The organism is Paraferrimonas haliotis, from assembly GCF_002282895.1.
Classification (GTDB): domain Bacteria; phylum Pseudomonadota; class Gammaproteobacteria; order Enterobacterales; family Shewanellaceae; genus Paraferrimonas; species Paraferrimonas haliotis.
In genome coordinates, this window is the sequence record NZ_NRRB01000010.1 from 1 (window position 1) to 53,733 (window position 53,733).

Sequence of the window (53,733 nt, forward strand, 5' to 3'; positions counted from 1 at the left end):
CGCGTTTCCCTTCGACCGTCAAGTGCTTTTTGAAAACTTTTTTCAAGGCGCTTATTGGGTCGACTGACTCGGGCTTATTCAGTGGCTGTTTGGCCCTGTGCCGTGTCAGTGGATGCGCATTATAGGGCGCTGATTATTTAGCGCAAGGGGTTTTTATATAAAAAAAGATCGCTTGGCGATCTTTTGTTCTAATTGGCGGATTAGTTAGCGTTTCGGCTATTTTTGATTCAAATAGCTTTGAATCAGCTGCAGTGCTTTAGGATCATCCCATTCAATATAGGTACGAGCAAACGCCACCAGTTCGCCTTTTCTGTTTAGGATAAAGCTTGCTGGAATCACATCTAAAGGAAAGACACTACCAGAACTTTGCTTTGGATCGTAATACGAGTGAAATTCACCAATTTGATAGTCTTTTAAAAATTGGTCGACTTTTGCCTTACCTTCCAAATCTATAGAAACAGGCAAGAAGACGAAATCGTCATCGTTTACAGATTGTTCGAGCTTTTTAAGTGCTGGAATTTCTCTAATACAAGGTGGACACCAGGTCGCCCAGTAGTTAATCATCACTACCTTACCTTTAAAGCTATCTACTGATAGCTCTTTACCGTCGGCATCGGTAAACACAACGTTCTCGATTGCGAAAGGTTCATCCAATTGCGTGATGCGATCCACACTGGATTGAGGTTTTTCCGTTTTCGGTTGCATGCCCGGATAAGCATTAACGCCGGCCGAAGCCAGCGTTAATGTTAAAAAGGCAACCAATATCGATAATGGTTTCACTTTTATTTGTCTCGCTTTAATAAAGCATCTAATTCGGCGCGTTGCTCAGCTGATATTTCAACTTTTTCTGTCGTATTGATGCGGCTTTTACGTACAAAACGATATAACAATGCACCACCGAACAAGAGCAAACCAAGAGGTCCCAACCAGAGAATTAACGTTTTTGGTTCCCAGCGCGGCTTATATAAAACAAAGTCACCGTACCGGCTGGTCATAAACTCAACAATCTCTGCATCACTCTTACCAGCATCAACCATTTGATAGACTTCCAGGCGCAAGTCGTGCGCTACTGGAGAGTTAGAGTCAATCAGGTTTTGGTTTTGACACTGTGGACAGCGCAATTCTTCAGCCAGTTTTATTGCTCGTTTCTGATTTTGCGGCGTTTTAAACTCGTAAGTATCAACTGGCGTAGCTAACGCCACGCTCATACTCAAACCAAGCACCAACAAGGCCGATACAATAGAAATTGCAAACTTTTTCATTACGCGTTTTCCTTAACAAGCTTCTTCGCTTTTAGATCTTGAATAACTGGCAGTAGTACACTATTGAAAATACGCTCATCGATAGGCCCTGCATAGCGATAGCGAACGATACCGTCTTCATCGATAATGAAGGTTTCTGGTGCACCGTATACGCCAAGGTCAAGACCTAGACGACCATCCTTATCATAAATGTTAAGCGAGTATGGGTCGCCAGTGCGATTCATTTCTGCAATCGCTAACTGGCGTTCGTCTCTATAGTTAATGCCAATGATTGGCACGATATTTTGACGTGCCAATCGCATTAAATAAGGATGCTCGTACTTACATGAAGGACACCAAGTCGCCCACACGTTTAATAACGCTATCTCGCCCTTAATGCTGTCATTGTCCAATACAACACCAGGACGCAGTACATCTTCAAGGTTAAACGCTGGAACGGGTTTACCGATCAACGCTGAGTCCAACTCATTAGGGTTATAATTGCCATTGCCAATTTCGATTAGCGCATAAGCAAAAATACCCAATAAAGCCGCAGCAATTCCTAACGGTAAGAACTTCATGCCTTTCATAGTTTACTTCTCCGCAGCCACAGGCTTAGCGTTGCTGATGCCTGTTGAGTCTGTATCACTAACTGTCTTCTTAGGACGATAACGTTTATCGGAACCCGCTAAGAAGCCACCGATCATCATAACCAAAGAACCAATCCACAACCAACGAACAAACGGCTTGTAGTTAAGGCGAACCGCGTAATCACCGGCGCCAATTGGGTCACCCATGGTTACGTATAAGTCACGGAAGAAGCCCCAATCAATACCTGCCTCGGTCATATCCATGGTACGAACATTGTACTGACGACGATCAGGACGTAAGAATGCGATTTCTTTACCATCGTATTCAACACGGATTTGGCCTTGATCAGCCGTATAGTTCGGACCACGAACGCGCTTAGTTTCTAGATAGTGGAAGGTGTAACCCGCCACTTCGGCACTTTTACCAGGACCTAAGCGAACACTGATTTCTTCAGAGTAGTTAGACACCATAGTGCCACCAACTACTGCCATAGCAATACCTAAGTGAGCTACCGCCATACCTAACTGGCTTCGGCCTAAACGACGGTTACTAAAACCACCGTCTTTTTCTTTAGTTAGGTTATACACTTCACGCAATGAAGTAAGTGCTACCCATGTCGCCAACGCGATACCAAAGAATACCCAGCCGTTAAACTCACCGCCGGCCAAGAAAGGAGTCGCAGCACCTACAATCAATGCAACAATCGCTAGCGGCATTAACTGGCGCTTCAACTCACCCTCTTTAGAGCGTTTCCAACGAATAATTGGACCGATACCCATAAAGACCATTAACACAAAGGTAATTGGGACAAACACCGCGTTAAAGTATGGAGGTCCTACTGAAATCTTACCCATGCCGAGAGCATCAATAAGCAATGGATACAGCGTACCGAGTAACACGGTACCACAGGCTACGGTAAGCAATACGTTACAGGTGAGCAGCATGGTTTCTTTAGACCACAACTCAAACTTCGCTGGGCTGCTCATTTCAGAGGCGCGCATTGCAAACAGGATGAGCGAGCCACCAATAGCGATACCAAGAAGCAGTAGAATAAACATACCACGGCTAGGATCAGCTGCGAATGAGTGAACCGATGTTAGAACACCAGAACGTACAATGAAGGTACCGAGTAAGCTTAAAGAGAATGCAAAGATAGACAGAAGTACTGTCCAGTTACGGAACGTGCCACGTTTCTCTGTCACAATAACCGAGTGCAGAAGTGCAGTACCGATCAACCAAGGCATAAAGGACGCATTTTCTACTGGATCCCAGAACCACCAGCCGCCCCAGCCAAGCTCGTAATAAGCCCACCAAGAACCGAGTGAAATACCGCCGGTAAGGAAGACCCATGCAGCCAGTGTCCACGGACGGCTCCAACGAGCCCAAGCAGAATCCAAACGTCCGCTCATCAACGCGGCGATGGCAAATGCAAAACTCACTGAGAAGCCAACGTATCCCAAGTACAACATTGGAGGATGGAAAATTAGACCCACGTCCTGCAGCATTGGGTTAAGATCGCGCCCTTCCAAAGGAATTGGATTTAAGCGTTCGAACGGGCTGGAGGTTAGCAACATAAACAAGCAGAAGCCAACCGTGATCATCGCCAAAATGGCTAGAACTCGAGCAGTAAAGACTTCTTCAAGTCCTTTACTGAACATCGCAATTGCGGCCGTCCAAACTGATAAAGAGAACACCCAGAATAATAGGGAGCCTTCATGACCACCCCAAACCGCTGCTATTTTAAAGAAAATAGGCAACTGAGAATTCGAATGATGGGCAACATATGCTACCGAGAAATCATCAACTGCAAACGAATAGCCTAACGCTATTACCGCAAGGGTGATGAAAGCGAACATGCCGTAGCTTAACGGCCATGCGTAGCGAACTAGATATTGATCTTTACGCGCCACACCAACTAATGGGACCACACTTAACAGCATGGCAAACGCCAAACCAATAATAAGTGAAAAATGCCCTAACTCTGGGATCATGAGATTACCTCAATAGTTAATAATTACTCTTGCAAGCGTACTTCTTGGTACCATGACCCGATTCTCCGGATCATAATCTCCGCTAACAAATACATTAGCAAATCGTGTTTTTTCATTTTAGTGTTTGCATGCGGTCATGTCTCCCCTAATGGTTCAATTATGGGTTACTGGTCGCATTATCCAAACTTTAATTCCACGTTAAAAATAGGGAATTAGTCGCAAGGTTTGGCTAGAAAAAGAGCAAACTACCGTTGTGACAAGCGAGTTTCAAGAAAGTTTCGTTAGTTTTTTATTATCACGACTGAACTGTGAGGCAGGACGCAATACTCATGATTAATTTTGCCGCAAAAAGCATATTACTTGTTGATAATTCCTGTTTACGTGTACCCTAATGTCAGCACAATAGGTTTCGACCTATACACATTCATTAATCAACGAAAAGATAGCCATGCATACATTTTGGATATTTATCGCGCTTGTATTAGTAGTTGGACTAGCGCTCATTTGGGTTCCGCACCTACGCCAACAAAAGCTGAATGAGAAAGAAGAAGCCGGCGTACGACATCAAACTAACCTTGAACTGTTTAACGAACGCTTAGCTGCTTTCGAAAAAGAGTTACAAGAGGGTGAACTAGACCAACAAGAGTTCGATGCGTTAAAGCAAGAACTTGAAATGGCGCTACTGCAAGACGTTCAGGATAAAGAAGACGAATCCTTGAGCAATGAAAGTAAGCACAAGTCACCTTTGTGGCCGGGTATTATGACCGTAGCGTTATTTGCGATTGTCGGCTACATGTACCATCAACTTGGTGCTTATGAGCAAGCAACTAACTCTCCGACCGTCCAAAGAGAGCAAGATCCACACGCTGGCATGGATCCAAACCAATTGATGCAGCAACGTGTGCAAATGTTTGAAGCGCAGGTTCAAGCTCAACCTGACAACAGCCAGGCATGGTTTAACTTAGGTCATGCTTACATGTCAGCCAGCAAGTATCCGCAATCAATTGCCGCTTTTGATAAGGTAATGGAGTTAGTGGGCACTCACTCTGAATTGTTAGGACCCAAAGCGACTGCTATGTACTACATGGCCAATCAAAACATCACTCCAGAGATTCAAGCCATTATTGATCAATCGCTTGAATTGGATGCAAACGACCCTTCCACGCTGCTTTTAGTTGCTATGGATGCGTTCTTTAAAGCCGAATATCAGCAAGCGATTGATGCTTGGACAGCCATATTAAACGGCGAACGTACCGACATCGACAGAGCGGCAATATTGGATGCGATCCAAACGGCGCAAACCCGTTTGGGGCAAGGTGACAGCACTATGCCAAACGACGCAGTACACCAAAATGCAGCCACCGGTGAAATGCCTGACGATGCAACTCACGCCAAGGCTCGCGAAGAGTCTAGCGCAACGTCATTACCAGCTGCAGCAGTAGGTGATCAAAAAGTTGAAGTTGAAGTGACTGTGGCAGATGCGCTTAGAGATCAACTGCGACCAACTGATATGGTCTTCATTTATGCCCGTCATCAAGGTGGTGGTATGCCTCTAGCGGCGGTTCGCTTAGGAATTTCAGCATTACCAACGACCGTTATACTCGATGATACTAAGGCGATGAGCCCGCAAATGACAATCAGCAGTGCTGAAGTAGTGGAAGTTATCGCGACCGTGTCTCACAACGGCGATATTCGTGCAGACAGTGGCGACCTTCAAGGATTACTTGAAACCGTAACCGTTGGTGATACGACTACTCACAAGTTAGTTATTGACCAAGTCATTCCATAACAGTCGAATGACCACAAAAAAGGCGACCTACTGGTCGCCTTTTCTTATGGTGCGATTGTAATCTTAATTACTTAGATTTAGCCATGTACTCAATCGCAGCTTTGTAATCGTCATCGCTACAATCGGTGCACATGCCACCTGGAGGCATCGCATTCATGCCTTGCTTGATAGAAAGCACAAGGTTGTCCATACCTTTTTGTAGACGAGGTTCCCAAGCCGCAGCATCACCTTTCTTAGGAGCGCCTGCAACGCCCATATCGTGACAAACTTGGCATGCTTTGGCGTAGATAGCTTCAGCGTCTTGAGCCAATACGTTTCCTGAAAGACCCATCGCAACGGCGGCAGCCATATAAACCAATTTTTTCATGATGTAATTCCCGTTTGTTCCAAAATTCTTTATTTTTCAGCAAATTAATTGCTTTATGATGCATAACAGATACTGAATGCTTGGACAGGTTACACCATTTACCACAAAAACTCATCTTTTTGTGACGAAGTTCTCATGTGCTTGCGCGGTTGTTAACAAGAGCTCAGATTAGTTACATTAGCGATTAATCAAAAAGTTTCACAAAGATCTTGAGAATCTGCACTAGGTCAAATTGCTGATAATTTAACTTGGTCAAAATGCGGCATAACCGTTCAATTATGTTAGCATTTAGCGCACTTGTTTAAGGTCGATTTTTCAGAGGGAAAAGTGACTAACACAACCGCCAATCCACTATTGTCTACACGAAAGCTTACCTGCATTCGTGAAGAACGCATTTTATTTGATGAGCTAAGCTTTGATATTTGTGCCGGCGATATTGTTCAGATCGAAGGCCCAAATGGCTCCGGCAAAACCAGCTTACTAAGAATTATGGCGGGACTGTCACGCCCATATGCTGGAGACATCTTATATAAAGAACAGCCGATCACTGAAGAACGTGATGCGTATAATGCTGACTTGCTTTATTTCGGCCACCTTCCCGGAGTGAAGAGCGAGTTGACCGCTGAAGAAAACCTCGATTTTAATCTAAAGATTTCAGGATACGACGGTTTCGATACCCGTGAGATTCTCTCAAAAGTCAATTTAACCGGTTTTGAAGAGGCACCGGCTGGCCATTTATCAGCAGGGCAACATCGCCGTACCGCGCTGGCACGTTTATGGAACTCTGACTGCAAGATTTGGATTCTCGATGAACCCTTTACTGCAATCGACAAGAAAGGCGTAGCCGAGCTCGAACAAATGCTTTTGAAACATGCTGCGGCCGGTGGTTGCGTCGTGATCACGACACACCAAGACTTGTCTTTGGAAGAAAATCGTCAATACAAGAAAATTTGTCTTGAGTATCAATACATATAAGAGCGCTGATTCATGAACAAAAAAATTAGTTACAGCAAAGCCTTTTACACGGTATTGAAACGCGATATCCAAATTGCAATCCGCCATCAAGGCGATATTTGGAACCCGATTTTATTTTTCATCATCGTGGTCACCCTATTTCCTTTAGCCATTGGCCCAGACGCAAACATTTTATCGCGCATTGCTCCAGGGATTATTTGGGTAGCAGCTCTACTTGCATCGTTACTATCACTAGAGCGCTTGTTTAAAGCTGATTTTGCCGATGGCAGCTTGGAGCAAATGATGCTCAGCCCTCAGCCTCTTGCATTAATGGCACTAGCAAAAGTGCTGGCACACTGGATCCTAACCGGCGTTCCTGTCATCTTAGTAGCACCACTACTTGCTGTATTATTGCATTTAGACGAACATAGCTACGGGGCCCTTATGGCAACTCTCGCTATTGGAACTCCAGTGTTAAGCCTTATTGGCGCCATTGGTGTAGCGCTTACGGTTGGATTACGCAAAGGCGGCGTACTGCTTAGTTTATTAATATTACCGCTGTATATACCGGTATTGATTTTTGCTACCAGCGCCATTGACGCTGCAAGCATGAATATGTCTTATGGCGGCCAACTCGCAATTATAGGTGCGATGTTAGCCGGTTCTTTAACCTTGGCTCCAATTGCAATTGGCGCCTCATTGCGTGTGAGTACAAACTAAAATGTGGAAATGGTTACACCCTTACGCTAATCCAGAAAACGCTTATCGCCTAGCGGGTAAGATTCTTCCCTGGGTAGCAGCCGCTGCAATCGCTGCGATTGTTACTGGTACCGGTTGGGGACTATTATTCGCCCCAGCGGATTATCAGCAAGGTGACAGCTTTCGAATTATTTATATTCACGTGCCTGCCGCATCAATGTCGATGATGGTTTATATGTCCATGGCGATTACCGCATTCATCGGCTTGGTATGGCAATACAAGCAATGCGACTGGGCTGCTGCCGCTATGGCTCCGATTGGTGCCGTATTTACCTTTATTGCGCTTATTACCGGTGCTACTTGGGGTAAACCAATGTGGGGCGCTTGGTGGGTTTGGGATGCTCGCCTAACGGCCGAGCTGGTTCTGCTATTCTTATATCTGGGTGTCATTGCCTTGTATGCGTCCTTTGAAGACAAAGTGTTGGCCGCTCGCGCAGCAGGAATCTTGGCGGTAGTTGGTGTAATTAATATTCCAATCATCAAGTATTCTGTTGAATGGTGGAGTTCGCTACATCAGCCGGCAACCATCAAGATTACCGAAGAGTCGGCTATGTCATCTGACATGCTATACCCACTGTTAATAAATATATTTGGCTTCGGTCTTATGTTTGGCGCGTTAACTTTAGTTCGCTTCCGCGCAGAAATTTTAGCCCGTAACGCAATGCGTCCATGGGTTCGTGAACTTGCTACGCAAGAAGGAGTCAAATAAATGCAGTTCGACAGTTTTGCTGACTTTATCAACATGGGCGGGTACGCATTTTACGTGTGGTTAGCCTATGGAATATCTGCTTCAGCGCTTGCCATTTTAATTGTGCAAAGCCTGACAAAAAAATCAAAAGTATTAAAAGAAATCGGCGACAAAATTAAGCGTGAAGAGCGCTTACGCCAAAACCGGAGTAATAAGTAATGAACCCAAGACGTAAAAAACGCCTTGTCTTTGCAGTCGCATTGTTAGCAGGTGTCACCGCCATCGCATCCTTGTTGTTGTATGCATTGAACTCGAACCTAAACTTGTTCTACACACCAACAGAAATTGTAAACGGTAAACCGGACACCGGTGAGCGCCCAGAGGTTGGTCAACGCATCCGCGTCGGCGGCATGGTCACCATAGGTACCTTGCAGCGCGACCCAGACAGCTTGCACGTTGAGTTCGCTATTCACGATGCCGCCGGCGGTGAGATCATGGTAACTTACGACGACCTACTTCCGGATCTATTCCGAGAAGGGCAAGGCATTGTTGCTCAGGGTGTACTTGGGGAAGGTAACGTGTTGGTGGCTTCTGAAGTGTTAGCAAAACACGATGAAAACTACATGCCACCTGAAGTTGCAGAAGCCATGGGCAAAAGCCACGAACAGCTAGAGTACTCTGAAACTCAAGTGAGTGGCTCGAGTTACTAACGTGCATCTACACGCTAAAAGGCTGCCTAGGGGCAGCCTTTTTTACGTCTGTGCATAGCATTTGCTTTTTAGCTTTGATTTAACTCAAGCCTTGCGAGTCGATGGAATTGGTTTAACGACGTAAGGTGGGTGTATATTGGCGCTAACAGACCGCGGTTTTTTAGGTCTAAAAATTGCTCATCCGACAAACCATTGAGCTTCTCTTGATCGATCACATAAATGCCGTTTATGGTGCGCTTTTCTTGGCCGACGTTAATGGTTAGGCTTTGGTTGGAAAACAAATCTAAGTTTGCATAATGAGACACGATAGCCTGAGTCGTAGCATTGTCTTCAAAGTTTGCCACCAATTCGTTTTTTCGAGTGGATAAATAATCAGATTCGGAGTCGCCATTAAACAAAGGATTGCCCATTGTTTCGCTGACTTCAGGAGCATCTTCCCGAATGCCGATCCAAAGTTTATTTTGCTCATCTGGATTATGAATGACCGCAAGGGGGTAATCTCTAACTACCGCTGGAATATACAAACCTTGCCAATTACCCTGCTGCACACTTAAATTTTGCTGGGGTTTTAGCCCAAGCATTGCAACCGCCTGAAAGGCTCCAGTCTCAGAGTTTTTTATAAACACGATTGGGTATTCCGTTGCCGCTTTATCAAACTCCATGGCGGTTATCGCCACAATTTGCTGGGTAGCAACATGAGAGTAATCGGTGTCCGAAATTTTAATATTATTGTGTTTAATGGGATCCAATAGTGAAATCGACATGGCGTCTCCTTGCTCGTTTGGCGTTTTAGTTATTGTTTTTGCAATCCATATTGATGAATTTTGTTGATCAATTCTCGATGGCTCGGCATAGCCTTAACCAATTGTTGCCGATAAGTTTCTAGCTGCTCTTGTATGTTGACGAGGTGTCGCCTCTGTTCAATTGATAGCGATCCCGGTTTCGATTTGAATTTCATTCCATACATAACATACAGATAATTCTCCGCATTAAACACTTCGTAACGGGAAAAAAAGTCTTGAGTCGATGGGGGATACTGTTGCCACAAAGCTAACCTACTCGCTAACTCGTCTGGAATGGAGTGAGCTGCACGGTTATCTTTCCAAAAGGCTGAATCTTCTCTATCGGAAAGCAAGTAATGGAGCTTGGCAAATTCAACCACCCGTTCCCAGGCATAGCTCATGGTGTCATTAAACCGCTTTTGCAACATAGGTAGAGCGTTAGTGGCGGTAGGGAGCCTTTGAGCCAGATATTCTCCAGCCATATCCGTCAGCAAGATCGATGTGGCTTCAATTGGTTCCAAGAACCCCTGAGCCAGTCCCATAGCGACGCAGTTGTTCTTCCAGAATTGTTGACGAAATCCAACTTTCATATCAATGGTTCGGTGCGGCAAATCCGCTAGCTTACCTTGCAGGTAACGATCTAACTTCTGTGCAGCTTGCTCGTTATCTAGATGATTATCCGAATAAACAAACCCGACGCCTCGACGTTCGGTAAGGGCAATATCCCAAATCCAACCAGCTTGGTGTGCCGTCGCTTTTGTATAAGGGGGGATTTCGCTGTCTAGTGACGTGGGTACTTGCGTTACTATCGCCTTATTGACAAGCAAAGTATCAGACACATCCACCAAGGGAACATTCAAGGTTTTGCTTATGAGCACTGACTCGAAGCCACTGCAGTCGACATAGAAGTCGAACGCTTGCTCTCCAATACCTTGGTCAAGATGCAATGAGCGAATATAACCGTTTGCAAACAAGCTCGCGTCCACTACATTTGCGCGAACATGTTCTATTTTAAACTTCGATTTAACGTTATCGGCTAACAGCTGTGCAAACTTAGCGGCATTTAAATGGTAGGCATAGCTCGAGGCCCCTTGATATTCAGCCATCGTAATATTCTTTGGGCCTTTTAACTCATCACACAAAGACGCTTGAGCGGACACTAAGTGGGCGAAATCCAGTTCAGGCTCGGCTAAATAGTGCTGAATCAAAGGCTCCCAAGTGGCGTTAGGTGCATCAAACAAGTGATGATACTGATTTAGGCGACCGTGGCGATTGGCATCCAGCCAGTTAACAAACTGGATCGATTGCTTGAACGTCGCGTCGCAACGTCTAATAAGGTCGGTTTCAGAAATGCCAAAGCTCTGTAACGACTTTCTGATAGAGGGAACGGTACCCTCACCTACACCAACGCTCGGAATATCAGGCGATTCAATTAGGGTAAGTGATACTTTATCTGACCAAACAGAGTGCGCTATATGATTGAGAACCAACCACCCTGCTGTGCCACCACCGATGATAGCGATAGAAAACGTACTCAAACCGACTCCTTAGTTTGTCCTACAAAAAATAGAATAGCCCAGCAGAAGCTGGGCTATTAAAGTACGTTTCCACGATGGTTATTGCTTACTTAGAAGCGTAATGTTAAACCAACCGTGTAACGAGCTTCACCCTCGAAGTACCATGCTGGGTAACCGTCTTTCAATTCTGGTTTAACCTCCGCAGCACCTGGTGCTACGCCCAGTTGCACACTGTCTTCTTCTAGTAAATTAACCACTTCAAACGTCATTGCTAAATAGTCAGTGAAGTTATAGCTAGCACTCAAGTCTACCGTACCATAAGACTGATGCTCTCGGTTACCATAGAATCCAGGCAACTCGCGTATCATATACTCAGAACGCCAGTTATATGCAGCACGAGCCGAGAAACGCTCAAGTTCATAGTAACCGACTAAGTTAACCGTATGTTTTGACGAATCGGAGAATACTTCGACTAAGTCAGGGTAGTTTTCTGCAGGAGCGCTGGAATCGGCATAGGTGTAGTTCGCAGAATATCCAAGACCGTTATCAAAGTAATCTTGAATTTGAGCTTCAATACCGTTGATCTTGCCGCCAGAACCGTTCTTCTTAGTTGAAACCGTCCATTCATCTTTACCAGAATCTGGGTCCACAATACCAATTGATTGCCCGAGTATCTGATCGTTGGTGATAAATGACGTAATGTCTTTATAGAAATAACCAATGCTGGCTAAACCATCTTCACTGAAGTACCACTCAACGCCTAAATCTGCCTGAGTCGCTTTAAACGGGTTCAGCGCAATGTTACCGGTATTGACCACTTCGTTACCCGCTGTACCGTCGGCATAACCAACAAGTGAACTAGAGGCAAACATGTCAGCGTAGTTCGGGCGTGAAATAACCTGTGCTGCAGAACCGCGTAAGATAAGATCATCTGCTAGGTCGTAAGCGATGTTAAAGCTTGGCAAAACCTCGCTGTAGTCCGCTTCAGCTGTGCTTAGAGTGTTTGCATAAGAGCCATCCGCCTGCAGCATAAAGTAATCTGAAGAGGCATCGGTTTTGACATAGCGAACGCCAAAGTTACCGCGAACTCTATCCGCTTCAAAATCGGCCATAACGTAAAGCGCTAGGTTCTTTTCATTAATGGTACCGTACCCTGATTTGTATACGGTGCCATCGGTAGAAAAGCCATCTACCGCAGCGAATGCGCCATCAAGCATGGCATCAAGATTAGGTTTCGGGAGAGTGAAACCTGCACCTGATGACACTTGCCCTGAGTAGTAAGCGCTTGCGTCTTGAGCAGGGATCCCAACGACATTAGCCGGCAAGGTCTCTTGCTTAACGTCATGGTCTGCATAGCGGACACCGGTCTTCATAGCACTTACAAAGCCCCAATTAACCGGTACCGTAATGTCGAATTGAGCGTAGGTTTCTTCATCGGAATTAGGTTGTTTCTTCAAAGCCCAACCTGCTGGCTCTAACTGACCAGTGAAGTCGTCAGCAGAGAAGTTTTTGTTGGCAATGTTTATATCGATAATTTTACCGGTCGCGTCATAGGTTCCAGCATAATCTGATGGCTTACCTAGCCAAAAGCCATAATTAGCGGTGATGTCGGTACCACCTTCCGATTTAGTGTTGCCTACTCGACCTTCCAATGTGAAAGCATCGTGCTCGTACTTGAAATCCAAATCGATGGTATTGGAGTCCATGCTCGCTTGACGGGCCCACGTTTGAGCCCATCCTGGGTTAGCGCCCATTCCGTCCCGTCGATAGAACACACAAGTACCCGAAGCATTCTTTTGCTCACAAGCCGCGTCTTTATCGTCTGGGAACATAACAAATAGAGAGGTATTCGCGTTATTCGCCTTCATATCCAAAGCCATAACGTTTAAGCCGAATGTTAAACTGTCGGTTGGCATAAACTGCACAGCCGCATTGATTGCTGAGCGTTCGCGCTCTTGTTCAAAGGTTGTTGGAACGATGTCGCCCCAACCAACCAAAGACTCGATACCATTACGTTGGTAATTAATTTGCGAGCCGGCTGCGGAGATCAAGAAACCAAAGTTTTCGTCTTCGTTTTTCCAACTATACAACCCTGAAAGTTCTGGATCGATTTCTTTAGAAATTGTGCCGTAGTCGCCTTTAGCACTTAGGAATACGCTATTTGCTTCTAGGTCCAGCGGTTTGCGAGTATTCACAATCACTGTTCCGCCAATTCCACCTTCCGCTAGGTCTGCTTGAGATGACTTGTAGACTTGGATACCGCCCACCATTTCAGGTGGCAATAAACTGTAGTTAAAACTGCGATCAATTGATTGTTGATCATACCATCCGGTAGAGGCTACTGAATGGCCATTTAGCAGCGTTCGAGTAAGTTGTGAAGAAGCACCACGAATAGAAACTTGTTGCCCTTGACCAAACTGGCGATTCACTGCAACACCGGGAATTCGTCCTAGAGATTCGCCAACATCTGAGTCGGGAAACTTACCTACATCTTCAGCGGTAACGGCGTCAACCACTGCATTAGAGAATCGTTTATCATTTAACGAGGCTTTCATCGAGGCACGCATACCGCGAACTTCGATTTTCTCAATTTCTTTTTCTTCTACTGCTGTTTCTTCAGCTACCGCGCCAAAAGAGACTGCGGTGCCCATTAGCAGTGCAATATTTGTCGCGAGCAGAGTACGTCTAAATGTAGATGGCTGCATGTTCGTTTCCCTTACTAAACCATAACTTTTTTAATTGTTTTCTATCCATGCCCATTCTCCAACGGAGAATGACAACGCTGTCATGTGTTAACCAATAGTACACAAGGAGTTACTTTTTAGCCACATTTTTTTTACAACGCTGGCAGACTTATCATAGAGCCATGAGGTAAACGCTAGATATACAAAGGGTTACAGTAGGAATGAACTTAAGGGGTCGAACAACCAGTGGCACACTAATTAGCAGCTTCTAACAGGCTTAGGTAGAATTTCAGATACAAAAAAACCGAGCCGTAGCTCGGTTTTTTTGATTCAGTCAGCTTACTCAGCAGCAGCTTCCGCTTCTACTTCTTCAGCAACTGGGCGATCTACTAACTCGATGTATGCCATTGGAGCATTGTCACCGGTGCGGTAGCCGCACTTAAGAATACGGGTATAACCGCCAGGACGTTCCTGGTAGCGAGGACCCAATTCGTTAAACAATTTACCTACGACTTCTTGGTCGCGGGTGCGAGCAAACGCTAAACGGCGGTTTGCAACGCTATCACTTTTAGCAAGTGTAATTAAAGGTTCAACTACGCGACGCAATTCTTTCGCTTTAGCTACAGTGGTTTTGATCACTTCGTGACGAACCAAAGAACCTGCCATGTTACGGAACATAGCTTGACGATGACTGCTGTTGCGGTTTAGTTGACGACCACTCTTACGATGGCGCATGACCTAATCCTTCTAACTTGTATCTGTACTAACTTGGCTTATAGGTCGTCTAGAAGGCTAGCCGGTGGCCAGTTCTCTAAACGCATTCCCAACGACAGCCCACGAGATGCCAAAACGTCTTTAATTTCAGTAAGAGATTTCTTACCAAGATTAGGCGTTTTAAGAAGCTCGACTTCTGTGCGTTGTACCAAATCGCCGATGTAATGAATCGCTTCAGCTTTCAAACAGTTAGCTGAACGTACAGTAAGCTCTAAATCGTCGACAGGACGTAGTAAAATCGGATCGAATTCCGGCTTCTCTTCTTTCTCTTCTGGCTCAGTAACATCGCGAAGCTCAACAAAGGCTTCTAGTTGCTCAGCAAGAATAGTAGCAGAACGACGAATTGCCTCTTCTGGGTCGAGTGTACCATTGGTGGTCATATCGATTACCAGTTTATCAAGGTCAGTACGTTGTTCTACACGAGCTGCTTCAACATTGTATGCGATGCGAGCTACTGGTGAGAATGAAGCATCCACTAACAGACGTCCAATAGGACGCTCATCGTCTTCGGTTTGCGCACGGGCTGATGCCGGTACATAACCACGACCACGTTCTACTGTAATACGCATGTTAATATCAGTTTCGCCGGTCAAGTGACAAATCACATGATCCGGATTCATGATGGTAACATCACCGTCGTGGGTAATATCACCAGCTACTACAGGGCCCGTCCCCGACTTAGATAAAGTCAGAACTGCCTCGTCCTTTCCTTCGATTTTTACCGCTAAGCCTTTAAGGTTTAGCAAAATCTCTAGGATGTCTTCCTGAACGCCTTCCTTGCTGCTGTATTCATGCAATACACCGTCAATCTCAACTTGAGTTACGGCGCATCCTGGCATGGATGACAACAAAATGCGACGAAGCGCATTACCCAATGTGTGTCCAAACCCACGCTCGAGTGGCTCTAAAGTCACCTTGGCACGTGTTGGGCTAACTTGTTCAATATCAACAAGACGTGGCTTAAGAAATTCTGTAACAGAACCCTGCATTGTGTCCTCTCTTTAAAAGTTGCTTTACTTAGAGTAAAGCTCGACGATCAGCTGTTCGTTAATCTCAGCAGACAAATCGCTGCGTTCTGGTTGACGCTTAAATACGCCTTCCATTTTCGCGCTGTCTACTTCAACCCAAGTGGCTTGCTCGCGTTGGCCAGCCAATTCCAAAGAAGCCTTAATACGGGCTTGCTTTTGAGATTTTTCTCGGATGCTTACAACATCATTCGCAGAAACTTTGAATGATGGAATGTTAACCACTCTACCGTTAACCATAACGGCTTTGTGACTAACTAGCTGGCGTGACTCTGCACGAGTTGCACCAAAGCCCATACGATAAACAACGTTATCTAAACGGCCTTCTAGCAATTGCAGTAGGTTCTCACCAGTATTACCTTTGATTCGTGCCGCATCTTTGTAGTAGTTGCGGAACTGTTTTTCTAGTACGCCGTACATACGACGAACTTTTTGTTTCTCACGTAACTGAACGCCGTAGTCTGATAGACGACCGCGTCGTGCGCCGTGTTGTCCAGGTGCAGTTTCTAACTTACACTTAGAATCAATCGCTCGTACACCGCTTTTTAGGAACAAATCAGTTCCTTCGCGGCGGCTAAGCTTGAGTTTAGGACCCAAGTATCTTGCCATGATCTTTCTCCAACTTATCCTAAGATGCGATTAAACGCGACGTTTCTTAGGAGGACGACAACCATTGTGTGGAATCGGAGTCACATCAGTAATGTTAGTGATGCGATAGCCAGCAGCGTTTAAAGCACGAATTGCACTTTCACGACCTGGACCCGGGCCCTTCACAAAGACTTCAAGGTTTTTAACACCGTATTCTGCCGCAGCAGTACCGGCGCGCTCTGCAGCTACTTGAGCAGCAAATGGGGTAGACTTACGTGAACCACGGAAGCCAGAACCACCTGCAGTTGCCCAAGACAACGCATTGCCTTGACGATCTGTAATGGTGACGATGGTGTTGTTGAATGATGCATGGATATGAGCCATACCATCTGCAACTTGTTTACGTACGCGTTTACGAGAACGTGACGGAACTTTAGCCATAACTTATACCTTCCCGTTACTTCTTAATTGGTTTACGAGGACCTTTACGCGTGCGCGCATTGGTCTTAGTACGTTGCCCACGAAGTGGAAGGCTACGACGATGACGAAGTCCACGGTAACAACCAAGGTCCATAAGACGCTTGATGTTCATGGAAACTTCACGGCGGAGGTCACCCTCAACGGTGAACTTAGCCACCTCTTCACGAAGCAAATCAATTTGAGCTTCGTCTAGTTCCTTGATCTTCACATCTTCAGCGATGCCAGTATTAGCACAAATAGCTTTTGCGCTAGTACGGCCAATGCCGAAAATCGCGGTTAAAGCGATAACCGCGTGCTTATGATCAGGAATGTTAATGCCAGCGATACGGGCCACTATGCACTCCAAATAATTAAAGGTTCGACTGCGAAAAGCCCGGTAGGATACTCAACAGTTGAACAATTTGCAAACAAAATATTTGCCAGCCCTTCGTGAGGGCTGGCAAATGGTTCTTTCTTAGCCTTGACGCTGTTTGTGTTTAGGTTCAACACAAATCACGCGAACAACGCCATTACGCTTGATGATCTTGCAATTACGGCAGATCTTCTTCACGGAAGCACGAACTTTCATTTCATCACTCCGTTTAACTTAGCGACCATAGCGATCTAAATTCGCTTTGTTCACTAGGTTAGCCTTCTTCATGACAGATTCATACTGATGAGACATCATATGAGTCTGTACCTGTGCCATAAAGTCCATGAGTACAACTACCATAATCAGTAGGGAAGTACCGCCAAAGTAGAAAGGTACGTTCCAAGTAACCAGCATGAACTCTGGAATTAAACAAATAAAGGTAATGTACACCGCACCCGCTAGGGTTAAACGAGTCATCACTTTATCAATGTATCGCGAAGTCTGTTCGCCTGGACGAATGCCCGGGATGAACGCACCTGATTTCTTCAAGTTATCTGCTGTTTCGCGTGGATTAAATACCAACGCGGTATAGAAGAAACAGAAGAACACGATCGCTGCAGCATACAAAACAATGTATAGCGGTTGGCCAGGTGATAACGCTAAAGAGATATCACTCAACCAAGTCATACTTTCATTTTGACCAAACCACTGAGCTAGTGTGCTTGGGAACAAAATAATGCTTGATGCAAAAATAGGGGGAATTACACCCGCCATATTTATCTTAAGCGGTAAGTGTGAGCTTTGACCCGCAAACACCTTACGGCCTTGCTGGCGTTTTGCGTAGTTAACGACGATTCGGCGTTGTCCACGTTCCACAAATACCACGAAATAAGTTACAGCAAATACGATTACCGCCATAAGCAGTAATACCAATACGTTCAGGTCGCCTTGACGCGCTTGCTCAGCAGTTTGGCCAATGGCTGGCGGTAAGCCCGCAACAATACCTGCAAAAATCAGGATTGAAATACCATTACCAATACCACGCTCAGTAATTTGCTCACCCAACCACATTAAGAACATGGTACCGGTAACCAAACTGACCACTGCTACAAATAGGAAACCAAAGCCTGGATTAACCACAAGCCCCGGAACCAAATTAGGCAAACCGGTAGCGATACCGATTGACTGCATTGTAGCGAGCACTAATGTCATATACCGAGTGTACTGACTGATTTTCTTACGACCAGCTTCCCCATCCTTCTTGAGTTCCATGAAGTGAGGATGAACGACCGTCATTAACTGCATGATAATCGATGCCGAAATGTACGGCATGATACCAAGCGCTAAGATGGACGCTCGCTCTAAGGCACCACCAGAAAACATGTTAAACATGTTCAAGATGGTACCTTGTTGCTGGTTAAAGACCTCAGCCAATACAGCAGCGTCAACACCAGGAATTGGTACAAACGATCCCGCTCTAAATACGATGATCGCACCAAGCACGAACAGTAGACGGGTCTTTAACTCGGAAAGTCCGCCTTTCGCGTTGTTTCTTTCAGTTCCTGGTTTTGCCATCGACGTCTTATTCCTCGATCTTTCCGCCGGCAGCTTCGATTGCTGCACGTGCACCTTTGGTTGCTCTTAGACCTTTTACAGTCACTGGGCGCTCAATGGTACCTGAAAGTACGATTTTCGCAAACTGAATGTTACGAGAAATAACGTTCGCATCTTTTAAGCTGTTCAAATCGACGACATCACCGTTTACTTTGGCTAGTTCGCTTAAACGAACTTCAGAGCTTACAAGTGACTTACGTGAAGTAAAGCCAAACTTAGGTAAGCGCTGTTTCAAAGGCATTTGACCACCTTCAAAGCCAACACGCGGCATACCACCAGAACGAGACTTCTGACCTTTGTGGCCACGACCACCGGTCTTACCAAGACCAGAACCGATACCACGACCTACACGCTTAGCGGTAGACTTAGAGCCTTCTGCTGGAGATAGATTGTTTAAACGCATCTTATTCCTCCACCGATACCATGTAGTAAACTTTGTTAACCATACCGCGAACAGAAGGAGTATCTTCTAATTCAACAGTGTGGCCGATTTTACGTAGACCCAAACCAGTTAGCGTTGCACGGTGCTTAGGTAAGCGCCCGATTGAGCTTTTGGTTTGAGTTACTTTAATAGTCTTCTTAGCCATGGTGTATTACCCCTGAATGTCTTCAACACTCAATCCACGCTTAGCAGCGACTTGAGCAGGTGACTTCATGTGCACCAGCGCGTCGATTGTTGCGCGAACGATGTTGATAGGGTTAGTCGAACCGTAAGCTTTAGACAGTACGTTATGTACGCCTACAACTTCTAGTACGGCACGCATTGCACCACCGGCAATAATACCGGTACCTTCAGATGCTGGCTGCATATATACGCGAGAACCAGAGTGACGACCTTTAACAGGGTGGAACAAAGTTCCTTCGTTCAACTCGATGGTGCTCATGTTACGGCGCGCTTTTTCCATAGCTTTTTGAATCGCTGCTGGAACTTCGCGTGCTTTGCCATAACCAAAGCCAACTTTACCGTTTCCGTCGCCCACTACAGTTAATGCAGTAAAGCTAAAGATACGGCCACCTTTAACTACTTTCGATACACGGTTAACTGCAATCAATTTCTCTTGCAGGTCACCGCCTTTCGCTTCGATGTTTGCCATTCTTGACTCCCAACCTTAGAACTGGAGGCCAGCTTCACGAGCGGCGTCAGCTAGTGCCTGTACGCGGCCGTGATACTTAAAGCCTGAACGATCGAAAGCGACAGATGATACGCCTTTCTCGATCGCACGCTCTGCGATAGTTTTACCAACCACTTTGGCCGCGTCTACGTTGCCAGTACCTTTTAGCTCGGCTGCAACTGCTTTTTCAACAGTTGAAGCACTTGCTAGTACTTGAGCTTCAGGGCTGATTACCTGAGCGTAGATGTGGCGCGGAGTGCGGTGAATAACCAGACGGTTAACGCCCAGCTCTTTGATCTTCGCACGTGCGCGAGTAGCGCGACGCAAACGAGATGATTTCTTATCCATATCGCGTTACCTACTTCTTCTTGGCTTCTTTACGACGAACATTTTCGTCAGCATAACGAACACCTTTACCTTTGTAAGGTTCTGGAGCACGGTATGCGCGAATTTCTGCAGCTACCTGGCCTACAACTTCTTTGTCAGCACCTTTGATGACAAGTTCAGTTTGGCTTGGAGCTTCAGCTGTTACGCCTTCAGGAAGAGCGTGTTCTACAGGGTGAGAAAAACCTAGGGTTAGGCTAATGCTTTTGCCTTTAACGGCAGCACGGTAACCTACACCGATAAGTTGTAGTTTCTTCTCAAAACCTTCAGAAACGCCTTTTACCATGTTGTTAATTAATGCGCGAGCTGTACCTGCTTGTGCCCAACCGTTTGCGAAACCTTCGCGAGGAGCGAAAGTAACTTGGTTGTCAGCTACAGAGATTTCAACTGCACTGTTAAAAACGCGGGTCAGTGAAGATTTACCTTTTACAGTAACTTCTTGACCGTTAACCGCTACCTCTACGCCTGCTGGGATAGAGACTGGTGCTTTAGCTACACGAGACATCTTTCCTTCCTTACGCTACGTAGCAGACAACTTCGCCGCCCAAGCCAGCTTTACGGGCTGCTCGGTCAGTCATCACGCCTTTAGAAGTAGAAACGATTGCAACACCCAGGCCGCCCATCACTTTTGGTAGTTCGTCTTTACCTTTGTAAATACGAAGACCAGGACGGCTTACGCGCTGGATAGTTTCAACCACTGGTTTGCCTTGGAAATACTTTAGTTCAATTTCCAGTTCAGGCTTGGCTTCGCTGGTTACTGCAAAGTCAGAAATGTAACCTTCTTCTTTAAGAACCTGTGCTACAGATACTTTCATCTTAGCAGAAGGCATGGTTACAGATACTTTGCTAGCAGCTTGGCCGTTACGAATACGCGTTAGCATATCCGCAATAGGATCTTGCATGCTCATAATTGGCTTACTCCCGTGACAAGTGCTTACCAGCTGGCCTTTTTAAGACCAGGAACTTCACCACGCATGGCAGCTTCACGTAACTTAATGCGGCTTAAGCCGAATTTACGTAAGAAACCATGTGGGCGGCCAGTTTGATTACAACGGTTACGCTGACGCGAACGGCTGGAATCACGAGGCAGAGTTTGCAGCTTAAGGACTGCATCCCAACGCTCTTCTTCAGAAGTGGCTGGATTTGCGATCAGTGCCTTAAGAGCCTGGCGCTTTTCAGCGTACTTGGCTACGAGTTTTGCACGTTTTGCTTCACGTGCTTTCATAGAAGTCTTTGCCATTACCCTAACCCTTATTTACGAAATGGGAAGTTAAATGCGTTCAACAGAGCGCGACCTTCTTCGTCTGATTTCGCAGTAGTAGTGATAGTAATATCCATACCACGAATCTTATCGATTTTATCGTAATCGATTTCAGGGAAGATGATTTGCTCACGCACGCCCATGCTGTAGTTACCACGACCGTCGAATGACTTAGGATTCAAGCCACGGAAGTCGCGAATACGCGGGATTGCGATGCTGATTAAACGCTCAAAGAATTCCCACATGCGCTCGCCACGCAGGGTTACTTTACAGCCAATTGGGTAGCCATCACGGATTTTGAAACCGGCAACCGACTTACGGGCTACGGTAACAACTGGTTTTTGGCCTGCGATAGCAGTCATGTCGCCTACGGCGTGTTCCATAACTTTCTTATCTGCAACGGCTTCACCAACACCCATGTTAAGGGTGATTTTTTCAATCCGAGGGACTTGCATGACACTGTTATAACCAAACTCTTTCATAAGAGCAGCTACTACAGTCTCTTTATAGGTATCATGCAGTTTCGCCATCGTTTACTCCAAATATTACTTAAACGAGTTCACTATTCGATTTAAAGAAACGAACTTTTTTGCCGTCTTCAAATCGGAAACCAACACGATCAGCTTTACCCGTTTGAGGGTTAAGGATCGCTACGTTTGATGCTTGAATTGGTGCTTCTTTCTCAACGATACCACCTTGAACGCCTAACTGAGGGTTAGGTTTCTGGTGTTTCTTGACAAGATTCACGCCTTCAACAATCAATTTACCAGTAGGAAGGACTTGAGTGACTTTACCAGTCTTACCTTTGTCTTTTCCTGCTAGTACTACAACTTCGTCTTCACGAATGATTTTTGCTGCCATTATTAGCTCCTTACAGTACTTCTGGGGCTAGTGACACAATTTTCATAAATTGCTCAGTACGCAATTCACGAGTCACAGGTCCAAAGATACGAGTACCAATCGGCTGCAGGTTAGCGTTCAGTAGAACTGCTGCATTCCGATCGAAGCGAATGACAGAGCCATCTGGACGACGAACGCCTTTCTTAGTACGGACTACCACCGCGTTGTACACATCACCTTTCTTCACTTTACCGCGAGGAATGGATTCTTTAACAGAAACCTTGATGATGTCGCCGATGCCGGCATAACGACGGTGAGAGCCACCCAAGACCTTAATACACTGTACACTGCGAGCGCCGCTGTTATCGGCCACATCCAGAGTAGATTGCATTTGGATCATTTTAAGTGCTCCGCTATCGGTTACTACACAAATTACCCGTAATTGGGCTCCGCCTTATAGGCACATCTACCTAAAAGGGCGCAGAAGTATAACACCCAAAAAAGGAAAAGTGTAGATAAAAAATAAACGGCCCCGAAGGGCCGCTTCTACTTGTCTTAATTCTGTGACGAATTAAGCCTTTACTACGACGTCAACCAAGGTCCAAGACTTAGTCTTAGAGATTGGCGCACACTCGCGAATAGTCACGGTGTCACCAACACTGGCTTGGTTTTGTTCGTCATGTACGTGCAGCTTAGTCGTACGCTTGATGAATTTCCCGTAAATTGGGTGCTTCACCATGCGCTCAACAGCAACAACAAAGGACTTGTCCATTTTGTCGCTAGTGACTCGACCTTGCAAAGTACGAATTTTATCGCTCATTACGCACCTGCCTTCTGATTAAGGATGGTCTTAACGCGCGCAATGCTGCGGCGTACTTTCTTCAGCTCGTTAGTCTGATTCAGCTGACCAGTGGCATGTTGCATACGCAGGTTGAACTGCTCACGCAACAGGCTCAGAAGTTCAGCGTTCAGTTCTTCAACGCTCTTTTGAGTTAGTTCGCTAGCTTTCATTACATCACCTGCTTAGTAACAAAGGTGGTCTTGATTGGAAGCTTAGCTGCAGCAAGTTCAAACGCTTCACGCGCAAGTTCCGCTGGAACACCTTCCATTTCGTACAAGACTTTTCCAGGTTGAATCTGGCAAACCCAGTATTCAACGTTACCCTTACCTTTACCCATACGTACTTCAAGCGGCTTGTTGGTAATTGGCTTGTCTGGGAAGACACGAATCCAAATTTTACCTTGACGCTTAATGTGACGAGTCATGGCACGACGGGCGGCTTCAATTTGACGAGCTGTGATACGGCCACGGCCTACAGCTTTCAAACCAAATTCGCCAAAGCTAACGTCAGTTCCGTTGGCTAGACCACGGTTGCGGCCTTTGTGCATTTTACGGAACTTCATTCGTTTTGGTTGCAGCATTACTGGCTCTCCTATTTACCGCGAGGCTTACGCTTTTGCGGCTTCGGTTGCTCAGCTTGCTGTAGTGGCAATCCACCTAGAACTTCGCCTTTGAAGATCCAAGTTTTAATGCCGATCACACCGTAAGTGGTGTGTGCTTCAGCAGTTGAGTAATCGATATCAGCACGCAGCGTGTGCAATGGTACACGACCTTCACGATACCATTCGGAACGTGCGATCTCGGCACCACCCAGACGACCACTTACTTCAACTTTGATGCCTTTGGCACCTAAGCGCATGGCGTTTTGTACAGCGCGCTTCATAGCACGACGGAACATAACACGACGCTCAAGTTGAGAAGCGATGCTTTCTGCAACCAATTTAGCTTCCAGTTCAGGCTTACGTACTTCGGCAATGTTAATTTGCGCTGAAGTACCAGTGAACTTAGCAATCTCTTGACGTAGCTTCTCTACGTCTTCACCTTTCTTACCGATAACCACGCCTGGACGTGCGGTGTGAATGGTTACTCGAATGCTCTTAGCTGGACGCTCGATAACAATTTTGGAAACGCTTGCGCTTTTTAGTTTCTTGTTAAGAAACTCGCGAACTTCCCAATCACTTTGCAGGTTATCTGCATAGTCTTTGTCGGCGTACCAGGTAGAGATCCAAGGTTTGGTAATTCCTAAACGGATACCATTAGGATGTACTTTTTGACCCATTGCTCACTCCTAGCGATCTGATACAACCACAGTAATGTGGCTGGTACGCTTGATGATACGATCCGCACGACCTTTAGCACGTGGCATGATGCGCTTCATAGTAGGGCCTTCGTCAACGAATACCTTAGCTACTTTTAGCTCATCAATGTCAAGACCGTCGTTATGTTCCGCGTTGGCGATAGCAGCGTCCAGAACCTTTTTGATAAGCGCAGCGGCTTTCTTAGGGCTGAATGCTAATACTTCCAAAGCTGTTTCAACAGGTAGACCACGGATTTGATCGGCTACTAGACGCGCCTTTTGAGGCGACGTGCGAGCAAAGCGGTGTTTAGATAAAACTTCCATCATATGCTCCTATTAACGCTTCTTCGCTTTCTTATCAGCAGCGTGGCCGCGATAAGTACGAGTTGGCGCAAATTCGCCTAGTTTATGACCAATCATTTCGTCTGACACGAATACAGGCACGTGTTGACGACCATTATGGACAGCGATGGTCAATCCAATCATATCTGGAATGATCATGGAACGACGAGACCAAGTCTTAATAGGCTTCTTCTCGTTGTTCTCCACCGCTTTCTCTACCTTCTTCAACAAGTGTAGGTCAATGAATGGACCTTTCTTGAGAGAACGTGGCATGGTGAATCCTCTTATTTCTTGTTACGACGGCGTACGATGTACTTGTCGGTACGTTTGTTCTTACGAGTTTTGTAACCTTTAGTAGGCATACCCCATGGAGACACAGGGTGACGACCACCAGAAGTACGTCCCTCACCACCACCGTGTGGGTGATCAACCGGGTTCATGGCAACACCACGAACAGTCGGACGAACACCGCGCCAGCGGCTTGCACCTGCTTTACCAAGTTGGCGTAGCATGTGCTCAGAGTTACCTACTTCACCGATAGTCGCACGACACTCGGAAAGAACTTTTCGCATTTCACCAGAACGTAGACGCAAGGTGACATAAGCACCATCGCGAGCAACAATCTGAATGTATGCACCAGCAGAACGAGCCATTTGGCCGCCTTTACCAGGCTTAAGTTCTACGTTATGAACAACAGAGCCCACAGGGATGTTGCGCATTGGTAGGGCGTTACCTACCTTGATTTCAGCGTCAGCGCCGCTACGGATTGGGTCGCCAGCCTTGATTCCCTTAGGAGCCAAGATGTAACGACGTTCACCGTCTGCGTAAAGTACCAAAGCAATGTTTGCTGAACGGTTTGGATCATATTCCAAACGCTCAACCTTTGCTGGGATACCATCTTTGTTACGCTTGAAGTCGATGATACGGTAGTGCTGTTTGTGACCACCGCCGATGTGGCGAGTGGTGATACGGCCAGCATTGTTACGACCACCAGACTTTGATTTCTTGTCTAGAAGCGCTGCAAAAGGCTTACCTTTATGAAGGTCGGCATTAACCACTTTAACTACGTGGCGACGACCCGGAGAGGTAGGCTTACATTTAACGATTGCCATGTTTCAAACTCCTTCGGATTACTCAGCGCCGCCAACGAAGTCTAGGTCTTGGCCTTCAGCCAAAGTTACATAGGCTTTTTTCCAGTCGATGCGACGACCGAAACGAGCGCCGTGACGCTTGGTTTTGCCTTTAGTAACCAAGGTGCGAACACCTTTAACTTCTACTTCGAACAGTTTTTCAACAGCTGCTTTAATTTCAGACTTAGTAGCGTCTTTAGCAACTTTGAAAACTACGGTGTTTTCTTGCTCTGCAACAACAGTACTCTTTTCAGAGATGTGTGGAGCTAGAATTACTTTTAGTAAACGCTCTTCGCGGATCATGCCAACATCTCCTCAATCTGCTTAATAGCGTCAGCAGTAATCAATACTTTGTCGAACGCGATTAGACTTACTGGGTCAATACCCGCTACGTCACGTACGTCAACTTTGTAAAGGTTACGTGCAGCCAAGAACAGATTCTCGTCTACTTCAGGAGTCACGATCAGAACGTCGTTCAGATCCAGCTCTTTAAGTTTTGCAGCCAGTTCCTTAGTTTTAGGAGCTTCTACTGCGAACTTCTCAACGACAATCAGACGCTCTTGACGTACCAGCTCAGAAAGGATGCTTTTAATCGCACCGCGGTACATCTTTTTGTTCACTTTTTGACTGTGATCTTGTGGCTTAGCCGCAAAAGATACACCGCCACCGCGCCAAATTGGGCTACGGATAGTACCAGCACGTGCACGGCCAGTACCTTTTTGACGCCAAGGCTTCTTACCACCACCAGAAACTTCAGAACGAGTTTTCTGAGCGCGAGTTCCTTGACGAGCATTTGCTGCAAATGCAACAACTACTTGATGAACCAGAGCTTCGTTAAAATCGCGACCGAAGGTAGTTTCGGAAACTTCAAGAGCGCTTTGAGCGTCTTTCAATACCAATTCCATTACTATCTCCTAATTACGCTTTAACAGCAGGCTTGATAATCAGGTTGCCACCGGTGGCTCCTGGTACCGCGCCTTTGATTAATAGCAAGTTACGTTCAGCGTCAACACGTACTAGGTCCAAAGATTGAACTGTTACGCGCTCGTCGCCCATGTGACCAGCCATTTTCTTACCCTTGAACACACGGCCTGGAGTTTGGTTTTGACCAATAGAACCAGGAGCACGGTGTGCCAACGAGTTACCGTGAGTAGCGTCTTGAGTGCGGAAGTTCCAACGCTTAACAGCGCCTTGGAAACCCTTACCTTTAGAACGACCGGTAACGTCAACCTTTGCAACATCTGCAAAGATATCTACTTTAATTTCTGCACCAACTTCGATGCCTTCGCCTTCACCTTCACCTAGACGGAATTCCCACAAACCACGACCGGCTTCAACGCCCGCCTTGGCAAAGTGACCCGCTTCAGCTTTGTTCACGCGATTAGCTTTTTTGGTGCCAGTAGTTACTTGAAGAGCGCGGTAACCATCGGTTTCCAAATCACGGATTTGGGTAACCTTGTTAGCTTCTACTTCAACTACTGTGACTGGGATAGAAACGCCTTCTTCTGTGAAGATGCGAGTCATACCCACTTTACGACCAATAAGACCGATAGCCATCTCTCAAACCTCTTTCGATTTAGATCTCTGCTTAACCCAAGCTGATTTGGACGTCTACGCCCGCAGCAAGATCCAAACGCATTAATGCGTCAACGGTCTTTTCAGTTGGCTCCACAATGTCAACTAGACGTTTATGAGTACGGATTTCGTACTGGTCACGCGCGTCTTTGTTTACGTGTGGAGAGATCAATACTGTATAGCGCTCTTTACGAGTAGGTAGTGGAATAGGACCACGAACCTGAGCACCAGTGCGCTTAGCAGTTTCAACGATCTCCGCTGTAGACTGATCGATCAGACGATGATCGAATGCCTTCAGGCGGATACGGATTCTTTGGTTCTGCATTAGACCAGAGCTCCCAAATTTAGACACATAAAAAACCACCCCTCAAAAGCTCCTTAATTGGACTCTGAGAGTGATTGCTTTAAACCATTCGATTCCCAATTGGAATCGCTGTCTAGTGGTAATCAAGACTGAGTTAGCTCTTAATTAACCCGCTAATTCTTACTCGGACAAACCGAGTGAGGCGTGCATTATACACTTTGATGGGGCTAACGCAACCCCGATATCAAATTAAATGTATGCTTCATTGCGTTAACGCTAAGTTTGTGGAGTTTGGTCTGCGTGCCAACGCTGGGTTAGCAAAAAGTAACTTACTGGGAATATAACGAGGCTAGAGAGCGTGACTAGGAAAATGTTTAAGTCTAACTGGTGAGGTGTTAGCAGCGCTATTGCGATTACACGCAATGCGGCAACTAGCGTAATAATATAAACATCGAAAAGCCGAGCTTTGATCAGTTTCAAAAGGAGCGAAACAAGCACGGAAGCCAAAGTAAAAGAAGTTATATATATTGCTAAATTTAGATAGTTTGGCTCCAAACCAGCACTTAACATGGCCGAACCCGGTTTATGAGGAGCAACAGATAGGATAATAAGCTCCTCAATTTCGAAAAGACACCAGTGCAGTGCAAGACTACCTCCAACCCAGATTGACAAGTTTCGTAATAGTATATTGACGCTTATCATGGTCGATCCCCTTCTAGTGATGCTGCGTGTAGTTTTTAACCGCCCAACATACTTCTTGAGGCTTTAAACCTCCTCCAGAGTTGGTATATACAGTCTCACAATGTACGCTATAGGCAATCCCATCGACTCCTTGCCCGCTCGTATCCTCAAATGTTCCATTATTTGCATTGTAAAATAATCCGCTTTTTTGAGCTGTTCCAACTACCTTGGCAAATCCCACGGTGGAATACTGTGTTATCAACTCAAATTCCATTGTGCTGTCATCTACGAAAATAGCCACGATAACAATCGGAGTAGTAACCTGTAAAAGTTTTTCCCAGAAGCTCCCTTTAGGAAGGTCACTGACTAAGTATTGTGAACGCAAGAATGTAATTGTGTCTTCATAAACTCCTGAAGAAAACATGTCACTAGCACTCCTAGCAACATGAGACGGAATCTCTATGAAAAATTCATTATCGGCAAACTTAGTGAAAGCGCTACTTTGTTCTGTTAGAAACGTTAAATTTTGCCTTAAGGTCTCGAGTGTATTAACCACTTCTTGCGGTGTACTGACCTCTATAACGTCGAGACTTGTAAATCCAGGTTCGTAAAAGCTTATTACCTTGAAGGTTTTTGCCGACCAGTTATTTTCATTAACCACCACAACTTCCGAAACGTTTCCTACCCGATTCATTATCGCTAAATCTCTCATTGCACTATCGGAACAGTTCAACGCACATGTTGTTACTTCGGCTTCAAACGCACTAGCAGGTAAGCAGGTAAGCAGGTAAGCAGGTAAGCAGGTAAGCAGGTAAGCAGGTAAGCAGGTAAGCATTATTAGAAGTTTTTTCATTAGCAAATCCCTGTGTAAACGAGTCCTTTATTTCTTATAAGCTACATTAGGGTTAACTGGTTTTCAAGCAAGATCAGCTCAACTAAAAGGCCTGAGTTCGGTACAATACCGAAATCAGGCCTTGGGGCTTGCCGCTTAACAAAGTGTCCAACTTTAAGGGGTCACTTCATAAGCGGGCTTTTCTAACAACAGAGTTAAGCGTCTACTATTCTACGATAGTCGCTACAACACCAGCGCCTACAGTACGGCCACCTTCGCGGATTGCGAAACGTAGACCTTCGTCCATCGCGATTGGGCAGATTAGCTCTACTACCATCTTGATGTTATCACCAGGCATTACCATCTCTACGCCCGCTGGCAATTCGATGGTACCGGTTACGTCAGTTGTACGGAAGTAGAACTGTGGACGGTAACCTTTGAAGAATGGCGTGTGACGGCCACCTTCGTCTTTAGAAAGTACGTATACTTCTGATTCGAACTTAGTGTGTGGAGTAATTGAACCAGGCTTCGCTAGTACTTGACCACGTTGAACTTCTTCACGCTTAGTACCACGTAGAAGAACACCACAGTTCTCACCTGCACGACCTTCGTCTAGAAGCTTACGGAACATCTCTACACCGGTACAAGTAGTAGTAGTGGTATCTTTGATACCTACGATTTCTACTTCGTCACCTACGCGGATGATACCACGCTCAACACGACCGGTTACTACAGTACCACGGCCTTGGATTGAGAATACGTCTTCGATTGGAAGAATGAAATCACGGTCGATGTCACGCTCTGGCTCTGGGATGTAAGTATCCAAAGCTTCCGCTAACTCAACAATCTTGTCTTCCCACTCTTTCTCGCCTTCTAGCGCTTTAAGAGCTGAGCCTTGAATTACTGGTAAGTCATCACCTGGGAATTCGTACTCGGATAGAAGTTCACGAACTTCCATTTCTACTAGCTCTAGCAATTCTTCGTCATCTACCATGTCACACTTGTTCATGAATACGATGATGTAAGGTACGCCAACCTGACGTGACAACAAGATGTGCTCACGAGTTTGTGGCATTGGGCCGTCAGTTGAAGCTACTACCAAAATAGCGCCGTCCATTTGAGCAGCACCAGTAATCATGTTCTTAACGTAGTCAGCGTGACCTGGACAGTCTACGTGAGCGTAGTGACGAGTCGGAGTGTCATACTCTACGTGAGAAGTAGAAATGGTAATACCACGCTCGCGCTCTTCTGGAGCGTTATCGATTGCAGCAAAGTCTTTCGCTTCACCACCGTATACTTTTGCAAGTACGTTAGTGATAGCAGCAGTTAGGGTTGTTTTACCGTGGTCAACGTGGCCAATAGTACCAACGTTAACGTGCGGCTTGGAACGTTCAAACTTTTCTTTAGACACGATGTCTTCCTTTCATTTTTCATTTGCTCGCTAGTTAGTTTAGCTAACGAGCGGAGTAAAAATTAATACGTTTCAATTATTGATTGAGCAACGTTTTGCGGTGCTTCGCTATACTTCATAAACTCCATTGAGTATGAAGCACGCCCCTGAGTTGCGCTTCGCAAATCAGTAGCATAGCCAAACATTTCCGAAAGTGGAACTGATGAACGAACAATCTTAATGCCCGCAACACCGTCTTCCATTCCGTCAATAACTCCACGACGACGATTTAGATCACCAACAACATGACCCATATAGTCTTCGGGAGTAGTTACTTCAACTTTCATTAATGGCTCTAGCAATACAGGGTTCGCTTCAAGCGCCCCTTTTCTAAAGCCCATAGAGCCTGCAACTTTAAACGCCATTTCGTTCGAATCAACATCATGATAAGAACCATCGAATAAGGTTACTTTTACGTTTAGCATGGGATAACCCGCCAACACGCCTTGGTCAACCTGATCCGAAACGCCTTTTTCAACCGCTGGAATAAAGTCCTTAGGAACCGTTCCACCAACGATTTCATTTACAAACTCAAAATTGTTTTCACTGTCTTCAGGCAATGGTTCGATACGAAGCCATACGTGACCGTATTGACCACGACCTCCGGATTGACGAACAAATTTACCTTCAGCTTCAACACTTGAGCGAATGGTTTCGCGATAAGCCACTTGCGGCTTACCTACGTTACATTCAACTGTAAACTCTCGGCGCATACGGTCGATAATGATGTCTAAGTGCAGCTCACCCATACCAGAGATAAGGGTTTGACCGGACTCTTCATCAGTTTCGACTCTAAAAGATGGGTCTTCTGCCGCTAGTTTACTTAGGGCAATGGCCATCTTTTCTTGATCCGCTTTTGATTTCGGTTCAACGGCAATTTGAATAACAGGCTCTGGAAATTCCATTCTTTCCAGAATGACTTTGTGATTCATATCGCACAAAGTATCGCCAGTAGTTACGTCCTTAAGACCAATGGCGGCAGCGATATCGCCAGCACGCACTTCTTTGATCTCTTTACGGTCGTTAGAGTGCATTTGCACCATACGACCAAAACGCTCTTTCTTTTCTTTAACCGAGTTGTATACGTGGGCACCGGTCTCAATGACACCTGAGTATACCCGCATAAAGGTTAAAGTACCGACGAATGGGTCGGTGGCGATTTTAAACGCAAGGGCAGAGAAAGGCTCATCATCAGAAGACGGTCGCGCAACTTCGTTACCATTCTCGTCTTCACCTTTAATGGCTGCAACTTGGTTAGGTGCTGGCAAATATTCCACCACACAATCCAATACAGCTTGTACGCCTTTGTTCTTAAACGCTGAACCACAAGTTGCCAATACAATCTCGTTATCGAGGGTGCGTTGGCGAAGCGCCTGCTTGATTTCTGACTCGGTAAGCTCACCTTCTTCAAGGTACTTTTCCATTAATTCGTCAGAAGCTTCGGCTGCTGCTTCTACTAGGTTCATGTGCCATTCTTCAGCAAGCTCTTGCATGTCAGCTGGGATGTCTTGATAGGTAAAGGTTACCCCTTTATCTTCCTCACTCCAGTTGATTGCTTTCATCTTGATTAAATCAATGACACCAGCAAACTCGTCCTCAGCACCAATGTTTAGCTGAATCGGTACGCAATTGGCACCTAAGCGATTGTTGATTTGATCAACAACGCGCAAGAAATCAGCACCAGCACGGTCCATCTTATTGACGAAAACCATACGAGGTACATGGTATTTATCGGCTTGGCGCCATACAGTCTCAGACTGCGGCTCCACACCGGATGAACCACAAAATACTACTACGGCACCATCAAGCACACGTAAAGAGCGCTCCACCTCAATGGTGAAGTCTACGTGTCCTGGAGTATCGATAATATTAATACGATGCTCATCGAACTGAGCATCCATTCCACGCCAGAAAGTCGTGGTTGCAGCTGAGGTAATAGTAATACCGCGTTCTTGTTCCTGCTCCATCCAATCCATAGTTGCGGCGCCATCATGCACCTCACCTATTTTATGGGACAGACCAGTATAGAACAGGACTCGCTCGGTAGTTGTTGTTTTACCGGCGTCAACGTGAGCAACAATACCGATATTACGGTAACGCTCAATAGGAGTTGTACGAGCCACTATTATAGTCCTCTTGCCTTGCGGCTTTGAGTATTGGTCATAGCAAAGAATGGCGCGAACACAATTGCTCGCGCCAATCTGTTACCAGCGGTAATGAGCAAACGCTTTGTTTGCTTCAGCCATACGGTGAACGTCTTCACGTTTCTTAACAGCTGTACCTTTGTTTTCGGCTGCGTCTAGCATTTCACCGGCTAGACGGTACGCCATAGATTTTTCACCACGCTTACGAGCCGCTTCAACTAACCAACGCATGGCTAGTGTGTTACGACGAACTGGACGAACTTCAACTGGCACCTGGTAAGTTGAACCACCAACACGACGAGATTTAACCTCGACTTGTGGGCGAACGTTTTCTAGGGCAGCTTCAAAGATGCTTAGGGCTTCTCCGCCATTTTTGGCAGAAGCAGCGTCTAATGCACCGTATACAATTTTTTCAGCAACAGATTTCTTACCATCAAGCATTAATACGTTAATGAACTTGGCTAGTAACTCACTGTTAAACTTAGGGTCAGGTAAAATTTTACGTTGACCTACAACGCGACGTCTTGGCATAACATGCTCCGTTTACGCTTCAGGGATTTCCAAAACCGATTGGTAATCTCAAAAATAAATTTAGTTTGGCCTTACTTAACGGAGGTACGTTAAGACTTAGGTCTCTTAGCACCGTACTTAGAACGGCCTTGGCGACGATCACTAACACCCGCAGTATCTAGAGCACCGCGAACAGTGTGGTAGCGAACACCTGGCAAGTCTTTAACACGACCGCCACGGATAAGAATCACACTGTGCTCTTGCAAGTTGTGACCTTCACCGCCGATGTATGAAGTAACTTCGAAACCATTGGTTAAACGAACACGCGCTACTTTACGTAGTGCAGAGTTTGGTTTCTTAGGGGTAGTGGTATATACACGAGTACATACACCACGTTTTTGTGGACACGCTTCTAGCGCAGGCACATTAGTCTTGTCGACTTTAGGCTTACGCGCTTTGCGTACCAACTGGTTTACAGTTGCCATTAAACAGCTCCAAATTAGTAATAAACTAATCAATTTTAAGGTGTGAAAAATCTTCCCCAAAAATGGGGAGCCGAAATTTTAGGGACAGTTGCCCTATGTGTCAAGAATTAACCACCTTTCTTTGCATGATCCAGCTCTAAAACGCAAAAAGGACGCCCAAAGGCGCCCTTTATTATGCAGATTAAAGAAACTTATTCTTTAATTACATCGCTGGTAGCGTTTAGCAAGTCCGCTAGGTTTTGCTCGGCTTCGCTTGCAGAAACCGAGGCTACCGCTTCTTCAGACTCTTCCGAAGCCGCGTTACGGTTCTGATGATAAGCATAACCGGTACCGGCTGGAATCAAACGACCAACAATCACGTTCTCTTTCAGACCACGTAGGTTATCTACCTTACCTGCAACCGCAGCTTCGGTTAGAACACGAGTGGTTTCTTGGAACGAGGCTGCTGAAATAAATGATTCAGTGGCCAATGAGGCTTTAGTAATACCCATCAGTTCACGTTCGAACTCAATAGCAGGCTTACCTTCCGCTTCACGCTTGCGGTTTGCAATCTTAACGCGAGACACTTCCGCTTGTTCGCCTTCTAAGAACTCACTGTCGTGTGCCTTAGTAATGATGCACTTACGTAGCATCTGACGAATAATAACTTCAATGTGCTTGTCGTTAATCTTTACACCCTGCAGACGGTATACATCTTGTACTTCGTTCACGATGTAGTTAGCAACATGGTGAATGCCACGCAAACGCAAAATGTCGTGCGGAGCTTCTGGACCATCAGCAATGACTTCGCCTTTTTCTACCTTTTCACCTTCGAACACGTTTAGGTTACGCCATTTAGGAATCATTTCCTCGTATGGCTTACCTGAACCTTCTTCGGTGGCAGGAGTAATTACAAGACGACGCTTACCTTTAGTTTCTTTACCAAACGAGATGGTACCGGAAACTTCAGCTAGGATTGCAGGCTCTTTAGGCTTACGCGCTTCAAACAAGTCGGCTACGCGAGGCAGACCACCGGTAATATCGCGAGTTTTCGACGACTCTTGTGGAATACGAGCAATCGCATCACCCACGTTCAACGCCGCGCCATCTTCAATGGTTACAATCGCGTTGGCCGGCAAGAAGTATTGTGCTGGCACTTCGGTACCGGCAATCATTACGTCATTACCTTTGCTGTCCACAAGCTTAACCATCGGACGCATTTCTTTACCGGCACTTGGGCGCTGTGATGGGTCAAGAATTACAATAGATGATAAACCGGTCAACTCATCGGTTTGACGAGAGATGGTAACCCCTTCAATCAAGTCGACGAACTTAACGGTACCCGCCATCTCAGTGATGATTGGATGCGTGTGTGGATCCCAGTTTGCAATGACTTGACCTGCGTCAATGTCGCCGCCTTCTTGAACCTCAAGAACGGTACCGTAAGGTACTTTGTAACGCTCTTTCTCGCGACCAAGCTCATCGATAATGGCCAGCTCTGAAGAACGAGACACAATCACCAACTTACCTTCTGAGTTAGTTACGTGCTTAGCGTTATGCAGCTTCAAGCTACCAGCATTCTTAACTTGAACGTTGTTTTCCGCAGACGCTCGCGATGCCGCACCACCAATGTGGAAGGTACGCATGGTAAGCTGTGTACCCGGCTCACCAATGGACTGAGCTGCGATAACACCAATGGATTCGCCCATGTTAGCAATATGACCGCGAGCCAAATCACGACCATAACACTTAGAACAAACACCGAAATCGGTATCACAGGTAATCACTGAGCGAACGATAACTTCGTCTACCGAGTACTCTTCTAGGCGGTCACACCATGCTTCATCAAGCAAAGTATTGCGCGGAACCAATACGTCAGTTGTACCTGGCTGATACACGTCTTCGGCAACAACACGACCCAATACGCGCTCACGTAACGGCTCAACAACGTCACCGCCTTCGATTAGCGGCTTCATGACCAAGCCTTTGTGAGTACCACAATCTTCGTCAATAACCACTAAATCTTGAGCAACGTCAACTAAACGACGAGTCAAATAACCCGAGTTAGCGGTCTTCAATGCGGTATCCGCAAGACCCTTACGAGCACCGTGAGTCGAAATAAAGTATTGGTTTACGTTCAAGCCTTCACGGAAGTTAGCCACAATCGGAGTTTCGATAATGGAGCCATCCGGTTTCGCCATTAGGCCACGCATACCCGCCAACTGACGAATCTGTGCGGCACTACCACGAGCGCCTGAGTCGGCCATCATGTAGATGCTGTTAAAGGAATCTTGCTTCTCATCTTCGCCGTCGCGGTTAGTAACGGTTTCAGACGACAAGTTATCCATCATAGCCTTGGCTACTTTTTCGTTAGCGCTTGCCCAGATATCGATTACCTTGTTGTAACGCTCACCAGCGGTTACCAAACCAGATTGGAATTGTTCTGAAATCTCTTTAACTTCCGCTTCTGCGTCAGCAATGATTTCTTTCTTCTCGTCTGGAATCACCATGTCGTTGATGCCTACTGAGGCACCAGAGATTGTGGCGTAGTGGAAACCGGTATACATGAGTTGGTCAGCAAAAATAACCGTTGGCTTAAGACCTAGTTGACGGTAACAGGTGTTAAGCAGAGCTGAAATTTGCTTTTTGCCCATGGCTTGGTTAACCAAGTCAAAGGACAAACCTTTCGGCATGATTTGCGACAGAATGGCACGGCCTACGGTCGTATCAACAACTCGTGTAGACGGCTCTTTTTCACCGTTATCAAGTACTTGATATTCAGTGATACGAACTTTAACGCGAGCATGCAATTCAGCAACTTCGGTACGATAAGCTTTTTCGGCTTCAGCAATGGATTCGAATACCATGCCTTCACCACGACCGTTTACGCGATCACGAGTGATGTAGTACAGACCCAATACAACGTCCTGAGAAGGAACAATGATTGGCTCGCCGTTGGCTGGTGACAAGATGTTGTTGGTAGACATCATCAAGGCACGGGCTTCTAATTGCGCTTCTAAGGTTAACGGCACGTGTACCGCCATTTGGTCACCATCGAAGTCAGCGTTATAAGCCGCACAAACCAATGGGTGCAATTGAATCGCTTTACCTTCAATCAGTACCGGCTCAAAGGCTTGAATACCCAAACGGTGAAGCGTTGGTGCACGGTTAAGTAGTACCGGGTGCTCACGAATTACTTCGTCAAGTACGTCCCATACTTCACCTACTTCGCGCTCAACCATCTTCTTAGCGGCTTTGATCGTGGTAGCAAGACCACGGCCTTCTAGCTTGCCGTAGATAAATGGCTTGAATAGCTCAAGTGCCATCTTCTTAGGAAGACCACATTGGTGCAAACGTAAGGTTGGGCCTACGGTAATTACCGAACGACCTGAATAGTCCACACGCTTACCAAGCAAGTTCTGACGGAAACGACCTTGCTTACCTTTGATCATATCGGCCAAAGATTTCAAAGGACGCTTATTCGAACCGGTGATCGCACGACCACGACGACCGTTATCCAATAGCGCATCCACAGATTCTTGCAGCATACGTTTTTCGTTACGTACGATGATGTCTGGTGCCGCTAAGTCTAATAGACGTTTCAAACGGTTGTTACGGTTAATAACGCGACGATACAAATCGTTCAAATCAGAGGTCGCAAAACGGCCACCGTCCAACGGAACAAGTGGGCGCAAATCTGGCGGAAGAACAGGCAATACTTGCAAGATCATCCACTCAGGCTTATTACCTGATTGATAGAAAGATTCCATAAGCTTCAAGCGCTTAGTAACTTTCTTACGTTTTGTTTCAGAGTTGATGGTTGGCAGCTCTTCGCGCATTGCCTCAACTTCTTTTTCAAGCTCAATGCCGCGCAGCAATTCTAGAACCGCTTCTGCACCCATCTTAGCTTCAAACTCATCGCCGTACTCTTCTAATGCATCAAGATACATTTCTTCTGTCAGCATTTGACCGCGCTCAAGGCTGGTCATGCCAGGCTCGATCACAACAAATGATTCGAAGTAAAGTACACGCTCAATGTCACGCAAGGTCATATCAAGCATTAAGCCGATACGAGATGGTAATGATTTCAAGAACCAAATGTGCGCCACAGGGCTTGCAAGTTCAATGTGACCCATGCGCTCACGACGCACTTTAGTTTGAGTCACTTCAACGCCACATTTCTCACAAATGACACCGCGGTGTTTAAGGCGCTTATATTTACCACACAAACATTCGTAGTCTTTTACTGGGCCGAAAATACGGGCACAGAATAAGCCGTCGCGCTCAGGCTTGAACGTACGATAGTTGATGGTTTCCGGCTTTTTAACTTCGCCGAACGACCAAGAGCGGATCAAATCTGGCGATGCCAGACCAATCTTGATTCCTTCAAACTCTTCTGTCTTATTTTGCTGTTTTAAAAACTTAAGTAAGTCTTTCACGTTTTTCTCCTAGTGGAGTTAAACCCGGTAGCCCAAGCCGCTTGGGCTACCATACCTGATGAAAACCGAATACCGTCCAGTTATTCCTGATCCAACTCAATGTGGATACCAAGAGAGCGAATCTCTTTCAGCAATACGTTGAAGGATTCTGGCATACCAGGTTGCATCTGGTGGTTGCCATCAACGATGTTCTTATACATCTGAGTACGACCGTTCACATCATCCGACTTAACAGTCAGCATTTCCTGCAAGGTGTAAGCAGCACCGTAAGCTTCAAGTGCCCATACTTCCATCTCACCGAAACGTTGACCACCGAATTGAGCTTTACCACCCAGCGGTTGCTGAGTAACCAAGCTGTAAGAGCCGGTGGAACGAGCGTGCATTTTGTCATCAACCAAGTGGTTAAGTTTAAGCATGTACATGTAACCAACGGTTACTGGACGCTCAAACTCACGACCGGTACGGCCATCACACAACACTAACTGACCAGAAGTAGGTAAGCCGGCTAACGCTAGCATATCTTTAATTTCTGATTCTTTAGCGCCGTCAAACGCAGGCGTTGCCGTTGGAATACCACCACGAAGGTTTTTCGCTAGGCGAATCACTTCTTCGTCGGTAAAGCTGTTGATGTCAACCTGCTGCTGGCAATCGTTACCCAAGGCATAAACTTGGCGGATGTATTCGCGAAGCTCAGCAAGTTCTCGTTGCTCATCAAGCATTGCAGCAATATTGTTACCAATACCTTTCGCCGCCGCACCTAAGTGAACTTCTAATACTTGACCGATGTTCATACGCGAAGGTACGCCCAATGGGTTTAGAACGATGTCGACTGGGTTTCCTGTTTCGTCGTAAGGCATATCTTCCACAGGAACAATGGTAGAAATAACACCTTTGTTACCGTGACGACCCGCCATCTTGTCACCTGGTTGTAGGCGACGTTTAACAGCTAGATACACTTTGACGATCTTAAGAACGCCAGGGTTCAAGTCATCGCCTTGAGTGATCTTGCGACGTTTCACTTCAAACTTCTTATCGAACTCAGCTTTCAACTCAGCATTTTGTTCAGCAAGCTGTTCGAGCTGCGACTGCAGTTCTTCATCAGACAGGCTTTGCTCTAACCATTTTTGGCGAGGCAATTCATCGATTTTCGCTTCGTCCATTCCTGACGCAACCAACAAGTTGCGAGCACGGCCTAATACACCGTCTTCTAGGATTTGGAACTCTTCGGTCAAATCTTTTTTAGCTTCCGCTAAGTGCATTTCTTCGATTTCAATAGCACGCTTGTCTTTCTCTACACCGTCGCGAGTGAAGACTTGTACATCAATAACCGTACCGGTTACTGAGTTAGGTACACGTAGCGAGCTGTCTTTAACGTCAGAAGCTTTCTCACCGAAAATTGCACGCAAAAGTTTTTCTTCTGGAGTCAGTTGGGTTTCGCCTTTTGGAGTCACCTTACCAACTAGAATGTCGCCACCCTTCACCTCTGCACCAATGTACACAATGCCTGATTCATCAAGCTTGGAAAGCGCTGATTCACCAACATTAGGAATGTCCGCTGAAATTTCTTCAGGTCCTAACTTGGTATCACGAGCAATACATGAAAGCTCTTGAATATGAATGGTTGTGAAGCGATCTTCTTGAGCTACGCGCTCAGAAATAAGAATCGAGTCTTCGAAGTTATAACCGTTCCAAGGCATAAAGGCGATGCGCATGTTTTGGCCAAGTGCCAAATCACCAAGGTCCGTAGAAGGACCGTCCGCCAGTACGTCACCACGAACAACCGGCTCACCAACATTACAGCAAGGACGCTGGTTAATGCAGGTATTTTGGTTAGAGCGGGTGTACTTGGTTAGGTTGTAAATATCGATACCAGCTTCACCTGGAACCAACTCTTCTTCGTTTACCTTAACCACGATACGGCTGGCGTCTACGTAGTCAATGCTACCGCCGCGCTTAGCAACAACGGTTACACCGGAGTCAACCGCTACCGCGCGCTCAATACCGGTACCAACAAGCGGCTTGTCGGCGCGCAATGTAGGAACGGCTTGACGTTGCATGTTCGAGCCCATCAAGGCTCGGTTAGCATCATCGTGCTCTAGGAATGGAATGAGCGAAGCTGCCACCGAAATAATTTGTTGTGGCGATACGTCCATATAGTCGATTTGTTCAGCCGGTACTAACGTAGACTCACCTTTATGACGACATGGGATAAGCTCATCGACTAACTCACCTTTTGCATCTACATTCGCGTTAGCGTTCGCAATAACGTGGTTGCCTTCTTCGATTGCTGATAGGTAATCAACAACGTCGGTAACCTTGCCATTCTTAACTTGGCGGTACGGCGTTTCTAAGAAGCCGTATTCGTTGGTGCGAGAGTAGCTTGAAAGCGAGTTAATCAGACCAATGTTTGGCCCTTCAGGAGTCTCAATTGGACATAAACGACCATAGTGCGTTGGGTGTACGTCACGTACTTCAAAACCGGCACGCTCACGAGTCAGACCGCCAGGACCTAACGCGGAGATACGACGCTTATGCGTAACTTCTGACAACGGGTTGTTTTGGTCCATGAATTGCGACAATTGGCTTGAACCAAAGAACTCTTTAACCGCTGCTGAGATTGGCTTAGCGTTGATGAGATCTTGAGGCATCAACGTATCTAGGTCACCCAGACTTAAACGTTCACGAACAGCACGTTCTACACGAACTAGACCAACACGGAATTGGTTCTCTGCCATTTCACCAACCGAACGGATACGGCGGTTACCGAGGTGATCGATGTCATCAACTTCATCATTACCACTGCGGATTTCGATGATTTTCTTCATCACCGCAACGATGTCTTCTTTGCTTAGCGTACCAGCACCTTGATCTTCGCCCAATCCAAGACGACGATTAAACTTCATGCGGCCAACCGTTGACAGGTCGTAGCGCTCATCAGAGAAGAACAGGTTATCAAACAAGGCTTCTGCAGCGTCTTTTGTTGGCGGCTCGCCTGGACGCATCATGCGATAAATCTCTACCAAGGCTTCTAGGCGATTGGTCGTGCTATCAATACGTAATGTATCGGAGATAAACGCACCGTGATCAAGGTCGTTGATAAACAGAACACCGAACTCTTTAATCTTAGCTTGCGATAACGCTGCTAGCGATTCCAGGGTCAAATCGGAGTTGGCTTCAACAACGATTTCACCGGTCGCTTTGTCAATGTAATCTTGAGCTGCGCGCTTATCAACAATGTACTCCAAAGGTACTTCTAACTCTTTGGTTTCTTGCTTTTCAAGCGTGCGAATGTGGCGAGCAGTGATGCGGCGACCACTCTCTACTAACACATTGCCTTTGTTGTCTTTGATGTCGAAACTAGCGGTTTCACCACGCAAACGCTCTGGAATCAACTCCATGACTAACTTATCTTTCTTAATTTTGAAGTTAGTGCGCTCGAAGAAGGTATCCAAAATCTCTTGAGTGCTAAACTCAAGTGCGCGCAAGATAATACTTGCTGGAAGCTTACGACGTCGGTCAATACGAACAAATAGGCTATCTTTAGGGTCAAACTCAAAGTCTAACCAAGAGCCACGGTAAGGAATCACGCGTGCGTTATAAAGCACCTTACCTGATGAATGAGTTTTACCACGGTCATGGTCAAAGAATACGCCAGGGCTACGATGCAATTGTGAAACAATTACACGCTCTGTACCGTTAATTACAAACGTTCCGTTTTCAGTCATCAATGGGATATCGCCCATGTAGACTTCTTGTTCTTTAACGTCTTTAACAGTACCGGCTGGTGCATCTCTATCATACAAAACCAAACGCAACTTAACGCGCAATGGTTTTGAGTATGTAATGCCGCGGATCTGACATTCCTTAACATCAAAGACTGGCTCACCAAGACGATAGCTTACATACTGAAGCTCCGAGTTCCCGGAAAAGCTCTTGATTGGAAATACGCTACGAAAGGCCGCTTCAAAACCGCGTTCCCCTGTAGGATCTTGATCGATAAATTTGCTGAATGAATCCAGCTGAATAGACAACAGGTAAGGGATATCCAACACTTGTGGACGCTTACCGAAGTCCTTACGAATACGCTTCTTTTCAGAATAGGAGTAAACCATGGGTTTCCTCTAGCTGGCTGATAACTGACCCAAACTGCTCCTCATGAACAGTCTGTTTATCCGACACCGTTGGAGCAAGACCCTAGCCAGTAATCGCTGCGAGGGACCGCGTTGCATTTGACGAATACGGTGCAAAAAACCGTCAATGCTTATAGCGCAAAAAGCCTGATGGTTAAAAAACCATCAGGCCAACCTAATAAAAAATTAGGCGCGTAAACTGTTAGATAACAGCTTACTTGATTTCAACAGAAGCGCCGGCTTCTTCAAGAGTTTTCTTCAACTCTTCGGCTTCTTCTTTAGAAACAGCTTCTTTAACTGCTACTGGAGCAGATTCTACCATACCTTTAGCTTCTTTCAAGCCTAGGCCAGTAGCACCACGTACTGCTTTAATAGCAGCAACTTTGTTAGGACCAGCAGCGGCTAGAACTACGTCAAATTCGGTTTGCTCTTCAGCTGCACCGGCATCGCCAGCACCGCCAGCAACTACTGCAGCAGCAGCAGATACGCCGAATTTTTCTTCCATAGCTTCGATAAGCTCAACAACTTGCATTACAGACATTTCTGCAACTGCGTCTAGGATTTGTTCATTAGTAATAGACATTACAATTCTCTCTAAAATCAATATTTAATTCGTTAAACGATAACCAAAACCGAATTATGCGGCTTCTTTGGCATCGCGAATAGCTGCGATAGTACGTACCAACTTGCCTGCAGAAGCTTCTTTCATTGTCATCATTAACTGAGCAATCGCTTCGTCGTAAGTAGGTAGTTTCGCTAAAATTTCTACATCAGCGACGGCGCCTTCAAAGGCTGCGGCTTTAACTTCGAAATTGTCTTGCTCTTTAGCAAAGTCTTTGAAAAGACGTGCTGCGGCACCTGGGTGCTCGTTTGAGAAAGCAATCAAAGTAGGACCAGTGAACGTCTCTAAAAGACATTCATAGTCAGTGCCTTCAACTGCACGACGTAAAAGGGTGTTACGAACAACTCGTACGTATACGCCAGCTTCACGAGCTTGCTTACGTAGCGCAGTCATATCACCTACAGTTACACCGCGAGAATCGGCAACTACTGCAGACAGGGCACCTTTGGCAGCTTCGTTGACTTCAGCAACAATTGCTTTCTTGTCTTGAAGATTTAATGCCATTGGACATTCTCCTGGATTCTACCCGGGCTAATTCCCGGAATTTACCAAACTAAGTCAACATTGACTTAGCAATTTACGGTGAAGAGTCCAGTACAAAAATTCAATTCATACTAGGGGGGTCTCACACCGTCTACGTAGGAAATTAAGTGTTACGACTAATCGTGCGACACCTACGGTCTTGGACGGGAGTCTTACGGTTAAACCGCAGACTCCAACCCACAAGGGCGGCCGATTATAAAGTAATCGACTGTCCTTGTAAAATTAGTTTGAGCTAGTGGTATCCAAGCTGCCTTGGTCAAGCGCAACACCCGCACCCATAGTGGTCGAGATGCTAACTTTCTTGATGAATACACCTTTAGCAGAAGACGGTTTCGCCTTCTTAAGTGCAACCAACAATGCTTCCAAGTTCTCTTGAAGTTGCTTAGGCTCAAAGTTCACCTTACCAATGGTAGTGTGAATGATACCGTTTTTGTCGTTGCGGTAACGAACCTGACCTGCTTTAGCGTTTTTAACCGCTTCCGCTACGTTAGGAGTTACAGTGCCAGTTTTAGGGTTTGGCATTAGGCCGCGAGGACCTAAGATTTGACCCAATTGGCCAACCACACGCATAGCGTCTGGAGAAGCAACAACTACGTCGAAGTTCATTTCACCTTTCTTAACTTGCTCGGCTAGGTCTTCCATGCCAACCAAATCAGCACCGGCTTCTTTCGCAGCTTCTGCGTTAGCGCCTTGGGTGAATACTGCAACGCGAACGTCACGACCGGTACCGTGAGGTAATACGGTAGCGCCACGTACGTTTTGATCAGATTTACGAGGGTCAACGCCCAAGTTTACAGAAGCATCTACACTTTCAACGAACTTAGCAGTTGCTAATTCTTTAAGAAGAGCAATCGCTTCGTTGATTTCGTATTCTTTAGTTACTTCTACTTTTTCGCGGATTACGCGCATGCGCTTAGAAAGCTTTGCCATCGTCTTAGTCCTCTACTACCAAGCCCATAGAACGGGCAGTGCCTTCAATAGAACGCATCATCGCTTCAACGTCTGCCCCAGTCATATCTTGGGCTTTAGTTTCAGCAATTTCACGAACCTGTGCAGATTTAACCGTACCCACTTTTTCAGTGTTAGGACGGCCAGAACCGGACTTAATACCAGCCGCTTTCAACAATAGGAAAGATGCAGGTGGAGTCTTGGTTTCGAAGGTGAAAGAACGATCGTTGTATACAGTGATAACAACTGGAATTGGCATGCCTTTGTCGAACTTATCAGTACGAGCGTTGAATGCTTTACAGAATTCCATGATGTTCACACCATGTTGACCTAGAGCAGGACCAACTGGTGGCGACGGGTTAGCAGCACCGGCTGCTACTTGTAGCTTAATATAAGCTTGGACTTTCTTAGCCATTTTAGATTCCTCTTATGGGTTCAAACACCATTAAGACCACGCTGGGCTTAATAGCTCCCCGGTAACAAAAAAGCCTTATTGAAAAATAAGGGCAGCGGATTATACGAAATATCCAGCTATAAGCCAAAGGTTTTTGTGTTTTTTTTAAACAAAGCCAAACATCAAAGCGTTAAGCGTAAAAAAGCAGCCTTTTGGCTGCTTTTAAGTACCTAAGAATTAACTATTCAACTAGGACTTTTCGATTTGAGCAAACTCAAGGTCAACCGGCGTAGATCGGCCGAAAATCATAACCGAAACTTTGACTCGGCTCTTCTCATAATCGACTTCTTCAACGGTGCCGTTGAAGTCTGCGAAAGGACCTTCTGTTACACGAACCACTTCGCCTGGTTCGAACAGGGTTCTTGGTGTCGGCGCGTCCACATTGTCTTGTAAGCGTTGAAGAATGGCTTCGGCTTCACGATCGCTGATAGGTGCTGGACGGTCAGATGTGCCGCCAATGAACCCCATGACTCGCGGAATATTGCGGACCAAGTGCCAGCTCGAATCGTTCATTTCCATTTGTACTAATACGTACCCAGGGAAAAACTTACGCTCGCTTTTTCGGCGTTGTCCACCACGCATTTCAACGACTTCTTCCGTTGGAACCAAGACTTCACCGAAGAATTGTTCCATTTCATGCATTTTGATGTGCTCTAGTAGCGTTTTAGCTACCCGAGCTTCGTAACCAGAGAATGCTTGTACCACGTACCATCTTTTCTTAGCTTCAGCCATTTCAGTCATTAGAAAACCTTATACGCCTGTAATGAAGTTAACGATACGAACGAGCAGCGCGTCCAGTCCCCAAAGCACTAATGCAAGAACCCCTGTTGCCGCAAGTACAATAAACGTTGTATTGAGTGCTTCTTGGCGAGTAGGCCAAACCACTTTTCGAATTTCTAAACGCGACTCTTTAGCAAACGCAAATCCGGTCTTACCTTTTTCAGTTTGCAAAGCAATGAACGCTGCTACAGCAAACGCCACGACTATAGCGATCGCTCGATACAGCACTGAAACTTCTGAGTACATAGAGTTGCCGATTACGGCTGCGGCTAGCAAAATAATTACTAAGCCCCATTTCAAGATATCCAAGGAACCGCCGCCTTGGTTTTCAGTATTCGTTGTCATCAATAATTCCGCAAACTACAGTATATCGCCTCGGCAACTTTACCAAGGCACAAAAAATTGGCCATAGATTGTATGCTTTTAGGGGGCTCGACGCAATACAATCCTTTATTAGTCTGAGATCTCTCTCGAAATCCTAGCGAATAATCATCAGATTCACCCTAAACTCGTGCTCGATTGTATCACCCGTCCAACGATCGTGGTCGGGCGAGCCTAATAGCTAGAAGTTTATTTGGAAGTTTCCGCCAGCGGCGTATTGCTCATCAGAACCATAGCCCGCGAACAAATCGAACACCACGGTTGAAGCGATATTAATACCAAATCCGCCTGTCCACATATCCTGCAGTGTATTCTCTAGATCACTTTTATAGCCACCTCGCAGTTCCAACCAATCGGCCGCTTCAAACGCTACCCCAACTTTGACAAACTGTGTCTTCTGTTCAAATTCAGCGAACCGTTTAGTAGGCGTTAGCTCAGCTTCTGCAGACAAAGCAAACCATTCAGACTGATAATGAGCACCCGCACTCCAACTTGGGGCCACTTCTAACGTCAATGGTGCTATGGCTTCATCAGAGGTCGTTACGCTTTGTTTAACAAGATTACGTCCTGCCAAACCAAAGCGTAAACCATTATTCAGAGTGTAGGCGACGCCCACATCAAGGTTAAAACCATTACTTTGAGTCCGATAGCGCGAATCTTTCCAGTCATCTGAGTCCCAGTTATTAACGGTTGCCGCATAAGCGTATGTATCAATATATTGAAGCTTGGGGGTCACGCCTATAGCCACATGATGGCCCGAGTCTAAAGCAAACTGTCGAGCCAATGAAACACCAAACTCTTGAACTAATACCCCCAACCCTTGTGCGTTAGATACAAGGTTATCGGGATCCGGTATTCCCACAAAATCATCTTCGTCAACCTGACCAATCGCAATTGCCTCGGCGGAAGCAGAAGCGCTAATGGTAACCGCAACTAGCTCTGTAGGTATAATAAACGCACCACCAATATCACCATCAGCGCTGACTTGATTGCCGTCTAATCCTAACAATGCAGCCTTCCATTCTAAAATTAGATTGGGGTTGGTGGGATCTTGTTGCAACTGCTCATTAAGTCTTTGAAAATCATCAATGCTATCAACAAAACTGTCGGCATCTTGTGCACTTAAGGATATGGCGGGTAACAGTATTGCAGAGTGCTGTCCTCCTAACGCCGTGAGCGCCGGATTATAGAAAGCAGCCGCTGCATGAGTGGCGTTTATGCCAGCGCCGGCTAATGCCTCAGTTCTGGCATCAGGTCCAAATATTGACGCGCTAGCAATGGTCGGTAAGAGAGCGACGACTAAGGCGGTGTAACGCAACCTAAACATAACGATCCTTTATTATTTTATTAGTGCCACTTCCAGTGCACTTTTTTGTATAGATTACCTTACTTTTTCAATCTTGCAACCGGTCAATATTCTGACAGATGTCAACAACAAAACACCAAGTTTTACGCACAAAAAAGCCCGCGTTAAGCGGGCTTTTTGAGATTCTAACCTAAGTTAGAATTATTCTACGATAGTCGCTACAACACCTGCGCCTACAGTACGGCCACCTTCGCGGATTGCGAAACGTAGACCTTCGTCCATCGCGATTGGGCAGATTAGCTCTACTACCATCTTGATGTTATCACCAGGCATTACCATCTCTACGCCCGCTGGCAATTCGATGGTACCGGTTACGTCAGTTGTACGGAAGTAGAACTGTGGACGGTAACCTTTGAAGAATGGAGTGTGACGGCCACCTTCGTCTTTAGAAAGTACGTATACTTCTGATTCGAACTTAGTGTGTGGAGTGATTGAACCAGGCTTCGCTAGTACTTGACCACGTTGAACTTCTTCACGCTTAGTACCACGTAGAAGAACACCACAGTTCTCACCTGCACGACCTTCGTCTAGAAGCTTACGGAACATCTCTACACCGGTACAAGTAGTAGTGGTAGTATCTTTGATACCTACGATTTCTACTTCGTCACCTACACGGATGATACCACGCTCAACACGACCGGTTACTACAGTACCACGGCCTTGGATTGAGAATACGTCTTCGATTGGAAGAATGAAATCACGGTCGATGTCACGCTCTGGCTCTGGGATGTAAGTATCCAAAGCTTCCGCTAACTCAACAATCTTGTCTTCCCACTCTTTCTCGCCTTCTAGCGCCTTAAGAGCTGAGCCTTGAATTACTGGCAAATCATCACCTGGGAATTCGTACTCAGATAGAAGTTCACGAACTTCCATTTCTACTAGCTCTAGCAATTCTTCGTCATCTACCATGTCACACTTGTTCATGAATACGATGATGTAAGGTACGCCAACCTGACGTGACAACAAGATGTGCTCACGAGTTTGTGGCATTGGGCCGTCAGTTGAAGCTACTACCAAAATAGCACCGTCCATTTGAGCAGCACCAGTAATCATGTTCTTAACGTAGTCAGCGTGACCTGGGCAGTCTACGTGAGCGTAGTGACGAGTTGGAGTGTCATACTCTACGTGTGAAGTAGAAATGGTAATACCACGCTCGCGCTCTTCTGGAGCGTTATCGATTGCAGCAAAGTCTTTCGCTTCACCACCGTATACTTTTGCAAGTACGTTAGTGATAGCAGCAGTTAGGGTTGTTTTACCGTGGTCAACGTGGCCAATGGTACCAACGTTAACGTGCGGCTTGGAACGTTCAAACTTTTCTTTAGACATGGTATTGCCTCGGTCCGTTTAGTAATCGTGGCACATGCCACTTTTCATAGTACAAAAAAATCGCTCAGCAGCTTTGGCTAAGCAATTTTCCAAGTATACAATAAGTATGGGAAATTTGAACAAAGGAGTGGTGCTGATAGGCAGATTTGAACTGCCGACCTCACCCTTACCAAGGGTGCGCTCTACCAACTGAGCTATATCAGCACTGATTTGGAGCGGGCAGCGGGAATCGAACCCGCATCATCAGCTTGGAAGGCTGAGGTAATAGCCATTATACGATGCCCGCGAATCTTATCCTAGGTTCAGGCTTACCCAGACTTTAAATAAGTGGTGGAGGGGGAAGGATTCGAACCTTCGAAGGCTGAGCCGTCAGATTTACAGTCTGATCCCTTTGGCCACTCGGGAACCCCTCCACACGATAATTTGGAAATGAGTGGTGCCGGCTGCCGGAGTCGAACTGGCGACCTACTGATTACAAGTCAGTTGCTCTACCAACTGAGCTAAGCCGGCACATCATTTCGGAGCGGGATATTAGGTAAATATGCGCTTGAGTGCAAGACCAAACACCATTTTTTTTAAAAAAAAGTGCTGTTTGCACAAAAAAACAGCCCTTATAGCCACAATTCCACCTTCAGTCTAGCATCGTTAAGCCTAGTTGTTGTTTGAATTTGGTGAATAGTGTAATGTTCTTTCGTTAATAGAAATGGGCAATTAATGACTCAACATTCCAGGCCACACAGTGGCACCTACCTAAGCTTCTCTCAGCACGACTGGGCGCAATTGCGTAACTCAGTGCCGCTAACCTTGACGAATTCGGATCTCGACGACTTGAGAGGAATTAACGTCAATGTGTCGCTGCAAGAAGTATCGGATATTTATTTGCCTCTCTCTCGACTACTTAACCTGATTATCAATAGCCAACAAAGCCGCAGTGCAGTATTAGAAAAGTTTCTTGGTAATTACCCTAAACGCCGACCCTATATCATTAGTATTGCAGGGAGCGTCGCTGTCGGTAAAAGTACGACAGCTCGTATTCTGCAAGCTTTGTTACAACGCTGGCCTGAGCACCCGAAAGTTGACTTAGTCACTACAGATGGCTTTTTGTATCCCTTAGAGGAGCTCCAAAAGCGCAACATTCTTCACCGAAAAGGGTTCCCTGAAAGTTACGACGTCAGGCATTTAGTCGAGTTTGTTGCCGATGTCAAAAATGGAAAGCAAGATGTAAAAGCGCCCATTTATAGCCATATTAGCTACGATAGACTCAAAGACGCGCACATCAATGTCAACCAGCCGGACATTTTGATCTTAGAAGGGCTCAATGTATTGCAAACAGCGAGGGAAGATACCGCGAGCGGTCATTCCCAATACGTTTCCGACTATGTCGATTTTTCAATTTACGTAGACGCGCCTCAGCACCTTTTAAAACAATGGTATATCGAACGCTTCCTGCATTTTCGCGATACTGCTTTTAGCCGCCCCGAAAGCTATTTTAATCACTATGCGAACCTCAGCGATGAGCAAGCGCATGAAACCGCTGGTCACATTTGGGATACCATTAACGGACCCAATTTAGTTCAGAATATTCTACCAACTAAAAATAGAGCCGCATTGGTTCTTAAAAAAGGAGCGGACCACTTGGTACAGCAAGTATTATTAAGTAAATAGCCTCAACGATACTTCCCCTCCCGCATAAGTTTTAATAAAGCCATCAATTAACAATTTCAAGTTACCTTCCTTGTCGATACCTTGATAAAGGCCGCCAACTGCATTTTGACTGCTTGTTAGTAAGACTTCGCGCCCACGAAATTCATCGAAAGCATGCCATCGTTCCAAAAAGGTGGTTAAGCCTGATAATTCGAATTCGGCGAGGTCGACTAACAATTTAGCGTGTAGCTTTTCAACCAGCGCATTCTTATCGACTTCCAGCTCTCCGTTCGGACATAAGTCAGACCAGGGTTGATCAATGTCTTTGGCAGCCAACGTAGGCATCGAGACATTGATGCCAAACCCAATAATAAGGTGGCAAGGGCCATCTGGAGAGCCCTTAAGCTCAACCAAAACCCCTGCAAGTTTTTTACTGTCACGATAAATGTCGTTAGGCCACTTCAGTCCAATCCCGTCGATTCCCAGCTCTGTCAAACTTTCCGCGAGGCTCAGTCCCACCACTAAACTCAAACCCATTGCGGCACTAAAACCATCATCTAAACGCCAGTAAACCGATTGATAAAGGTGGCAGCCATACGGTGATACCCAATTTCGACCGCGCCGTCCCCGTCCTGCAGACTGCGTTTCGGCTATGCAGGTATCGCCCTTTTGTAACCGGTTGGCATTGTCCATAATATAGCGATTGGTGCTATCCAGTTGATGAAACCAAAACAATTGGCGTTCTAATGATTGCTGCAGCACCTGCGAATTAATGAGGCTTATCGGCTTAGCGAGGCGATAGCCTTTTCCCTTCACCGAATAGATATCAAGTCCTTGTTCGGACAACTGCTTAACGTGTTTACTGATTGCAGCTCTTGTAACGCCTAAGCGGTGTGCTAAATCTTCACCCGACACAAACCCTTCAGATTGTTGCAAGCAACTCAGTAGATCATGCTTTCTCTGCCAACTATCCATCGACTACACCAATATACTCGCCAACACAGTCATACAGTCGCACCTCAGGCTCTAAGCGAATACCGTAGGTATGCATTACGGTATTGATGATCTTAGAGACCAGTCGCTTCAATTGAGACGCTGTTCCCCCACCTTGATTAACTAACACCAAAGCCTGATTGGCATGAACCGCGACCTTACCTTCGGCGTGGCCTTTAAGATGGCAGCGCTCAATTAAGTAACCAGCCGCGAGTTTATGAGAACCGTCCGCCAAAGCAAAGGAAACGAGGCTAGGGTCTTTTTCCAGCAGTATTTTATGCGTTTTGGCAGAGACAACGGGGTTCTTAAAAAAGCTTCCAGCATTACCCAGCAGTTTTGGGTCAGGCAGCTTAGCCATGCGAATCTCACAGACTTTATCGAAGACCGACTTGGGGGTGAGGCTCTCGTGATTCTGAAGTGATTTAAGAGGGCCATAGTTCAGTTTCGGCTGCCAATCTATAGGAAGGTCAATAACAATCTCAATAATCCAAGCATTGCCTTTAAGCGCTCTTTTGAAAATGGAATCTCGATAGCCAAATTGACAGTCTTGGTTAAACAGTCGAACCTCTTTACCAGTCTCAATTTCGAGATAAGTTACGCTGTACAAAATATCAGAAAGCTCTACGCCATAGGCACCGATATTTTGAATTGGTGCCGCACCTGCTGTACCAGGAATAAGCGCAAGATTCTCAACGCCACCTATGCCCTGTTCCACCAACCAACGAACCACATCATGCCAACCTTCGCCACTGCCAAGCGTAATGCGATAGTAATCGCCTAACTTTATGATTTCTCGTTTCATTATGCGATTGAGCAGAACGTCCCCCTGATAATCCTCTAAGAATACGACGTTACTGCCTTCGCCTAACATCAAAGGGGCTTTTGCGTAATTCGATGCCATGTATGAGTGCAAGTCATCTTTTGATTGGATGATCTTAAGCGCTCGGCAGTGAGCATCGAAACCGAAGGTGTGATGTTGTGACAGATTAACTAAACTCATGGCATTCACTGTTATGAAACTTACCGTGCATTCTACTCTTATTTAACGATGAACTTTTCTATTATTTAATTATTTTGAGCGCCGCTTTGAATAGTTCACCTTGAGCGTTAGGCAGCATGTCAAATAGCGCCATTTCAACACAGGTTTGATTTACTCCTAACTTATCCATTTGAGCGATAGCGGCCACTTTATTCTGTGCTATGCGCGAAGAGATTGCATCCGTCAGCACATGGACATCCAAACCGTAGTTCAACATATCCTGCACCGATTGATAAACACAAATGTGTGCTTCTATACCCATTACTAAGACCTGAGAACAGCCAACCTCTTTTAACTGTTGAACAAAATCAGTGCTGCCAAAGCAACTGAAGGTATTTTTAACGATCGGGACGTTTCCGGTAAGCTCTGAAGCGATTTTTTCGTGGGTATTTCCAAGTTTTTCAGGCAGCTGCTCAATCCAGAATACAGGAAGTTCTAGCAAATTTGCGATTTTGACCATTTTTGCACAGTTATCGATCACCTTATCGCTATGGTCGACAATTTGAGCAAGCTTACCTTGAACGTCTATAAGTACAACACCGCACTTCCGTTTATCCAGCTTCATGTATACGCTCCCACGCTTTTTAGGTTTTTAATTCATAGTAAAGCTGGTGTTCTTGCTTGTAAAACGCAACTTATCGCTCTGTCAGTGATTCTAAGGACTTAGTTGTAAAAAAGGCCGAATACCTCAGTGTAGATTCATTGTATTGAGTTAAGCCCCGCAAGAAATGACCGCGAGGGTAGGTCGAGGACGATGCCCTAGGCGGTGACCAGGCCTTCGCAGAGCTCAGGCCGTTTCTCCGGCGAAGGCCAAACTCTTGGCCTTCTTATTCCCGGCTCCACCCTACTATCACATGATATGCGGCGCCTACGGCGCACTATTTATTTTCCCATGTGAGAGCACATCATCAAATTTGAAGCATAAAAAAACCCCCGTCAAAGACGGGGGCATTTTTATATTTAAAGCCTGGCGGTGACCTACTCTCACATGGGGAA

61 protein-coding genes and 4 tRNA genes are annotated in these 53,733 nt (G+C 45.9%); 7 read left to right on the forward strand and 58 right to left on the reverse strand.

Annotated features, from left to right (window positions below):
• Positions 1-216: 216 nt before the first annotated feature.
• The 4 genes from CLC91_RS14380 to CLC91_RS14395 are packed head-to-tail and all read right to left on the reverse strand — an operon-like array spanning position 217 to position 3,823.
• The gene (locus tag CLC91_RS14380) at positions 217-780 is read right to left on the reverse strand and encodes a TlpA family protein disulfide reductase (RefSeq protein ID WP_233132638.1); all 564 of its coding nucleotides are present in this window, start codon (positions 778-780) and stop codon (positions 217-219) included.
• A 2-nt stretch (positions 781-782) separates the two neighbouring features.
• Positions 783-1,262: a heme lyase NrfEFG subunit NrfF gene (gene nrfF, locus CLC91_RS14385; protein ID WP_095499662.1), complete on the reverse strand. Its 480-nt coding sequence runs from the start codon at positions 1,260-1,262 to the stop codon at positions 783-785.
• The gene (locus CLC91_RS14390) at positions 1,262-1,831 is read right to left on the reverse strand and encodes a DsbE family thiol:disulfide interchange protein (protein ID WP_095499663.1); all 570 of its coding nucleotides are present in this window, start codon (positions 1,829-1,831) and stop codon (positions 1,262-1,264) included. Before CLC91_RS14390 ends, nrfF begins: the two co-directional genes overlap by 1 nt.
• Positions 1,832-1,834: 3 nt before the next feature.
• Positions 1,835-3,823 carry a heme lyase CcmF/NrfE family subunit gene (locus CLC91_RS14395; RefSeq protein ID WP_095499664.1) on the reverse strand — a complete coding sequence of 663 codons (1,989 nt, stop codon included), beginning with the start codon at positions 3,821-3,823 and terminating at the stop codon, positions 1,835-1,837.
• 448 nt (positions 3,824-4,271) lie between these two features.
• Between CLC91_RS14395 and ccmI the strand changes: the two genes are divergently transcribed.
• A complete protein-coding gene (gene ccmI, locus CLC91_RS14400) occupies positions 4,272-5,612 on the forward strand; it encodes a c-type cytochrome biogenesis protein CcmI (RefSeq protein ID WP_095499665.1) in 1,341 nt (446 codons plus the stop codon).
• 67 nt (positions 5,613-5,679) lie between these two features.
• On the opposite strand, the gene CLC91_RS14405 is transcribed toward ccmI, so the two are convergent.
• On the reverse strand, positions 5,680-5,979 hold the full coding sequence (locus tag CLC91_RS14405) for a c-type cytochrome (protein ID WP_095499666.1): 300 nt from the start codon (positions 5,977-5,979) through the stop codon (positions 5,680-5,682).
• A 327-nt stretch (positions 5,980-6,306) separates the two neighbouring features.
• Between CLC91_RS14405 and ccmA the strand changes: the two genes are divergently transcribed.
• Genes ccmA through ccmE form a run of 5 tightly spaced genes read left to right on the forward strand, consistent with a single transcriptional unit; the run spans position 6,307 to position 9,090 of the window.
• Complete coding sequence (ccmA, locus tag CLC91_RS14410; RefSeq protein WP_095499667.1) at positions 6,307-6,954, forward strand: cytochrome c biogenesis heme-transporting ATPase CcmA; 648 nt, start codon at positions 6,307-6,309, stop codon at positions 6,952-6,954.
• Positions 6,955-6,966: 12 nt separating this feature from the next.
• The gene (gene ccmB, locus CLC91_RS14415) at positions 6,967-7,653 is read left to right on the forward strand and encodes a heme exporter protein CcmB (RefSeq protein WP_095499668.1); all 687 of its coding nucleotides are present in this window, start codon (positions 6,967-6,969) and stop codon (positions 7,651-7,653) included.
• Between the two features lies 1 nt (position 7,654).
• Positions 7,655-8,401 (forward strand): heme ABC transporter permease, encoded by a 747-nt coding sequence (locus tag CLC91_RS14420; RefSeq protein WP_095499669.1) that lies wholly within the window; start codon positions 7,655-7,657, stop codon positions 8,399-8,401.
• A complete protein-coding gene (gene ccmD, locus CLC91_RS14425; protein ID WP_095499670.1) occupies positions 8,402-8,599 on the forward strand; it encodes a heme exporter protein CcmD in 198 nt (65 codons plus the stop codon). It abuts the gene before it with no gap.
• A complete protein-coding gene (gene ccmE / locus CLC91_RS14430) occupies positions 8,599-9,090 on the forward strand; it encodes a cytochrome c maturation protein CcmE (RefSeq protein ID WP_095499671.1) in 492 nt (163 codons plus the stop codon). The genes ccmD and ccmE overlap by 1 nt, the downstream gene beginning before the upstream one ends.
• A 68-nt stretch (positions 9,091-9,158) precedes the next feature.
• On the opposite strand, the gene CLC91_RS14435 is transcribed toward ccmE, so the two are convergent.
• The 50 genes from CLC91_RS14435 to CLC91_RS14685 form a co-directional block, all read right to left on the reverse strand.
• Positions 9,159-9,854: a SapC family protein gene (locus CLC91_RS14435; protein WP_095499672.1), complete on the reverse strand. Its 696-nt coding sequence runs from the start codon at positions 9,852-9,854 to the stop codon at positions 9,159-9,161.
• A 29-nt stretch (positions 9,855-9,883) separates the two neighbouring features.
• Positions 9,884-11,410: a tryptophan halogenase family protein gene (locus CLC91_RS14440; protein WP_095499673.1), complete on the reverse strand. Its 1,527-nt coding sequence runs from the start codon at positions 11,408-11,410 to the stop codon at positions 9,884-9,886.
• Between the two features lie 89 nt (positions 11,411-11,499).
• Positions 11,500-14,094, reverse strand: coding sequence for a TonB-dependent receptor (locus CLC91_RS14445; RefSeq protein WP_095499674.1), 2,595 nt, complete (start codon positions 14,092-14,094; stop codon positions 11,500-11,502).
• Positions 14,095-14,412: 318 nt separating this feature from the next.
• Positions 14,413-14,808 (reverse strand): 50S ribosomal protein L17, encoded by a 396-nt coding sequence (rplQ, locus tag CLC91_RS14450; RefSeq protein ID WP_095499675.1) that lies wholly within the window; start codon positions 14,806-14,808, stop codon positions 14,413-14,415.
• A 38-nt stretch (positions 14,809-14,846) separates the two neighbouring features.
• On the reverse strand, positions 14,847-15,836 hold the full coding sequence (locus CLC91_RS14455) for a DNA-directed RNA polymerase subunit alpha (protein ID WP_095499676.1): 990 nt from the start codon (positions 15,834-15,836) through the stop codon (positions 14,847-14,849).
• A 24-nt stretch (positions 15,837-15,860) separates the two neighbouring features.
• Entirely contained in the window at positions 15,861-16,481 is a 621-nt protein-coding gene (gene rpsD, locus CLC91_RS14460; protein WP_095499677.1) for a 30S ribosomal protein S4, read from the reverse strand.
• Between the two features lie 30 nt (positions 16,482-16,511).
• Positions 16,512-16,901, reverse strand: coding sequence for a 30S ribosomal protein S11 (rpsK, locus tag CLC91_RS14465; protein WP_095499678.1), 390 nt, complete (start codon positions 16,899-16,901; stop codon positions 16,512-16,514).
• Between the two features lie 16 nt (positions 16,902-16,917).
• Positions 16,918-17,274: a 30S ribosomal protein S13 gene (gene rpsM, locus CLC91_RS14470; RefSeq protein WP_095499679.1), complete on the reverse strand. Its 357-nt coding sequence runs from the start codon at positions 17,272-17,274 to the stop codon at positions 16,918-16,920.
• A 120-nt stretch (positions 17,275-17,394) separates the two neighbouring features.
• Complete coding sequence (gene rpmJ / locus CLC91_RS14475; protein WP_075607266.1) at positions 17,395-17,508, reverse strand: 50S ribosomal protein L36; 114 nt, start codon at positions 17,506-17,508, stop codon at positions 17,395-17,397.
• An 18-nt stretch (positions 17,509-17,526) separates the two neighbouring features.
• Positions 17,527-18,867, reverse strand: a complete 1,341-nt coding sequence (gene secY, locus CLC91_RS14480) for a preprotein translocase subunit SecY (RefSeq protein ID WP_095499680.1) — start codon at positions 18,865-18,867, stop codon at positions 17,527-17,529.
• 7 nt (positions 18,868-18,874) lie between these two features.
• Positions 18,875-19,309, reverse strand: a complete 435-nt coding sequence (gene rplO / locus CLC91_RS14485; protein WP_095499681.1) for a 50S ribosomal protein L15 — start codon at positions 19,307-19,309, stop codon at positions 18,875-18,877.
• 1 nt (position 19,310) lies between these two features.
• On the reverse strand, positions 19,311-19,493 hold the full coding sequence (rpmD, locus tag CLC91_RS14490) for a 50S ribosomal protein L30 (RefSeq protein WP_095499682.1): 183 nt from the start codon (positions 19,491-19,493) through the stop codon (positions 19,311-19,313).
• 6 nt (positions 19,494-19,499) lie between these two features.
• A complete protein-coding gene (rpsE, locus tag CLC91_RS14495; RefSeq protein ID WP_095499683.1) occupies positions 19,500-20,000 on the reverse strand; it encodes a 30S ribosomal protein S5 in 501 nt (166 codons plus the stop codon).
• A gap of 15 nt (positions 20,001-20,015) precedes the next feature.
• Positions 20,016-20,366 (reverse strand): 50S ribosomal protein L18, encoded by a 351-nt coding sequence (gene rplR, locus CLC91_RS14500; RefSeq protein ID WP_095499684.1) that lies wholly within the window; start codon positions 20,364-20,366, stop codon positions 20,016-20,018.
• A 10-nt stretch (positions 20,367-20,376) separates the two neighbouring features.
• The gene (gene rplF / locus CLC91_RS14505; RefSeq protein ID WP_095499685.1) at positions 20,377-20,907 is read right to left on the reverse strand and encodes a 50S ribosomal protein L6; all 531 of its coding nucleotides are present in this window, start codon (positions 20,905-20,907) and stop codon (positions 20,377-20,379) included.
• A gap of 10 nt (positions 20,908-20,917) precedes the next feature.
• On the reverse strand, positions 20,918-21,310 hold the full coding sequence (rpsH, locus tag CLC91_RS14510) for a 30S ribosomal protein S8 (protein ID WP_095499686.1): 393 nt from the start codon (positions 21,308-21,310) through the stop codon (positions 20,918-20,920).
• A gap of 26 nt (positions 21,311-21,336) precedes the next feature.
• Complete coding sequence (rpsN, locus tag CLC91_RS14515; protein WP_095499687.1) at positions 21,337-21,642, reverse strand: 30S ribosomal protein S14; 306 nt, start codon at positions 21,640-21,642, stop codon at positions 21,337-21,339.
• A gap of 11 nt (positions 21,643-21,653) precedes the next feature.
• The gene (gene rplE / locus CLC91_RS14520; RefSeq protein ID WP_095499688.1) at positions 21,654-22,193 is read right to left on the reverse strand and encodes a 50S ribosomal protein L5; all 540 of its coding nucleotides are present in this window, start codon (positions 22,191-22,193) and stop codon (positions 21,654-21,656) included.
• 19 nt (positions 22,194-22,212) lie between these two features.
• Positions 22,213-22,524: a 50S ribosomal protein L24 gene (gene rplX, locus CLC91_RS14525; protein ID WP_095499689.1), complete on the reverse strand. Its 312-nt coding sequence runs from the start codon at positions 22,522-22,524 to the stop codon at positions 22,213-22,215.
• 10 nt (positions 22,525-22,534) lie between these two features.
• Entirely contained in the window at positions 22,535-22,903 is a 369-nt protein-coding gene (gene rplN / locus CLC91_RS14530) for a 50S ribosomal protein L14 (RefSeq protein WP_095499690.1), read from the reverse strand.
• Positions 22,904-23,074: 171 nt separating this feature from the next.
• Entirely contained in the window at positions 23,075-23,323 is a 249-nt protein-coding gene (rpsQ, locus tag CLC91_RS14535) for a 30S ribosomal protein S17 (RefSeq protein WP_095499691.1), read from the reverse strand.
• Positions 23,323-23,514, reverse strand: a complete 192-nt coding sequence (gene rpmC, locus CLC91_RS14540; protein ID WP_095499692.1) for a 50S ribosomal protein L29 — start codon at positions 23,512-23,514, stop codon at positions 23,323-23,325. Before rpmC ends, rpsQ begins: the two co-directional genes overlap by 1 nt.
• Positions 23,514-23,924 (reverse strand): 50S ribosomal protein L16, encoded by a 411-nt coding sequence (rplP, locus tag CLC91_RS14545; protein WP_095499693.1) that lies wholly within the window; start codon positions 23,922-23,924, stop codon positions 23,514-23,516. The genes rpmC and rplP overlap by 1 nt, the downstream gene beginning before the upstream one ends.
• An 11-nt stretch (positions 23,925-23,935) precedes the next feature.
• Entirely contained in the window at positions 23,936-24,622 is a 687-nt protein-coding gene (gene rpsC / locus CLC91_RS14550) for a 30S ribosomal protein S3 (protein WP_095499694.1), read from the reverse strand.
• 9 nt (positions 24,623-24,631) lie between these two features.
• Complete coding sequence (gene rplV / locus CLC91_RS14555) at positions 24,632-24,964, reverse strand: 50S ribosomal protein L22 (protein ID WP_095499695.1); 333 nt, start codon at positions 24,962-24,964, stop codon at positions 24,632-24,634.
• 12 nt (positions 24,965-24,976) lie between these two features.
• A complete protein-coding gene (rpsS, locus tag CLC91_RS14560; protein ID WP_095499696.1) occupies positions 24,977-25,255 on the reverse strand; it encodes a 30S ribosomal protein S19 in 279 nt (92 codons plus the stop codon).
• 11 nt (positions 25,256-25,266) lie between these two features.
• Positions 25,267-26,094, reverse strand: a complete 828-nt coding sequence (gene rplB / locus CLC91_RS14565) for a 50S ribosomal protein L2 (RefSeq protein ID WP_095499697.1) — start codon at positions 26,092-26,094, stop codon at positions 25,267-25,269.
• 18 nt (positions 26,095-26,112) lie between these two features.
• Entirely contained in the window at positions 26,113-26,415 is a 303-nt protein-coding gene (gene rplW, locus CLC91_RS14570; protein ID WP_095499698.1) for a 50S ribosomal protein L23, read from the reverse strand.
• Complete coding sequence (gene rplD, locus CLC91_RS14575; RefSeq protein WP_095499699.1) at positions 26,412-27,017, reverse strand: 50S ribosomal protein L4; 606 nt, start codon at positions 27,015-27,017, stop codon at positions 26,412-26,414. The genes rplW and rplD overlap by 4 nt, the downstream gene beginning before the upstream one ends.
• Positions 27,018-27,030: 13 nt before the next feature.
• Entirely contained in the window at positions 27,031-27,669 is a 639-nt protein-coding gene (gene rplC, locus CLC91_RS14580; RefSeq protein WP_095499700.1) for a 50S ribosomal protein L3, read from the reverse strand.
• A gap of 31 nt (positions 27,670-27,700) precedes the next feature.
• Complete coding sequence (gene rpsJ / locus CLC91_RS14585; RefSeq protein WP_095499721.1) at positions 27,701-28,012, reverse strand: 30S ribosomal protein S10; 312 nt, start codon at positions 28,010-28,012, stop codon at positions 27,701-27,703.
• A 694-nt stretch (positions 28,013-28,706) separates the two neighbouring features.
• Entirely contained in the window at positions 28,707-29,525 is an 819-nt protein-coding gene (locus CLC91_RS14595) for a hypothetical protein (protein ID WP_095499702.1), read from the reverse strand.
• Positions 29,526-29,730: 205 nt separating this feature from the next.
• Complete coding sequence (gene tuf, locus CLC91_RS14600) at positions 29,731-30,915, reverse strand: elongation factor Tu (RefSeq protein ID WP_095499703.1); 1,185 nt, start codon at positions 30,913-30,915, stop codon at positions 29,731-29,733.
• A 62-nt stretch (positions 30,916-30,977) separates the two neighbouring features.
• On the reverse strand, positions 30,978-33,077 hold the full coding sequence (gene fusA, locus CLC91_RS14605) for an elongation factor G (RefSeq protein ID WP_095499704.1): 2,100 nt from the start codon (positions 33,075-33,077) through the stop codon (positions 30,978-30,980).
• A gap of 81 nt (positions 33,078-33,158) precedes the next feature.
• Positions 33,159-33,629, reverse strand: a complete 471-nt coding sequence (gene rpsG / locus CLC91_RS14610; RefSeq protein WP_095499705.1) for a 30S ribosomal protein S7 — start codon at positions 33,627-33,629, stop codon at positions 33,159-33,161.
• An 89-nt stretch (positions 33,630-33,718) separates the two neighbouring features.
• Positions 33,719-34,093, reverse strand: a complete 375-nt coding sequence (gene rpsL, locus CLC91_RS14615) for a 30S ribosomal protein S12 (RefSeq protein WP_095499706.1) — start codon at positions 34,091-34,093, stop codon at positions 33,719-33,721.
• A gap of 191 nt (positions 34,094-34,284) precedes the next feature.
• Positions 34,285-38,511 (reverse strand): DNA-directed RNA polymerase subunit beta', encoded by a 4,227-nt coding sequence (gene rpoC / locus CLC91_RS14620; RefSeq protein ID WP_095499707.1) that lies wholly within the window; start codon positions 38,509-38,511, stop codon positions 34,285-34,287.
• An 80-nt stretch (positions 38,512-38,591) separates the two neighbouring features.
• Positions 38,592-42,623 carry a DNA-directed RNA polymerase subunit beta gene (rpoB, locus tag CLC91_RS14625; RefSeq protein ID WP_095500588.1) on the reverse strand — a complete coding sequence of 1,344 codons (4,032 nt, stop codon included), beginning with the start codon at positions 42,621-42,623 and terminating at the stop codon, positions 38,592-38,594.
• 232 nt (positions 42,624-42,855) lie between these two features.
• Complete coding sequence (rplL, locus tag CLC91_RS14630; protein ID WP_095500589.1) at positions 42,856-43,224, reverse strand: 50S ribosomal protein L7/L12; 369 nt, start codon at positions 43,222-43,224, stop codon at positions 42,856-42,858.
• Between the two features lie 54 nt (positions 43,225-43,278).
• A complete protein-coding gene (gene rplJ, locus CLC91_RS14635) occupies positions 43,279-43,767 on the reverse strand; it encodes a 50S ribosomal protein L10 (RefSeq protein ID WP_095499710.1) in 489 nt (162 codons plus the stop codon).
• A gap of 261 nt (positions 43,768-44,028) precedes the next feature.
• Complete coding sequence (gene rplA, locus CLC91_RS14640; RefSeq protein WP_095499711.1) at positions 44,029-44,736, reverse strand: 50S ribosomal protein L1; 708 nt, start codon at positions 44,734-44,736, stop codon at positions 44,029-44,031.
• 4 nt (positions 44,737-44,740) lie between these two features.
• On the reverse strand, positions 44,741-45,169 hold the full coding sequence (gene rplK / locus CLC91_RS14645) for a 50S ribosomal protein L11 (RefSeq protein WP_095499712.1): 429 nt from the start codon (positions 45,167-45,169) through the stop codon (positions 44,741-44,743).
• A 228-nt stretch (positions 45,170-45,397) separates the two neighbouring features.
• On the reverse strand, positions 45,398-45,949 hold the full coding sequence (nusG, locus tag CLC91_RS14650) for a transcription termination/antitermination protein NusG (RefSeq protein ID WP_095499713.1): 552 nt from the start codon (positions 45,947-45,949) through the stop codon (positions 45,398-45,400).
• Positions 45,950-45,958: 9 nt separating this feature from the next.
• Complete coding sequence (gene secE / locus CLC91_RS14655; RefSeq protein WP_095500590.1) at positions 45,959-46,333, reverse strand: preprotein translocase subunit SecE; 375 nt, start codon at positions 46,331-46,333, stop codon at positions 45,959-45,961.
• A 217-nt stretch (positions 46,334-46,550) separates the two neighbouring features.
• Positions 46,551-47,696, reverse strand: coding sequence for a conjugal transfer protein TraF (traF, locus tag CLC91_RS14660; RefSeq protein ID WP_095499715.1), 1,146 nt, complete (start codon positions 47,694-47,696; stop codon positions 46,551-46,553).
• A gap of 180 nt (positions 47,697-47,876) precedes the next feature.
• The gene (gene tuf / locus CLC91_RS14665) at positions 47,877-49,061 is read right to left on the reverse strand and encodes an elongation factor Tu (RefSeq protein WP_095499703.1); all 1,185 of its coding nucleotides are present in this window, start codon (positions 49,059-49,061) and stop codon (positions 47,877-47,879) included.
• 128 nt (positions 49,062-49,189) lie between these two features.
• Positions 49,190-49,265, reverse strand: a tRNA-Thr gene (locus CLC91_RS14670).
• Between the two features lie 7 nt (positions 49,266-49,272).
• Positions 49,273-49,347: transfer RNA gene (locus CLC91_RS14675), tRNA-Gly, on the reverse strand.
• 42 nt (positions 49,348-49,389) lie between these two features.
• Positions 49,390-49,474 (reverse strand) — tRNA-Tyr (locus CLC91_RS14680).
• A 21-nt stretch (positions 49,475-49,495) separates the two neighbouring features.
• Positions 49,496-49,571 (reverse strand) — tRNA-Thr (locus CLC91_RS14685).
• Between the two features lie 204 nt (positions 49,572-49,775).
• On the opposite strand from CLC91_RS14685, the gene coaA reads away from it, so the two are divergent.
• Positions 49,776-50,726 (forward strand): type I pantothenate kinase, encoded by a 951-nt coding sequence (gene coaA, locus CLC91_RS14690; RefSeq protein ID WP_095499716.1) that lies wholly within the window; start codon positions 49,776-49,778, stop codon positions 50,724-50,726.
• Here the strand turns inward: coaA and birA are convergent.
• The 3 genes from birA to CLC91_RS14705 form a co-directional block, all read right to left on the reverse strand.
• A complete protein-coding gene (gene birA, locus CLC91_RS14695) occupies positions 50,715-51,680 on the reverse strand; it encodes a bifunctional biotin--[acetyl-CoA-carboxylase] ligase/biotin operon repressor BirA (protein ID WP_095500591.1) in 966 nt (321 codons plus the stop codon). The genes coaA and birA overlap by 12 nt on opposite strands.
• Positions 51,673-52,698, reverse strand: coding sequence for a UDP-N-acetylmuramate dehydrogenase (gene murB / locus CLC91_RS14700; protein WP_095499718.1), 1,026 nt, complete (start codon positions 52,696-52,698; stop codon positions 51,673-51,675). The genes birA and murB overlap by 8 nt, the downstream gene beginning before the upstream one ends.
• Before the next feature lie 61 nt (positions 52,699-52,759).
• Positions 52,760-53,302: an isochorismatase family protein gene (locus CLC91_RS14705; protein ID WP_095499719.1), complete on the reverse strand. Its 543-nt coding sequence runs from the start codon at positions 53,300-53,302 to the stop codon at positions 52,760-52,762.
• Positions 53,303-53,733: the final 431 nt, after the last annotated feature.

What these genes read in the sequence shown, in the direction of transcription:
- nrfF (WP_095499662.1), bottom strand. Translation starts at nt 1,262, where the DNA reads ATGAAAAAGTTTGCAATTTCTATTGTATCGGCCTTGTTGGTGCTTGGT.
- CLC91_RS14390 (WP_095499663.1), bottom strand. Translation starts at nt 1,831, where the DNA reads ATGAAAGGCATGAAGTTCTTACCGTTAGGAATTGCTGCGGCTTTATTG.
- CLC91_RS14395 (WP_095499664.1), bottom strand. Translation starts at nt 3,823, where the DNA reads ATGATCCCAGAGTTAGGGCATTTTTCACTTATTATTGGTTTGGCGTTT.
- ccmI (WP_095499665.1), top strand. Translation starts at nt 4,272, where the DNA reads ATGCATACATTTTGGATATTTATCGCGCTTGTATTAGTAGTTGGACTA.
- CLC91_RS14405 (WP_095499666.1), bottom strand. Translation starts at nt 5,979, where the DNA reads ATGAAAAAATTGGTTTATATGGCTGCCGCCGTTGCGATGGGTCTTTCA.
- ccmB (WP_095499668.1), top strand. Translation starts at nt 6,967, where the DNA reads ATGAACAAAAAAATTAGTTACAGCAAAGCCTTTTACACGGTATTGAAA.
- CLC91_RS14420 (WP_095499669.1), top strand. Translation starts at nt 7,655, where the DNA reads ATGTGGAAATGGTTACACCCTTACGCTAATCCAGAAAACGCTTATCGC.
- ccmD (WP_095499670.1), top strand. Translation starts at nt 8,402, where the DNA reads ATGCAGTTCGACAGTTTTGCTGACTTTATCAACATGGGCGGGTACGCA.
- ccmE (WP_095499671.1), top strand. Translation starts at nt 8,599, where the DNA reads ATGAACCCAAGACGTAAAAAACGCCTTGTCTTTGCAGTCGCATTGTTA.
- CLC91_RS14435 (WP_095499672.1), bottom strand. Translation starts at nt 9,854, where the DNA reads ATGTCGATTTCACTATTGGATCCCATTAAACACAATAATATTAAAATT.
- CLC91_RS14445 (WP_095499674.1), bottom strand. Translation starts at nt 14,094, where the DNA reads ATGCAGCCATCTACATTTAGACGTACTCTGCTCGCGACAAATATTGCA.
- rplQ (WP_095499675.1), bottom strand. Translation starts at nt 14,808, where the DNA reads ATGCGCCATCGTAAGAGTGGTCGTCAACTAAACCGCAACAGCAGTCAT.
- CLC91_RS14455 (WP_095499676.1), bottom strand. Translation starts at nt 15,836, where the DNA reads ATGCAGGGTTCTGTTACAGAATTTCTTAAGCCACGTCTTGTTGATATT.
- rpsD (WP_095499677.1), bottom strand. Translation starts at nt 16,481, where the DNA reads ATGGCAAGATACTTGGGTCCTAAACTCAAGCTTAGCCGCCGCGAAGGA.
- rpsK (WP_095499678.1), bottom strand. Translation starts at nt 16,901, where the DNA reads ATGGCTAAAGTTCCGTCACGTTCTCGTAAACGCGTACGTAAACAAGTT.
- rpmJ (WP_075607266.1), bottom strand. Translation starts at nt 17,508, where the DNA reads ATGAAAGTTCGTGCTTCCGTGAAGAAGATCTGCCGTAATTGCAAGATC.
- secY (WP_095499680.1), bottom strand. Translation starts at nt 18,867, where the DNA reads ATGGCAAAACCAGGAACTGAAAGAAACAACGCGAAAGGCGGACTTTCC.
- rplO (WP_095499681.1), bottom strand. Translation starts at nt 19,309, where the DNA reads ATGCGTTTAAACAATCTATCTCCAGCAGAAGGCTCTAAGTCTACCGCT.
- rpmD (WP_095499682.1), bottom strand. Translation starts at nt 19,493, where the DNA reads ATGGCTAAGAAGACTATTAAAGTAACTCAAACCAAAAGCTCAATCGGG.
- rpsE (WP_095499683.1), bottom strand. Translation starts at nt 20,000, where the DNA reads ATGGCAAACATCGAAGCGAAAGGCGGTGACCTGCAAGAGAAATTGATT.
- rplR (WP_095499684.1), bottom strand. Translation starts at nt 20,366, where the DNA reads ATGGATAAGAAATCATCTCGTTTGCGTCGCGCTACTCGCGCACGTGCG.
- rplF (WP_095499685.1), bottom strand. Translation starts at nt 20,907, where the DNA reads ATGTCTCGTGTAGCTAAAGCACCAGTCTCTATCCCAGCAGGCGTAGAG.
- rpsH (WP_095499686.1), bottom strand. Translation starts at nt 21,310, where the DNA reads ATGAGCATGCAAGATCCTATTGCGGATATGCTAACGCGTATTCGTAAC.
- rpsN (WP_095499687.1), bottom strand. Translation starts at nt 21,642, where the DNA reads ATGGCAAAGACTTCTATGAAAGCACGTGAAGCAAAACGTGCAAAACTC.
- rplE (WP_095499688.1), bottom strand. Translation starts at nt 22,193, where the DNA reads ATGGCGAAACTGCATGATACCTATAAAGAGACTGTAGTAGCTGCTCTT.
- rplX (WP_095499689.1), bottom strand. Translation starts at nt 22,524, where the DNA reads ATGGCAGCAAAAATCATTCGTGAAGACGAAGTTGTAGTACTAGCAGGA.
- rplN (WP_095499690.1), bottom strand. Translation starts at nt 22,903, where the DNA reads ATGATCCAAATGCAATCTACTCTGGATGTGGCCGATAACAGCGGCGCT.
- rpsQ (WP_095499691.1), bottom strand. Translation starts at nt 23,323, where the DNA reads ATGAGCGATAAAATTCGTACTTTGCAAGGTCGAGTCACTAGCGACAAA.
- rpmC (WP_095499692.1), bottom strand. Translation starts at nt 23,514, where the DNA reads ATGAAAGCTAGCGAACTAACTCAAAAGAGCGTTGAAGAACTGAACGCT.
- rplP (WP_095499693.1), bottom strand. Translation starts at nt 23,924, where the DNA reads ATGCTGCAACCAAAACGAATGAAGTTCCGTAAAATGCACAAAGGCCGC.
- rpsC (WP_095499694.1), bottom strand. Translation starts at nt 24,622, where the DNA reads ATGGGTCAAAAAGTACATCCTAATGGTATCCGTTTAGGAATTACCAAA.
- rplV (WP_095499695.1), bottom strand. Translation starts at nt 24,964, where the DNA reads ATGGAAGTTTTATCTAAACACCGCTTTGCTCGCACGTCGCCTCAAAAG.
- rpsS (WP_095499696.1), bottom strand. Translation starts at nt 25,255, where the DNA reads ATGCCACGTTCTCTCAAGAAAGGTCCATTCATTGACCTACACTTGTTG.
- rplB (WP_095499697.1), bottom strand. Translation starts at nt 26,094, where the DNA reads ATGGCAATCGTTAAATGTAAGCCTACCTCTCCGGGTCGTCGCCACGTA.
- rplW (WP_095499698.1), bottom strand. Translation starts at nt 26,415, where the DNA reads ATGATCCGCGAAGAGCGTTTACTAAAAGTAATTCTAGCTCCACACATC.
- rplD (WP_095499699.1), bottom strand. Translation starts at nt 27,017, where the DNA reads ATGGAATTGGTATTGAAAGACGCTCAAAGCGCTCTTGAAGTTTCCGAA.
- rplC (WP_095499700.1), bottom strand. Translation starts at nt 27,669, where the DNA reads ATGGCTATCGGTCTTATTGGTCGTAAAGTGGGTATGACTCGCATCTTC.
- rpsJ (WP_095499721.1), bottom strand. Translation starts at nt 28,012, where the DNA reads ATGCAGAACCAAAGAATCCGTATCCGCCTGAAGGCATTCGATCATCGT.
- CLC91_RS14595 (WP_095499702.1), bottom strand. Translation starts at nt 29,525, where the DNA reads ATGAAAAAACTTCTAATAATGCTTACCTGCTTACCTGCTTACCTGCTT.
- rpsG (WP_095499705.1), bottom strand. Translation starts at nt 33,629, where the DNA reads ATGCCAAGACGTCGCGTTGTAGGTCAACGTAAAATTTTACCTGACCCT.
- rpsL (WP_095499706.1), bottom strand. Translation starts at nt 34,093, where the DNA reads ATGGCAACTGTAAACCAGTTGGTACGCAAAGCGCGTAAGCCTAAAGTC.
- rpoB (WP_095500588.1), bottom strand. Translation starts at nt 42,623, where the DNA reads ATGGTTTACTCCTATTCTGAAAAGAAGCGTATTCGTAAGGACTTCGGT.
- rplL (WP_095500589.1), bottom strand. Translation starts at nt 43,224, where the DNA reads ATGTCTATTACTAATGAACAAATCCTAGACGCAGTTGCAGAAATGTCT.
- rplJ (WP_095499710.1), bottom strand. Translation starts at nt 43,767, where the DNA reads ATGGCATTAAATCTTCAAGACAAGAAAGCAATTGTTGCTGAAGTCAAC.
- rplA (WP_095499711.1), bottom strand. Translation starts at nt 44,736, where the DNA reads ATGGCAAAGCTTTCTAAGCGCATGCGCGTAATCCGCGAAAAAGTAGAA.
- rplK (WP_095499712.1), bottom strand. Translation starts at nt 45,169, where the DNA reads ATGGCTAAGAAAGTCCAAGCTTATATTAAGCTACAAGTAGCAGCCGGT.
- nusG (WP_095499713.1), bottom strand. Translation starts at nt 45,949, where the DNA reads ATGACTGAAATGGCTGAAGCTAAGAAAAGATGGTACGTGGTACAAGCA.
- secE (WP_095500590.1), bottom strand. Translation starts at nt 46,333, where the DNA reads ATGACAACGAATACTGAAAACCAAGGCGGCGGTTCCTTGGATATCTTG.
- traF (WP_095499715.1), bottom strand. Translation starts at nt 47,696, where the DNA reads ATGTTTAGGTTGCGTTACACCGCCTTAGTCGTCGCTCTCTTACCGACC.
- tuf (WP_095499703.1), bottom strand. Translation starts at nt 49,061, where the DNA reads ATGTCTAAAGAAAAGTTTGAACGTTCCAAGCCGCACGTTAACGTTGGT.
- coaA (WP_095499716.1), top strand. Translation starts at nt 49,776, where the DNA reads ATGACTCAACATTCCAGGCCACACAGTGGCACCTACCTAAGCTTCTCT.
- birA (WP_095500591.1), bottom strand. Translation starts at nt 51,680, where the DNA reads ATGGATAGTTGGCAGAGAAAGCATGATCTACTGAGTTGCTTGCAACAA.
- murB (WP_095499718.1), bottom strand. Translation starts at nt 52,698, where the DNA reads ATGAGTTTAGTTAATCTGTCACAACATCACACCTTCGGTTTCGATGCT.
- CLC91_RS14705 (WP_095499719.1), bottom strand. Translation starts at nt 53,302, where the DNA reads ATGAAGCTGGATAAACGGAAGTGCGGTGTTGTACTTATAGACGTTCAA.